This window comes from Actinomadura sp. NPDC049753 (assembly GCF_040674655.1).
In the GTDB taxonomy this organism is placed as follows: Bacteria; Actinomycetota; Actinomycetes; order Streptosporangiales; family Streptosporangiaceae; genus Spirillospora; species Spirillospora verrucosospora.
In genome coordinates this window covers 1-46,089 of record NZ_JBFARL010000044.1, presented here as the reverse complement: position 1 = coordinate 46,089, position 46,089 = coordinate 1, and the positions used below count along the sequence as shown (strand labels likewise).

Here is a 46,089-nt window from a genome sequence, read left to right as displayed (position 1 = left end):
TACGAGCGCGCCGCGCGGCTCAGCACCGAGCCGGAGGGCAAGGCCCGGCGGCTCGTCCACGCGGCGCGGGCCTCCTACGACGCCGGCCGGCCCGACCAGGCCGCCCGCCTCGCCGAGGAGGCCGAGCACCTCAGCGCCGAGGACGGGGTCGTCGCGGAGGCCACCTTCATCCGTGCCCAGGTCGCCTACGAGCGCACCTCGCCCGCCGCCGACGCCGAGCTGGCGCTGCGGGGGGCGTCGCTCATCGCCGGGAGCGATCCCGAGCAGGCGGTCGCCATGCTGACGGAGGCCGTCTGGGCCGCCCGGGACGCGGGTGCCCACGATCTGGTGCGGCGCAGCGTCGAGCTGCTCGGGACGGTGCGGCTGCCGGGCGGCTCCCCGAAGGCGCCGGTGACCGCCGCGCTGATCGCCTACGGTCGGCTCGCGGACGGCGTGCCGGGGGCCGTCCCCCACATGCGGGCCCTCTTCGAGGCCGCGCGGAGCGGCGAGGTCGAGGAGGCCGTCGAACTCGTCATCGGCGGTTTCATGGGCCTGCTCGTGGCCGACGACCGCGGCGCCACCGAACTGCTGGAGCGGATGGCCGCGCAGGCCAGGGCCCGCGGCGCGCTCGGCTGGCTGCCCTACATCCTGGAGGCCCTCGCGATCGGGCGGGTGCTGCTCGGCGACCTGCGCGGCGCGGACGCGGCGGCGGCCGAGGGAATGTCGCTGGCCGCCGACATCGGCATGGACACGCAGGTGACCGCGCTGCGGTGCATCGTGGTGCGGCTGGAGTCGGACGCCGGCCGCAGCCGCGCCCTGGCGGCGGGCGTCCTCAAGCACTCCGGCCTCCACCCGACCAACACCGCTCTCGCGTCCTGGGGCCTGGGGCTGCTCGACCTCGCCGAAGGGAACGCCGGAGCCGCCCTGGAGCGGCTGGACGCGGTGTGCTCGGGCCCGTCCCGGCACGACGTGCTGATCCGCGCCGTCCCGGACCACGCGGAGGCGGCGGTGCGCGCCGGGCGCCCGGAGCTGGCCCGCGCCCACCTTCCCGCGTTCGAGACGTGGGCGGCGGCCACGTCGAGCACGGCCCTGATCTCCCGCTGCCGCGCCCTGCTCGCCACCGGGGACGAGGCCGGCGAGCACTACCGCACCGCCCTCGGCCTGCACGGCGACCGCGCCTACGACACCGCGCGGACCCGGCTGCTGTACGGGGAGTGGCTGCGCCGCCGGCGCCGCCGCCCCGAGGCCCGGGAGGAGCTGACCGCGGCGCGGGAGGCGTTCACCAGGCTCGGCGCCGAGTGCTGGGCCGAGCGCGCCCGCGCGGAGCTGGAGGTCCTCGGGGACCGTCCGGCGGCCAGGGCCGGGGACGCCGACCCCCTGAAACGGCTGACCCCGCAGGAGCTCCAGGTCGTGCGGCTCGCCGCCGCCGGGCTCAGCAACCGGGAGATCGGCGCGCAGCTCTACCTCAGCCCCCGCACGGTCGGGCACCACCTCTACAAGGCGTACCCGAAGATCGGCGTCACGCGCCGCGTGGAGCTGGCCCGGCTGGTATCGGACACATGACTTAGGCCTGCCGCCGCACCCGCCGGGCCCGCCTCCCCGGCGCCGCTCCCCGGCCCGGTCCGGCCCTGCCGACCTGCGCCGTTGAACACCCGTTCGATGACCGATGCGGGCCGTCCGGCCGCGCTCGTAGCGTCGTGCCCACCTCAGACGAACGGAGAACCACGATGCTTCTGGAGAACAAGACCGCGGTCGTCTACGGCGGAGGCGGCGGCATCGGCGGCGCCATGGCGCGCGGTTTCGCGGCCGAGGGCGCGCGGGTGTTCCTCGCCGGCCGCACCCCCGCCAAGCTCGACGCCGTCGCCGAGGAGATCCGGGCCGCGGGAGGCCTCGCCGAGACGGCGCGCGTGGACGCCCTGGACGAGGACGCCGTGAACGGCTGGGTCGACTCGGTCGTGGAGACGGCCGGCAGCATCGACGTGTCGGTCAACGCCATCTCCCAGGACGCGCTGTTCGTGCCCCTGCTCGACATGCCGGTGGCGGACTTCGGCCGGGCCATGGACAAGGTCGCCCGCTCGTTCCTGCTGACCACCCAGGCGGCCGCGCGGCACATGGTCAAGCAGGGCTCGGGCGTGATCCTGCACTTCGGTGGCTCCGACCCCACCAACAGGATGCCCGGCATCGGGACGGTGCAGGTCGGCTGCGACATGGTGGAGGCGATGCGCCGCCAGTGGGCCTGCGAGCTGGGGCCGCACTCGGTCCGCGTCCTGTCGATGCGCACCGGCGGCATCCCCGAGTCCATGCCGAACATCCCGGACATGGAGCCGATCAAGCAGCAGATGGTGGACGCCACCCTGCTCAAGCGCGCCGCGACGCTCACCGACGTCGGCCGCGTCGCCGCCTTCCTGGCCTCCGACCACGCCGCCAGCCTGACCTCCACGCAGGTCAACATCTCCGCCGGCGCCCTGGTCGACTGACTCGGGACCGTCCGGCCGATCCGAGTCCCGGGCGCGGGCGCGGGCGGACGGCGCGACGGGGGCGATGACGCCTCACCCGCTGCGGCGGGCCGCGATCCGGGCCCACCGGCGCGGGCGAGGCGTCATCCCGGCGTGTCCTCCCCGCTCAGCCGCGGCCGCCCGGCTTCGACACGAAGGAGGACGCCATCAGGGCGCCCCAGCCCGTGATCTGGCCCCGCTTCAGGGGCAGCAGGCCGGGCTCCCGGTGGTCCTTCACCGCGATGGCGCGGAAGCCCAGGTACGCGTAGGTCTTCGGGTCGATGAGGATCTCGCTGCGCAGGTAGCCGTTCTCGACGCGGTAGAGCGTGACCCCCCGGCGATGCCCGAGATCGGCGGCCGCGGGCTCGTAGCGCACGCCGGGGATCCTGGCGGCGGCGCCGTACAGCGCAGCCTCGATCTTCGAGGGGAGGACGGCGTCGCGCATGAAGCGGGAGACCAGCTCGAACGCCGCGGAGTCGCGTTCGTCGGCGGTCGGCGGCTTCGGCTTCGCCTTCTTCATCAGGGCGTACTTCTCGCGCGTCCGCTTCGGCAGCCCCTCCGGGATCGGCTTGCCCCACTCGGCGAGACGGCGGGCGTACTCGGCGTCGATCGTCTTGTAGATCCGGGCGAGCACCGCACCGGGATCGGTGGGCAGCGAGAGCAGTTCGGGATAGGTCGGGGTGTACTTCGAGCCCTCGGCGACGCGCAGCCTCCCGTCCTCGATCACGGCGAACCGCTTGCCGTCCGTCCGGCGCCACAGTTCCTGGCTGCGGGTCTTGTCCGGGGCGCCGAAGAGGGGCCGTCCGCCGCCTTCCTGGGTCTCGGCGTAGACCGTCTTCAGGTAGGCCCACTGCGTCGGACCGATCTTCGGAACGGGCTTGGTCGCCGCGACCAGGGCGGCGTTGTGGGCCAGGTCCTGGGGGGCGCCGACCGGACGCAGGGCCAGGGGGCCGGGCTCCTGCTCGCCCCGGCCGCCGACGGTGACGGCGGTGGCGGCGGCGATGGCCAGCGCCCCGGCGAGGGCTCCGGCCGTGAGGAGGCGCCGGCGGGCCCGCCACGGCCGGGCCGGGGAGGCGGGCGCCCCGTCACTGAGGCGGACGCGCAGGCGGGCCTTGGCCAAGCGGTCGTACTCCGGGACGTCCGGGCGGCCCTCGCGGAACAGGGTGATCTCGTCGGTGGTCATGTCGCGTTCTCCTGGAGGGGGTGGGCGCCGCCGAACGCGCGGTGCAGCTTCTTGCGGATCCGGTGCAGGCGGGACTTGATCGTGCCGAGGGGGACGCCGAGGGCCTGGGCCGCCTCGTCGTAGCTCAGGTCGGCCCAGGCGATGAGCAGGAGCAGGTCGCGGTCGGCGGCCGAGAGCCGGGTGAGCGCCGCGGCGAGCTCGGGCCGGAGCCGGCCCGCCGCGACCCTGGCGGTGCTGCGCTCGTCGAACGCCTCCTCCGGCCGGTCCGGCGCCGCGCGGGCCATGGCCCTGGTGCGGCGGGCCTCGGCGCGGCGGTGCTCGCGCAGGGCGTGCGTGGCGATCCCGTAGAGCCACGGGCGCGCGTCCGGCCGGCCGGGGTCGTACCGTCCGCGCTTGCGGAAGGCGGTCAGGAACGTCTCCGCGACGACGTCCTCGGCCATGTCGGGGCCGAGGCGGCGGGCGACGTAGCGGTGGATCTCGTCGCCGTGCCGGTCGAAGAGGTCCGCGAAACGCTCGGGTTGCCGGAGCGACTCCCGCAGGACCGCGGCGTCGGTCGCCGGACCGGGAGGGACATCCGGCTCCGTCCCCGAAGGTGCGGTCATCATGTGACTCGTCCGTTCACAGGGGTCCTTTCGGTGGGCTTTCACCCGGTACTCGACCGGTCGCGCCGGACGGGTTCCCTCTGTTCGTGGAGCGGGACGAGTGCACGCCTCGGTCGCCGGTCAGGCGGACGGGCCTTGGACGTCGGCGTGCAGGGCCTCGGCGATGGCGTCCTGCCAGGCCGCCAGGAAGGCGGGGTATCCGTCGGCGAAACGCCGCAGGTGGGCGGCTCCGTCGCCGGAGAGCGCGGTGAGCTCGTAGGTGACGGTCACGTCGGTGTGGTCGCCTGCCCGGTCCAGGACGACGGAGACCGTTCCCGCGCTGACGCCCGGGGTGACGCGCGCGTAGCGGATGCGCCGTCCGGGGACCGCGTCCACGACGATCCAGGTGGTGGTCTGGCCGTGATCGCGGTCGGGCGTCTGGAAGACCGTCCCGGGTTCGGCGTCGTCGGCGACGGGCGCGGGGAAGGACGGCGCCCATCCCGGCACCCACCTCCGCTCGCCCTGCGCGGTGAACAGGGGGAAAGCCTCGTCCGGAGGCAGCGCGACCGCCAGGCGGCCGGCGAGCCGGTGCCGGGCGCCGCTCATCGCGTCTCGTCCAGGGCGTGCGCGTCCGCCGCGGTCAGCGTCAGGCCGTAGACGTCCTTGAGCTGCTCGATCTTGGCGAGCGTCTCCGGCGAGAAGGGGGCCTTTCCCTCGAAGGCGTGCAGGGCGATCCCCTCGACCAGGTCGCCCAGGGACAGGTCGAGGTACTCGGCCAGCGCCTTGAGGACCTTGAGCACGTTGCGCTCGATCCGCACGCCGGTCTGCACCCGCTCAACTTTTACCATGGTACCAAGTTACCAACTCATCCCGGCGCGGGGTGGCCAGACCCGGAGGATCACCTTTACCTTGGACGACCACGCGATCTTCGGACATGGCGGGCGGAAGGGATGGAGCGCATGCCGGAACCTTCGGCCGCGTCCGGCGAAGAGCCGTCGACGGAAGGGCAGGCGACGGAAGGGCAGGCGACGGAAGGGCAGGCGACGGGCGGCCCGCGGGGCCGGCTGTGGTGGGCGGCCTGGCTCGTCCCGGGCTACGCGATCTCCTACGGGCTCGTCCTGCCGGCCCTCAGCGACGACTTCTGGTGGCTCGGGATCCCCGGGATGCTCGGTCTCGCGTGCGTGGTGCTCGTGGCGCTGCACGTGCTGCTCGAAGGACCGTTCCGCGGCGCCGTCCCCTACGCCACGGACGGCACCGACCGCCGGGGCCCGGTGAAGCACCACTACAAGGTCCTGATCGGGCGCTATCTCCTGCTGGTGGCTGTCAGCGGTCCGATGGTCGTCGTGCCGCTCGCCGTGGATGTCCGCTACCTCTACCCGTTCGTCGGCACGGGCCTGGTGGCGCTGCTGCTGGGGACGAGGTTCTGGCTCCCCCAGATTCTCTACCTGCGCAAATGCGCCCGGGTGCTGAAGGTCTACGACTTCGAGTTCCGCTCCCCCGTGAAGAAGTCGAACCTGCGCGGCAACGGGGTGCGGTCCCTGACCCTGGGCGAGGGCGGCTCTCCGCGCATGTCGGCCCGGGAGCCGCTGTTCTCCGACCGGTGGCCCAGGGGGATCGAGCGCGGAGTGTGGTTCGCCGGGGACGACCCCTTCGGCGGGGTGATCCTCGTCCCGGGCACCGGTGAGCTGATGTGCATGCAGCCCGAGGTCTGGGCGGCCCAGGACACGGCCCGGCGGCAGGCCGCGCACAAGCGCCGGGAGAAGGCGCGCCAGGCCGGGCTGGCGCGCAAGTCGATCTAGCCGCTCGGGGCGGTCCGGCGGCTAGGGCGTGATGACGAGCTTGCCGCGCGTGTGCCCCCCGCGGCTGGCGTCGAAGGCCTCGCCCACCTTCTCCAGCGGGTACGTCCCGGCGACCTCGACCGTGAGCGCGCCGCGGTCGGCCATGGCCGCGAGCTCCGCCAGCTTCGCGCCGTTCGGACGGACCCAGACCCAGTGGCCGCCGTGCTCGTCGACCGTGTTGTCGGCGACCGACACGTGCCGCCCGCCCTCCGCCAGGACGGCGAGGGTGGCGTCGAGCTGGCCGCCCACGAAGTCGGCGACGGCGGTCACCCCGCCGGGCGCCAGGTCGCGGACGCGCTCGACCAGGCCGTCCCCGTAGGCGACGGGCTCGGCGCCCAGTCCCCGCAGGAAGTCGTGGTTCTTCTCGGACGCCGTGCCGATGACGCGGGCGCCGCAGTCCCGTGCGATCTGGACAGCCAGGCTCCCCACCCCGCCGGACGCCGCGTGGATGAGCAGGACGTCGCCCGGACCGACGTCCAGGCGGTCGAGGGAACGCTGCGCGGTCATCCCGACGAGCGGCAGCCCGCCGGCCTGGTTCCAGTCGAGCGACGCGGGTCGGCGCGCCACGTCGTCCGCCGCGACCGCGACGTACTGCGCGAACGTCCCGGCGCCCACGACGTCCTTGCGGGCGTAGGACATGACCTCGTCGCCGTCCGCGAACTCCGGCGTGTCGGGGCCGCGTCCCCGCACCACCCCGGCGACGTCCCAGCCGGGGATGACGGGGAACATCGCGTCCATCATCCCGTCCAGGCCGCCGGTCATGACCTTCCAGTCGACGGGGTTGACCCCCGCCGCGCGGACCTCGATCAGGACCTGCCCCGGGCCGACCTTCGGGTCCGGGACGTCCCCGACCTTCAGGCGGGAGTTGTCGCTGGCGAAGGAGTCATAGGTGACGGCGCGCATGCCCTCAACCTGCCACCCGGCCCGCCCGGCAAACATGGCCGCCATCATGTAGGGATTCTCCTACGCTTGACATGTAGGCATCCTCCTACATAACTTCGGGCGCATGAACATCACGCATGTGCGGCTGCTGACCGTGCCGGTCTCCGACCAGGACGCGGCCAAGGACTTCTACGCGACCAAGCTCGGCTTCGAGGTGGTGATGGACCGTTCGACGGGCCCGATGCGCTGGCTCCAGGTGGCGCCCAAGGGAGCGGAGACGAACGTCGTCCTGGCGAACCACGTGCCCGGCGCGGCGCCCGGCAGCGTGCACGGGCTGATGCTGGAGACGACCGACCTCGACGCGGACTGCGAGCGCCTGCGCGACGCCGGAGTGCGGGTCGAAGGCCCGCAGGACCTCCCCTGGGGCCGGCAGGCCACGCTGACCGACCCCGACGGCAACGGCATCGTGCTGGCCGCGCGGTGACGGTGGACGTCTTCGCGGCCCTGGCCAGCCCCGTCCGGCGGGAGCTCACCGCCCTGCTGCTGGACGGGCCGCGCCCGGTCAACGACCTCGCGGCGCACTTCGCGATGAGCCGCCCGAGCGTGTCGGAGCACCTCAGGGTGCTGCGCGACGCCGGGCTGGTCAGCGAGCGCCGCGACGGCCGCCGGCGCCTCTACAGCCTGGAGCCCGCGCCGCTGCGGGAGCTCTCGCAGTGGCTCACCCCGTACGAGCGGTTCTGGCGGGAGAAGCTCTCCAACCTGCGCGACCTGCTCGACGAGGAGGACCTGTGACCCCCGTCGTCGAGGCGTCCGGCCTGGTCAAGCGGTTCGGGGACGTGCGGGCCCTCGACGGGCTCGACCTCGTCGCCGAACCGGGCCGGGTCGTCGCGCTGCTCGGCCCGAACGGCGCCGGGAAGACGACGTTCGTCCGCGCGGTGGCGACGCTCGTCCGGCCCGACGGCGGCACCCTGCGCGTGGACGGCGTCGACGCGGCCCGCGAACCGGGCCGGGTGCGGCGGCTCATCGGCCTGGCCGGCCAGTACGCGGCCGTCGAGGCGGCGATGACCGGGCGGGAGAACCTGGAGATGATCGCGCGGCTGTTCGGGCAGAACCGCCGGACTGCCCGCGCGAGCGCCGCCGAGGTGCTCGAACGGCTGTCCCTGGCCGAGGTGGCCGACCGCCTCGTCCGCACCTACTCGGGCGGCACGCGCCGCCGCCTGGACCTCGGCGCGAGCCTGGTCGGCGCGCCCCGGCTCCTGCTGCTGGACGAGCCCACCACCGGCCTCGACCCGCGCGGCCGCATCGAACTGTGGGACGCCATCGGCGCCCTGGTCGCCGACGGCGCGAACGTCCTGCTCACCACCCAGTACCTCGACGAGGCCGACCGCCTCGCCGACCACGTCGTGATCATCGACCGGGGCCGGGTGGCGGCCGAGGGCACGCCCCGGGAGCTGAAGTCGCGGATCGGCGGCGACCTGGTCGAGGTCCACGTCCGTGACCGCGCCGCGCTGGCGCCCGCCGCCCGCGCCCTGGAGGCGATCGCCCCCGTCCACGCCGACCCGCCGTCCCTCCTGGTGACCATGCCCGCCGCCAACGGCCCCGACGACCTGCTGAAAGCCGTCCGGGCCCTGGCCGACCACCACGTCCCCATCGAGGACGTCACCCTGCGCCGCCCCACCCTCGACGAGGTCTTCCTGGCCCTCACCACCACCCCCGACAGGACCCCCGTATGAGCGCCACCGCCGCCCGCGGAGACGGCGGGGACGACCGATGCCGAGAACGGAGTCAGGTATGAGCCGCACGTCCACATGGCGCGGAGGCCGGTCGAAGGCCGCCGCCCCTCAGAGGCGCGGGAACGGACGGCGTTGCGAGGCGGCATGGCGGTGACTTCGGGCGTTGGTGGAGTGGGGTTCGGGGCGGCGTCTTGGGTGGTCGCCCAGCGGGGCATGCGGCGGATGCTGCGGACACCGCAGATCATCGTGATGGGTCTCGTGCAGAGCGTCGCGTTCCTGCTCATCTTCCGGTACGTGTTCGGCGGCGCGATCGGCACGGGCGGCGTCGGATACGTCGACTACATGATTCCGGGGCTGCTGACGGTGAGCGGGCTGTTCGCCGGGATGAGCGCGGCGGTCGCGGTCGCCGAGGACATCGCGTCCGGCCACCTGGACCGGCTGAGGTCGCTGCCGATGCCGCGCACGGCCGCGATCGCGGGTCAGGTGGTCGCCGACACGGTACGCGTGGCACTGATCCTCCTGGTGAGCGCCGCGCTGGCGTTCGCCGTGGGGTTCCGGGTGCACGCCGGCTGGGCGTCCGCGCTGGCCGGGTTCGGGTTGTGCGCGCTGTTCGGGTCCGCGTTCGTCTGCATGTTCGTGGCGCTGGGGCTGCTGACCGCGAACCCGCAGGCGGCGCAGGGCGTGGGGTTCCTGGCGCTGCCGTTGAGCTTCGTCTCCGGCGCCTACGTCCCGGTGGCGACGATGCCCGGATGGCTGCGGGGCTTCGCCGAGCACCAGCCGGTCACCGTCATGATGGACGCGGTGCGGGTGCTCACCCAGGGCGACGCGGCGGGCCTCGGGCACGGCGCCGAGCACTACGTCGTGCGGGCACTGGCGTGGACCGCCGGGATCGTCCTGGTGTCGGGCGCCGTCGCCGTCGCCCGTTTTCGCAGGGTGTGATGTGGAAGAGGGGGAACATGAGCGGTGAGCGGGCCTCGATCGAGGTGGACGAGTTCCTGCCGCATCCGCCCGCGAAGGTGTGGAGGGCGCTCACCGAGCCGGAGCTGCTGGCCCGGTGGCTGATGCCGAACGACTTCAAGGCCGTCGTCGGGCACCGCTTCACGTTCACCGCCAAGCCGATCCCGGCGATCGGCTTCGACGGGACGATCGCGTGCCAGGTCCTCGACGTCGAGGAGGCGGGCCTGCTGCGCATCAGCTGGCGCGGCGGCGGCCTCGACACGACGGTGACGTGGCGGCTCGTGCCCGAGGGGCGCGGTACGCGCCTCTTCGTCGAGCACGCGGGCTTCGACCTGGACGACCCCGTCAACGCCCACGCCTTCCGCGGCATGGGCAGCGGCTGGCGCTCCAACGTCCACCGCTCCCTACACGACCTCCTCACCAACCTGCCCTAACCCACCCCGCCCCTACCGAGCCCCCGCACCGCCCGGCGCGCCGCTGGCTTTGCCGCGTGGTTTGAGGGTGCCTGTGGCACCCGGCCGCGGTATGCGGCCTCGGTGGGCGCGCGCGGCGGTTGCTTGGCGCGTGCCGGGGGTTCCTGCGGGCCCGCGCCGCCGCCTGGACATGAGGCGGAGGCGCGGGCGCGTGGTCGGTGTTCCGGGCGGGGGCGGGTTGCGGCATCCGGTCAGGCGACGGGCTCCAGGGGCGGGTCGTCGGCGAACTGGGTGCGGTAGAGGTCGGCGTAGCGGCCGTCCGCGGCGAGGAGTTCCTCGTGCGTGCCGCGTTCGACGATGCGGCCGCTCTCCACGACGAGGATCAGGTCGGCCGCGCGGACCGTCGACAGGCGGTGCGCGATGACCACGGCGGTGCGGCCGTCGAGGGCCTCGGTGAGGGCCTCCTGGACCGCGGCCTCGGACGTGGAGTCGAGGTGCGCGGTGGCCTCGTCCAGGATCACGACGCGCTGGCGGGCGAGCAGGAGCCGCGCGATGGTGAGGCGCTGGCGCTCACCGCCGGACAGGCGGTAGCCCCGCTCTCCGACGATCGTGTCGAGACCGTCGGGCAGGCCCTCGATGAGGGCGTCGAGCCGGGCGCGGCGCAGGACGTCCCAGAGCTCCTCCTCGGGCGCCTCGGGGCGGGCCAGCAGGAGGTTCTCGCGGATCGACTCGTGGAACAGGTGCCCGTCCTGCGTCACCATGCCGAGCGTGTCGCGGATGGCCTGGAACGACAGGTCGCGGACGTCGACGCCGCCGAGCCGGACGGCGCCGGAGTCGACGTCGTAGAGGCGCGGCAGCAGTTGCGCGATCGTCGACTTGCCCGCGCCGGACGAGCCGACCAGGGCGACCATCTGGCCGGGCTCGGCGCGGAACGACACGTCGTGCAGGACGTCCACGCCGCCCCGGGTGTCGAGGGTGGCGACCTCTTCGAGGGAGGCGAGGGAGACCTTGTCGGCCGACGGGTAGGCGAAGGTGACGTTGTCGAACTCGACGGCCACCGGGCCCTCGGGCACGTCGCGGGGCTCGGGCTTCTCGGCGACGAGCGGCTTGAGGTCGAGCACCTCGAAGACCCGCTCGAAGCTGACGAGCGCGCTCATCACCTCGACGCGGGAGCTGGCCAGGGCCGTCAGCGGCGCGTAGAGGCGGGTGAGCAGCAGGGCGAGGGCGACGACGGCGCCGGCGTCGAGGTGGCCGCGCAGGGACAGGAACCCGCCGACGCCGTAGACGAGCGCGAGGGCGAGCGCCGAGACCATGGTCAGCGCCGTGATGAAGACGTGCTGCACCATCGCGGTGCGGACGCCGATGTCGCGGACGCGGCGGGCCCGGGCGGCGAACTCGGCCGACTCGCGGGCCGGGCGCCCGAACAGCTTCACCAGCGTCGCGCCGGGGGCGGAGAACCGCTCGGTCATCTGCGTGCTCATCGCGGCGTCGTGCGCCGCGGCCTCGCGTTCGAGCTTCGCCAGGCGGGTGCCCATCCGGCGGGCCGGGAGGACGAAGACGGGCAGCAGGACCAGCGCCAGCAGAGTGATCTGCCAGGAGATCCGCACCATCACGGCGAAGGTGAGCAGCACCGTCACGAGGTTGCTGACCACTCCGGAGAGGGTGTCGCTGAACGCGCGCTGGGCGCCGATCACGTCGTTGTTGAGCCGGCTGACCAGGGCGCCGGTGCGGGTCCGGGTGAAGAACGCGACCGGCATGCGCTGGACGTGGTCGAACACGGAGGTGCGCAGGTCGAGTATCAGCCCCTCGCCGATGCGCGCGGAAAGCCACCGGTTGAGGAGCCCGAGGGAGCCCTCGGCCAGCGCCAGGACCGCGATCACGATGGCCAGCCACACGACCGTGGACGTGGAGTCATGGTCGACGATCGCGTTGACGACCCATCCGGCGAGGACGGGCGTCGCGACGGCGATGACCGCCATCACCACGCTGAGCAGGAGAAAGGCCGTGAGGATGCCCCGGTGCGGGCGGGCGAAGCGGCCGATGCGCCGCAGCGTCGCCCTGGAGAACGGCCTGCTGTCCCGCGCGTTCATGGCGTGGTGCAGCGACATCCACGCCGTGACTTCCATGTCCATGGAGCCCCCTGTGATCGTTAGCCTGGGACAGCAAGCATGCGACCTCAAGAAAGGTTGAGGTCAAGCCGCCGCCGGACCCCAGGGTCCCGCGGGGGTACGACATTTCCGCGAGGGGAAGGCTGCCTGTGAACATCGACGAGCTCCGGTCCGACACCCCCGGCTGCGCGAAGGTGGCCCATCTCAACAACGCCGGGGCCGCGCTGCCGCCCCGTCCCGTCATCGACGCCGTCGCCGGGCACTTCGAACTGGAGTCGCTGATCGGCGGATACGAGGCCGCCGAACGCAACGAGGCGGCCATCGCGCACTTCTACGACGCCGTCGCCCGGCTCCTGGGCGCCCGCCGCGACGAGATCGCCTTCGTGGAGAACGCCACCCGGGCGTGGGACATGGCCTTCTACGCGATCCCCTTCGCCGAAGGCGACCGCATCCTGACGACGACGAGCGAGTACTCCAGCAACGCGATCGCCTACCAGCAGGTGGCGGCGGCCAAGGGCGCCCGCGTGGAGGTCGTCCCGGACGAGTCCGACGGCACCCTCTCGCTGGACGCGCTGGAGGCCGAACTCGCCAAAGGGGACGTCCGGCTGGTGTCGCTGAACCACATTCCCACGCAAAACGGGCTTATCAACCCGGCCGCCGAGGTCGGGCGATTGTGCCGCGCGCACGGCGTCCTGTACCTCCTGGACGCGTGCCAGTCGGTGGGCCATCTCGCCGTGGACGTCGACGAGATCGGCTGCGACATCCTGTCGGCGACGGGGCGCAAGTTCCTGCGCGGCCCGCGCGGCACGGGCTTCCTCTACGTCCGGCGCGAGATCCTTCGGACGCTCGTCCCGCCGTTCCTCGACCTCCAGGCCGCCGACTGGAAGGCGCCGGACGGGTTCGAGATGCGCGATGACGCCCAGCGGTTCGAGACGTGGGAACGGCACGTCGCCGGGCAGATCGGGCTGGGCGTCGCCGCCGACTACGCGGCCGGCCTCGGGGTGGAGCGGATCGAGGACCGCGTCCTGGGGCTCGCCGCCCGGCTCCGGGAGGAGCTGGCCGCCCGGCCCGGAGTCACCGTCCTGGACAGGGGCGCGCGGCCGTCCGGCATCGTCACGTTCACCGTGGACGGACGCGACCCGGCCGCCGTCAAGGCGGCGGCCAGGGAGCAGGGCGTCAACGTCAACGTGACCGACCCGCGTTCACACGGATACGACCCGCACGCCCGTCCATCGGCCGTGCGGGCCTCCGTGCACTACTACAACACCGACGAGGAACTGGAGCGGCTCCTGTCCGTGCTGTAGGCGGGCATGACGTGGGCGGGCATGTCAGGTGTTGGAGCGCGCGGCGCTGATGTCGGCGAGCGCCGACGCCGAGTCCTTCTCGATCGCCAGGTCGCCGATGGAGACGATGCCCACCGGACGACCGTCCTCGATGACGGGGAGCCGCCGGACGGACCGCTCGCGCATGATCTGCGCGGCCTTGTCGAGGGAGTCGTCGGGCCCCACCGTCGCGGTCACCTTGCTGGCGATCTGGCCGATCTTGGCCTGGGCGGGGTCGCCTCCTGCGGCGAGCCCGCGCACCACCAGGTCGCGGTCGGTGACGACGCCCTTCAGGTCGTCGCCCTCCGCCACCAGGACCGCACCGATCTCCTCGTCGCGCATCGCGCGCGCCACGGTGACGATGTCGAGCTCCGGCGACACCGACGTAGGCGAGCCGGTCATGATGTCGCGGACTTTCGTGGCCATCGCTCACTCACTCCTTGCTCGTGGGTCGTAGCCGGGATCGATGCGGCCCCTACCCCTCAGACCGGGTGTCACTCATCGCGTCAGGAACGGCGCGAGCACCTTCCGGGCCGCGGCCTCGTCCACCACCAGCCGGTTCGGGTCCGAGGGGGCGGGACGGACGGGGATCGTGGCCGCGGCGACTCCGCCGCTCCCGTCGTACCCGCGCGCCAGCGTCCGCAGCGCCCCGGCGTCCAGCTTCGGCGTGCTCTCGATCGAACCGGCCGCTACGGCGAGGAAGCGCGCGAACCGGATCGGGTCCTTCGCCATGACCACCTCGGCCTGCCGCGCCGCCGAGGCGAGGAACTGCTGCTGGCGCCTGACGCGGTCGAGGTCCGAGCCGTCCCCGAGGCCGTGCCTGGTCCGGACGTAGGCGAGCGCCTGCTTCCCTCTCAGCCGGTGCCGGCCCGCGGGAAGTTCCAGCCCCGACTTGGAATCGTCGACCGCCGTCGGCAGCGTCACCTCGACCCCGCCGAGGGCGTCCACCATCCGCGCGAAGCCGCCGAAGTCGATCACCACGGTCTGGTCGATCCGGACGCCGGTCAGCGACTCCACCGTCCTGCGCGTGCAGGCGGCGCCGCCCCTCGGGAACGCCGTGTTGATCGTCGCCGGCCGCCCTCCGGCCCGGCCGCAGGCGGGCATCGGCACGAGCACGTCCCGCGGGATGCTCACCATCCGCGGCCTCTTCCGGTCGGCGGGGACGTGCACGAGCATCAGGGTGTCCGAGCGCGACGCGCCGGCGTAGCGAGCGTCCAGCCCGATGACCAGCACGTTCAGCGCACCGCCCGCGGTGGGCGCGGTCGAGCCGGTCGCCGCCGGCCTCGCGTCCCGCCCGTGCAGGAGGACCGCCGGGACGAGGATCGCCGCGGCCGTCACCGCCGCGACCACGCCGAGCAGCGTCCACCGCGCCATGCCCTTCACCCCCGCCATGCCCCTCACCCCTGCCATGCCCGTCAGCCCCGCCATGCCCGTCCAGCGCGCCATGCCGCGGCGCCCGTGCCGCGCCTCGTCCAGCAGCCGGCCGCGCTGGCGGGCGAGGGACGGCGGCTCGTGCTCCAGGTCGCGGCCGAGGCCGCGGATCAGGTCGAGATCGTCCATGGTCACGCCTCCTCGCGGGTCGGGTCGGTGTCGCCGAGCGCCGCGCGCACCTTGCGCCGCGCCCGGTTGAGGCGGGAGCGGACCGTGCCGACCGGAATGCCGAGCGCCCGCGCCGCCTCCTCGTAGGACAGGTCGCCCCAGGCCACCAGCAGCAGGACGTCCAGGTCGCGGCGCGCCAGGCCGGACAGCGCCGCCGCCAGCGCGGGACGGGTCGCCGACGCGGTCACCCCCGCCGCGACGCGGTCGTCGGGCCCCTCGACGGGACCGTCCACGGGGCTGCGCCGCAGCGCCCGGTAGCGCGCGGCCTCCGCCCTGTGGTGCCGCGCGACCAGCTTCGTCGCGATGCCGAACAGCCACGGCCGCGCGTCACGCTGCTCCAGGTCGTAGCGGTTCCGCTTGCTGAACGCGACCAGGAACGTCTCCCCGACGACGTCCTCCGCCGCCTCCGGCCCGAGCCTGCGGGAGACGTACCGGTAGATCATCGCTGAGTAGCGGTCGAACAGCGCGGCGAACGCCTCGGGTTCGGCGAGCGATCTCTCGACGAGATCGGCGTCGCATTCCCGAGCCGTCGGGGGAACGGTCATCGCGGCCACCATGGCATGCGCACCGGGCCTTCCCGTGCGGGGACGTTGTCAGCGATGTATCTCCGCGAACCCCGCCCCAGGTTCACGGCGACACGGCGCGCGCCGATACGGATCCCGGCGAACCTTCCCGATAAAATGCGCATCCTCTATATGCACGGGGTTGTCGGCAGGACCGCTCCGCCGCCTGTCAGGGACGAGCAGAGGGGGTCTGCACGTGGGCGACGACGCCGAGCTCGACGCGGAACCGGCGCGCAACAGAACCGCCGAGTTCCGCGTGCCGGTGAAGGTCAACCTGACCCGTCCGGACATCGCCGTCCGCCGTCCCGCCAAGCCTCAGGACGAGCCCGGCGACGAGGCCGCGGACGAGGCTGCGGACGAGGCCGCGGACGAGGTCGCGGACGAGACTGCGGACGACACCGGCGGCGAGGGCGGCGAGGGCGGCGGCGATGAGCCGGCCGAGAAGCCGGCGGGCCCCACCTGGTACGTCCAGTTCACGCCTCCTCCCCCGGACGAGGAGCCCGAGCAGGAGGCGCCTTCCGCCCCCGCTGCTCCGGCCCCTGAGACCGAGCCCTGGCGACCCACGTCCCGCTCCGTCCAGGATGAGGAGCCCGCCCAGGAGGGCGACGCCTCCTCCCCGGCGGAGCAGTCCCCGGCCGAAGAGCGCCCCAGGGACGACGACGTCCGAACCACCGCGCCCCGGCAGGACCGTGCGGCCGCCGCCGAACCGGCGGAACCGGCGGAACCGGCGGAGCGCACCGACGACGACCGCGAGGCGCGCAGCGCCCCGAGGCGGCGCCATGCCGCGCCCCCGAAGCCCGACGACGATCCGCCTCCGGCCGCCTCCCCCCGGAGCAGCGGCCGTCACGCGATACGTCCCGCGACCGAGCATCCCCAGGGCGCCCCCGAGCCGGAGGCACAGCGGGAAGCGGCGGGCGATGCCTCCGAGGCCGGCGCCGGCACGGCTCCGCCCGTCAGGGGGCGTCGGCACGCGGCCCCCTCTGACACCGAACGCCCTCAGGGCACGGCTCCGCACGCCGCCCCCGCGCCGCCGCAACACCAGGAACACCCAGGCGACGTCCACCAACCGCGCGGCAGGCGGGCCCGCCCCGCACCGCCCGACGCCGAACGTCCGCAAGGCGCGCCCACGCCGGCGGCACAGCAGGGCGCACCTGGCGACGTCCGCGAGCCCCGTGCCGGCGCGGCGCCGGTGACTCCGTCGCGACACGCGCCACGCCCCCAGAGGGAACGCCCCCCAAGGGCCCCGGCACCGGCCGGGCAGCAGGAAACGCCGGGCGACGTCCACGAGGCGCGCGCCAACGCGGCGCCGCCCGCCCCCGCCCGGCGCGCCGCGCCTCCCGAGACCGAACACCCCCAAGGCGCGGTCCCGCGCACCGCGCCCGCCCCGCCGCAACACCAGGAACGCCTCGGCGACGCCCAGGAGACGCGGGGCGACCGGGCGCTGCCCGCCCCGCACCGGCCTCCCGCGCCGCCCGACATCGAACGTTCCCACGCCGCGGCCGCACCGGCCGTGTGGCCGGAGGCGCCCGGCGACGTCCGTGGCGGCGCCTCCTCGTCCGCCGGACCTACGCGGGTCGAGCGGTTGCCGGATCTGTCGGCGCAGGGCGGCCCCTGGGAGGCCTCGCTCCCGGCTCCGGCGGCGCGGACGTCGGGCCAGTGGAGCGTGCCCTGGGACGGGGCGGCATCACCCGCGCAACCCGCCCAACCCGCCCAACCCGCCCAACCGGCCCAGCCGACGTATCCGGCCGCGCCCGCCGTGGCGGAGAAGCGGAAGGGCAAGCGGCGCTGGCTCGTCGTCGTCGCGGCCATGCTGGTCCTCGTGGCCGGGGTCGTGGCCGGGCAGCTGCTGCGGCCGCCGCCCGACCCGACGGTGCGGCTGACCCTCGCGTCGAGCCACACCTTCCCCGGCCAGGCCCCGGCGCTGCCGTGGCCCGCGGTGGGCCAGGCGGTGCTCTACGTGGACGGGATCGGGACGATGGGCTCGTCCGGCGGGGCGGTGCCGACGCCCACGGCGAGCGTCGCCAAGGTGATGACGGCCTACGTGTACCTGAACGACCATCCGCTGAAGTCCGGCGAGGCGGGGCCGGTGCTGACGGTGTCACCTCAGGCGGCGGCGCAGATCCCGGCGCGCAAGCGGCGCGGCGAGTCGCTGCTCGAAGTCACGGCGAACCAGCGGCTGACGCAGCGCAAGGCGCTGGAGGCCCTGCTCATCATCTCGGCGAACGACGTGGCGCACGAGCTGGCGCGCTGGGACTCCGGGAGCGACCAGGCGTTCGTGGCGAAGATGAACGCCGCGGCGAAGCGCCTGGGCATGACCGGCACGCGCTACACCGACCCGAGCGGCTACCACTCCGGCACCGTCAGCACGGCCGCCGACCAGGTGAAGCTGCTGCGGGCGGCGATGGAGATCCCGGCGTTCACCGAGATCGTGAACAACCGGATGTACGTGCCGGACGGCGGCGGCTCCCCGCGGCAGGGCGGCAACTTCATCCTGGGGCGCAACGGCGTGGTCGGCGGCAAGACCGGGTACACGGACGCGGCGGGCGGGAACTACGTGTTCGCCGCGCGCCGGGACGTCGGCGGCACGCAGACCCTGATCGTGGGCGCGGTGATGGGGCAGCGCTCCCCCAGCGCGGCGGACGCCGTCAACACGGCGGAGGGCATCCTGGTCGCGGCCGAGCAGGCCATGGTCGCGGCGCCGCTGGCGCGCCCCGGGCAGACGGTCGCCTGGATCGAGGACGGGCTCGGCGGCCGCAAGGCGCTGACCGCCACGTCGCCGGTGAACGTCGTCGGCTGGCCCGGCCTCACCGTGCCCGTCCGCTTCGACGGCGACCCGCCCGCCGAGCCCGCGCGCGGCACGAAGGCCGGTGTCGTGGAGGCGGGCGCCGTCCGGGTGCCGGTGGAGGTCGGCACGGGACGGGCCCCGTCCATCGTCAAGCGGCTGACGCGCCTCGGCTAGGCGCGTCCGGGACTCACGCGTACAGCGCCGACAGGAAACGGATCAGCAGGGCCTCGCGGGTGGCGGGCGGCAGGGCGTCCAGGATGGCGTTGACCATGGCCATCTCGGGCTCCTCGCCGCCCGCGAGGTCGACGCCGACCGACGCGAGCAGCCCCGCGAATCCGGCGTCGTCGAGGCTGTCGAGGTCCAGGCCGGCGAGCGCGTCGACCAGGCCGGGCGGGACGTCCGGCGGCCCGGCGCCGCGGGCGGCCTTCACCGCGTCGGCGAGCGCCGCGAGGAGCGCGTCGACGTCGCTGACTCCGGTGAGCGTGAAGTGCAGGTTCGGCGGGATGCCCTGGTAGGACAGCTGCGGCTGGAAGAACCAGCCGCGTGCGCGGGCCTCGTCGGCGACGACGAACACGTCCAGCGCCGGGTCGGTCGAGGCCACGGCGACGAGGGGGGCGGCGGGCTCGCCGAGCACCCGCAGGCCCGGGATCCCGGCGACGCCCGCGGCCAGCCGCTCGGCCGCCGCCATCGCGGACTCGGCGAGGTCGCGGTAGCCCCGGGCGCCGACCGCCATGAGGGTCGCCCACGCCGCGCCCAACGGCCCGGCGCTCTTGCTGCTCTGCACGCCCGCGTTGATGACGGTGTAGCCGGGCCATTCCGCGGACGCGAAGTAGGCGCGGCGGCGGAGCGACTCGTCCGCGAACAGCACGACCGATGCCCCCTTGGGCGAGTAGCCGTACTTGTGCAGGTCGCAGGACAGGGACGTCACGCCCGGCACGGACAGGTCGAACGGCGGGACGTCCCGTCCGGCGTCGCGGAGCCAGGGCAGCACCCAGCCGCCGACGCAGGCGTCCACGTGGCACGGCACCCCGGCGGACGCCGCGATGGAGGCGATCTCCGGGACGGGGTCCATGACGCCCTGCGGATAGGACGGCGCCGACGCGACGACCAGCACCGTGCGGGGGGTGAGCGCGGCGGCGGTCGCGGCCGGGTCGGCGCGGAACGCGTCGTCGACGGGAACGTGCACGACCTCAAGGCCGAGATAGTGCGCGGCCTTGTGGAACGCGGGGTGCGCGGTCGCCGGCAGGACGATCTGCGGTGTGCCCTCCACCGGCCGTGCGTCCCGCGCCGCCTTCACCGCCAGCATGATCGACTCGGTGCCGCCGCTGGTGAAGATGCCGGTGCCGCCGCCCAGCTTGTCCGCGACGCAGCCGACGATCTCGCGTTCGAGCGCGACGATGCTCGGGAACGCCGTCGGGTCCAGGCAGTTGACCTCCAGCATCTCCTGGTAGGCGGTGGCGGCGAGGTCGTGCACGGCCTCCCGCCCGGTGTCGTAGACGTAGGCGGTGACCTGGCCGCCGCGCACGGGCAGGTCGGCGTTCCGCAGCCCGGCCAGTTCGTCGAGCAGCTCGGCGCCGGGGCGGCCGGCTTCGGGAAGGCGTTCAGACGGCATGTTCCGGTGTTCCCTCGATCGGGCGGTGGACGGCGGCCTGCCGGCGGTAGGCCAGCAGGAGGGGGACGCTGAGCAGCAGCAGGGCGGCCGGGACGAGCGTGAACCCGGCGGTCAGCCCGGTGAGGGCGGACTCCGGCTGGACGACGGGGGTGTCGAGGTCGGAGGACTGGAACGACGAGGCGGCCAGGATCAGCGCGAAGACGCCGGGCCCGAGGGCGAGCGCCCCCGTCTCCGCCGCCGTCCACAGCCCGGTGAAGGCGCCGGACTGCGCGTGGCCCGTCCGTCCGGCGTCGGCGTGGACGGTCTCGGGCATCAGCGACAGAGGAAGCAGCTGCACGGCCGCGTAGCAGACGCCGACCAGGGCGCTGAGGGCCAGGACCCCGGCGGTGGAGGTGATGAGCGGGTAGGCGGCGGCGCCGGTCGCGGCGAACACCACCAGCGCCGCCGCGTAGCAGCCGACCTCCCCGTACCGGCGCGCCAGCCACCGCCACAGCGGGACCGCGAACGCGCTCGGCGCGACCATGCAGACGAACATCGCCGAGGTGAGCCCGTAGTCGTCCAGCCGGTACGTCGCGACGTACGGGGCGCCCGCCAGCATGATCGCGACGGCGAGGGTGTTCCCGACGTGCGCGCCGAGCAGCAGGAAGAACGGCCGGTTGCCGCGCGCGGTGCGCAGCGCGGCGGCGAGGCCGAGCGGGTGCGGCCCCGGCCGGGACGGGATCCAGCGGGTGGCCAGCGTGCTCGCCAGCATCGCCGCGCCCATGACGAGCCCGATCACGGCCCCCATCAGGGCGTATCCCGCGCGCCCTCCGCCGGCGGCGCCGGTCAGGACGGGCGCGAGCCCGCCCGCGACCAGGATGCCGACCGTCAGGCAGACGACCCGCCACGCCATCGCCCGGCCGCGCTCGGACGGCTCACCGGAGATCTCCGCGGGCAGCGCCACGTACGGCACCTGGAAACACGCGAACGCACTGGCGGCCAGCAGGAACATGATTCCGGCCCAGCCGGCCGCGAACCCGGGCGAGTCGACCGGCACGGCGAACATCGCGGCGAACAGGAGCGGCAGGGTCAGCGCGCCCAGCAGCAGGAAGCGGGTGCGGCGGCCCGTCCGGACGGCCTCGCGGTCGCTGGCGGCGCCGACGATCGGGTTGAGGAGCACGTCCCAGGCCTTGGGGACCACGAGGACGGCCCCGGCGATCGCGGCGGACACGCCGAGGACGTCGGTGAGGTAGTAGAGGAGCAGGAGGCCGGGGACCGAGGAGAACACGCCGGTGCCGATCGAGCCGACGCCGTAGCCGAGGAGCCGCCGCCGGGGCAGCGCACCGCTCATCCGGGGCTGCCGGCGGGCGGGCTGATCGCCGCGGCGACCGTCCGGCGCATGTGGGCGCGGAACCGGGCGACCGCCTCCGGGTCGTCCAGTTTCCGGCGTTTCCCCTGCTGGTCGAGGAGGCCGCCGGAGCCGAAGCCGTGCGTGCACCAGACGACCGTCCACACGAGGAAGTCGAGGTCGACGTCCTCGCTGACGACCCCGCGGACGGCCTCGCTGACGATCTCCATCAGGGGCCGGACGTAGTCGTCGTCCAGGTGCGCGACGTCGGCGGCGTCCGACAGCCAGCGGTGCATCCACAGCGCAGGGATCTCGGGCCGCGCCATGCAGAGCTCGACGTACCGGTCGACGAGGGTGAGGACGCCCTCCACGTCCGGGGTCATCTCGGCGAGGGCCTCCTCCAGCACCTGCCGCTCGGCCCGGTGGGCGCGCTCCATGACGATGAGGTACAGGTCGCGCTTGCCGCCGACGTGGTAGGCCACGGTCGCGACGTTCAGCCCGGCGGCCTCGGCGATCATCCGGGTGGACGTGCCGTCGTAGCCGAGGGCCGCGAACAGCCGGGTGGCGGCCTCGATGATCCGGTCTCGTCCGGAGTCGGTGCTGCTCATCCGCCCAAGCTAGGCGCTGCGACCAACCCCGGTCAATCGTTTGATTGAGCCCCCGCCGGGGACCCGGAGAGCCAGACGGTCAGCACCATCTCCAGTTCCAGCCGCAGCTCCGGCTCGTACATCCGCTCGCCGAAGAGCTCCTCCAGCTGGTGCAGCCGGTACCGGACGGTCTGCGGGTGGACGTGCAGCCGGGTCGCGACCTCGGTGGCGTTGAACCCGCTCTGCAGGCAGGCCAGCAGCGTGCGCACGAGCCGCTCGCGGTGCCGGGGCCGGACCTCCTTCAGCGGCGCGAGCCGCAGCTCGGCGACGGCGCGGACCAGCTCCTCGTCCTTGAAGACGACGAGCGCCGGCATGTGCTCGGCGCAGCGGATCAGCCGGTCGGACGGCAGGACGCCGCGGCGCGCGAGCGGCAGCGCCTCCCGGGCCCAGCGCAGCGATTTGGCCGCGTCCTCCGTGCGGACGGTCGGGCCGAGCGCGGCGACCCAGTCGCGCAGTGCCGACTCCAGCATCCGGCCGCGCCCCGGGCCCTCCGGGTCGGGCACGAGGAGGCAGGGTTCGCGGCGGTCGACGTCGGCGAGCACGTCGGGCGGCAGTGACGGGTGCGAGAAGGGCTGCCGCCCCCGCTCGTACAGGACGACGGCGGCGACCGTGCGCGGCACCCGCCACCGGGCGAGGCGGGCCAGGTCGGCGACGGCCTGCGGGGCGGCGGGCGGCTCGGCGAGCAGCAGGTCGAGCAGCCGGCGGCGGCGGTGCTCCAGCTCGCCGGCCTCCTGCTCGCGGGCCTTGGTGTAGCCCTCGGTGGCGGCGCGGGCGATCTCGTCCAGGAACGCGAAGATCGCCTCGGCGATCCCGGCGAGGGTGCGGCGGGAGATGTCGTACCGCTCGGACTCGGCGGCGAGCCGCCGCCAGGCGACGCGGGCGCCGAGCCGCAGCGACGTCTGCAGGATGTCCAGGTTGCGGCCCTCGCGCGCCTCCGCCCAGCCGATCTCCCGGTAGACGGCGGCGACCGGCTCCCAGGAGCTCTCCGGGTCCATGATGAGGTCGACGAACTGGCGCAGCGCGCCCTCGACGGCCAGCCGGACGAGGCGCGCGTACTCCTCGTCCTGCGGGCGGGAGTACTCGGGGATCCCGGCGAGGATCTCCTCGATCATCTCCTCGGCGAGGGCGTCCAGGTGGGGCCGGAACACGGTGGACAGCTCGCGGGGGACGCCGGCCCAGGGTTCCAGCGGCGAGCGCCGGTCGAGGCTCGTGGTCACCGTTTCGCACCTCCCGCTCCGGAAGCTACCGACGCCCGGCCCGGCAGGCTGCACGACCCGACGCGCATTGCGCCGCGTCACTTGTCATCGGACTGACAAACCCTCCACGCCCCGCCGGAGCGCGACGCGGAGCGAGCCTCACGCACGGCGGGGGCTCGGGGCTGCGAACACGGCCGCGGCGCCGAGTGCCAGGTAGATCAGCCCTGTCGCGTACCGCTGCCGCCGCCGGAACGCGGGGCGGGCCCGCAGCCAGGCGCCGATCGAGCCGGCGGCGACCGCGTACACGATGTCGGCGGCCAGCCCGATCAGCGCGGTCGCGGCCCCCATCACCGCGATCTGCAGCGGCACCGCGCCCGCGTCCTGGTCGACGAACTGGGGCAGGAACGCGAGGAAGAACAGCACGACCTTCGGGTTGAGGACGTTGACGAGCACGCCGTCCAGGTAGACGCGGCGAAGCGGCCGCGGTTCGAGGTCGGGCTCGCCGGGGTCGTGGCGGCTGCGCAGTGCCCGGTACGCGAGGTAGATGAGGTATGCGGCTCCCGCGTAGCGAAGGAACCCGAACGCCTTCGCGGACGCGGCGACGATCGCGGACAGCCCGCCCGCGGCCGCGGCGATGTGGACCAGCGTGCCGGTCTCGACCCCGAGCGCGGACGCGATCCCGGCGCGGCGGCCCTCACCGACGCTGCGCGTGGTGATGTAGAGGTGGTTCGGACCGGGAATGGCGACGAGCGTCAGGGCGGCCAGCAGGAACAGCAGCGGGTTGGTCATGGAGGCACGCTAGGACCGGATTGGTCCGTCCTCCAGATCCAATCCCCACTCGGGAACGTGGACCAAATCAGGTCGGGGTGGGAGCGGAGAACGCGCCGGCCAGCACGAGCCGCCCGGCGGTGCGGACCATGGCCGCGACCTCCTCGGCCGGCTGGCGCAGCGACGCCAGGCTGATCAGCGCGGCGAGCAGGATGTGCCCGAGGACGATCTCGACGTCGTCCCGCTCGGGCACCGGGTCGCCGATCGCCGTCGAGAGCCGGTCGCGCAGGAAGAGGAACAGCACGGTGCGGTCGTCGTCGACGCTGGAGTCGTCCGAGGTCACGGCCTGGATGATCGCCGACGTCAGGGTCGGCTCCGCCGCCGCGACGTACACGATGCGCTCCAGCAGGGCGGTGAGCCGCTCCTGCGGGGTGTCGCCGACGGCGAGCGCGTCGACGTCGTCGGTGACGCGGTGCGCCCACGTCGCCGCCACCTCGGTGAGCAGGTGGTCCTTGGTGGCGAAGTACCGGTAGACGGTCGCGCGGGCGACCCCGGCGCGGTCGGCCACGTCGTGCATGGTGACGGCCGGGTAGCCGCCCTCCAGCGCGAGCTCGCGGGCCGAGTCGATCAGGCGCTCGCGCCGCGCCTGCTGGTCCTTGCTCAGCGTCCGCGTGACGGTGAACCGCGCCTCGCCGCTCAAATCGCCCTGCCTCTCCGCCTGGCCCGCCTCGCCGTGACCGTTCCCCATTCTTCCGTACATCGCCCCCTAACGCGCCAATCCCGGGCGTATGCCCCTTTACCGACAGCGCGTCCCGGTTCACGATAGACCTACCGCTTGCTTGTGTGAGACGCTAGTCTCGACTCACGTCTCCCCCCTCCCGCCCCCGAGGAGCGAGCCCGTGGTCATCGACCTTCTCGACGGCGAGATGTACGCCACCGACCCCTGGTCCGTCTACGCGCGGCTCCGCGCCGAGGCGCCCGTCTACCACGATGCGGAGAACGGGCTGTGGGGCGTCGCGCGGCACGCCGACGTGTTCGCGGTCGAGCGGAACCCCAAGGTGTGGACGAACTCCGGCGGGTACCGCCCGCAACTGCCGGCCGACCCCTCGATGATCGGGCAGGACGACCCCGAGCACGCGCACCGGCGCCGCATGGTCTACCAGCGCTTCACCCCGCGCGGCGTCTCCCGCTACGCCGACCGCATCCGGTCGACCGCCGTCGACTGCATCACCACGGCCCTGGAAGCAGGCACCGTGGACGCCGTCCCGGCGCTGGCCGCTCCCCTGCCCGCCCGCGTCATCGGCTGGCTGCTCGGCTTTCCCGAGGACATGTGGCCGCGCCTCGTCCACTGGTCGGCGACGGCCGTGTACGCGGGCGGCGGACTGCGCTACATCACCGAGGACGCGACGATCGCCGCCGGGGAGTACGCCCTCGCGGTGCTGGAGATGGCGAAGGACCGCCGCGCCCGCCCGACCGACGACCTGCTGTCGATCTGGTCGAACGCGGGCCCGGACCAGCCCGCCTACGACGACGAGCACCTCGCGCACGAGGCCCTGCTCCTCCTGGTCGGCGGCGCGGAGACGACCCGCACCGTCATCGCGACCGCCCTGGACGCCCTCATCCGGCACCCGGCGCAATGGCGGAGACTGCGCGACGACCCGTCCCTCATCCCGGACGCCGTCGAGGAGTTCGTCCGCTGGACGACCCCGATCCTCAACATGTGCCGCGTCGCCGCCACCGACGCCGAGATAGCGGGCGTGAAGATACCGGCGGGCGGCCAGATCCTCCTGATGTACGGCTCCGCCAACCGCGACGAGTCGGTGTTCGAGGCCCCGGACGTCTTCGACGTGACCCGCCGCCCGGGCGACCACATTGCTTTCGGCCTGGGCCCCCACTTCTGCCTGGGCGCGTCCTTGGCCCGCCTGGAACTCCAGATTTTCTTCGAGGAGTTCATAGCCCGCGTGGACACAGCGGAATGGGCCGACGACGAGGGCCCCCGAATCCTCCGAAACGCCTTCGTCAGAGGCGTGACCGAATTCCCGGTGGCCCTCACGCCCAGGTGACCGACGACGCACAGGGAACCGGGGACCGCTCGCTCGTGACGCCGGTCGGGCCTGGCCCAGGAAAGGGCTAATGGCGAGGTTGCTGAAGTGCTTTGCCGAGGACGGCGCGGATATGGTCCGGATCGGCCTCGTCGTCGTTGAGGAGGATGGCCGCGCACAGGCCGTCGGACACGGCGACGAAGGCTTCGACCGCGTCGGGGTCGTCCGTCTGTGTCCGGGCGAGTTCGGCGACGTTGTCGCGCCAGCGTCGCGCCACCGGCCGCAGGGCGGGCCGGCGAGCCGCCAGGGTCGACAGTTCCCGCTCGGCGAGGGCACGCTCCCGGCCCGCACCGGCGGATTCGGCGAGGAGGCGGGCGAGACCGTCGAGCGGGTCGTCGTCGGACTCGATGAGCCCGCGTATGCGCCGGGTGTACTCGTCCGTGATGCTGCTCAGGGCCGCGACCAGGAGGTCGTCCAAGGTCGCGAAGTAGTAGAGGGTGAGGCTGGTGGTGATCCCCGCCTCCTTGGCGACGCTGCGATGGGTGACCCCGGCGGCGCCGTCGCGGAGGACGACCGCCAGCGTCGCCTCGATGATCTGGGCCCGGCGGCGTTGACCGCGTGCTCTCCGCCCATCGACGGTGCCGTGCTCGGCCGCCATCCTGTCGCTCACCCGCGGTCGCCGCTCATGCTCGTCAAGGCTATCGGGTCCGCCTCACGATCAGCGTCGCCGATGGGCCGCAGGTGGCGCAGTGCCGTGAAGCAGACCAGCGAAGCGGCAGCCACGGCGATGCCCGCCGCCGCGGCGGCGGTGTTGAGTCCGCCGGTGAACGCGGTTCTCGCGGCATCGAAGGCCGCGGGCGGCAACTGGTCCGCGACGGACGAGGCTCCAGAGAGGCTGTCGCCGTACGCGTCGGCCACGGACGGCGTCACCCCGGAGGGGGCCTCGACTCCGCTCCGGTAGAGCACGGTGGTGAGGCTTCCCAGCAACGCGACCCCCACAGCGACGCCGAGTTCCTGAACGGTCTCGGAGAGCGCGGCCGCCGAGCCGGACTTCTCCGACGGTGCCGCACCAACGACGATGTCGGTACCGAGCGCGGCGATGACCCCGAGTCCCAGGTACGCGAACGCGAATCCGGCGATCACGCTCGGCCTGCTGCCCGTCCCCGCGAGGGCGAGCAGCACGTATCCGAGCAGGGACAGGGCCAAGGCCGCCGACATGACGACGCCGGGTGACATCCGGCCGGCCAGGAGCGGGGCACCGAGGGCGCCGACGAGCATCGCCAGGGCGGGCGGCCCCATCCAGAGCCCCGCCGCCATCGGGGAGAGACCCTCGACGAGCTGCAGGTACTGGGTGACCAGGAACATCACTCCACCGAAACCGACCAGACCGAGCAGGAGGGCGGACAGCGCCGCGCGGAAGGCCCGGCCGGTGAAGAGCTCCATGTCCAGCAGGGGCTCGCTCAGGCGCAGTTGACGGCGGACGAACGCGGCCGCGGCTCCGCCGCCGACGAGGGCGGCGATCGACGCCTGGGCGTCGAGACCCTGGACCGCCGCATGCTTGAGCGCGTAGACGATCGGCAGCATCGCCGCGAGGGACAACCCGACGCTCGGCAGGTCGGGGCGGCCGCCGGAGGTCCGGTACTCCGGCAGCGGGACCGGCGCGCCGGCCAGCACCAGCACGGCGACCGGCACGGCGACGAGGAAGGCCGCACCCCACCAGAAGCCGGCGACCAGCGCACCGCCCGTGACCGGACCCGCCGCCATGCCCAGGGCGAACATCGTCGCCCACACGCCGATCGCCGACGCCCGCTGCCGGACGTCGGTGAACATGTTGCTGATCAGCGACAGCGTCGACGGCATGAGCGTCGCGCCGGCCACTCCGAGCAGTGCCCGCGCCACGATCAGCCACAGGGCACTCGGAGCGAACGCCGCGAAGACCGAGGCCGCGCCGAACGCCGCCACACCGATCATCAGCAGTCGGCGCCGTCCGACCCGGTCCCCCCACGTCCCCATCGTGATCAGGAAGCCCGCGATGAAGAAGCCGTAGGCGTCCATGATCCAGAGCGTCTCCGTCGCGGTCGGCTCCAGATCCGCGGACAGGCTCGGAACGGCGAGGTAGAGCGCCGTCACATCGAGCCCCAGCAGCAGAGTCGGCAGCGCGAGCAGCGCGAGCCCCGTCCACTCGCGCCACCCCGCGCGCACCCGCTGCTCCATGCCCACCACGCCCCGCCATCGATAGTTGAACAAACGTACTACTTGTACCATGGTTCAACTTGTGGAAGGCCGGGGGCGCAGAGGAGCGCTTCGTCAGGTCGCCGCCTCTACGGGCTGCCTGAGGACGGTCTTGAACTTGGCGGGCTCGGTCCGGCGGTGGTCGCCGAGGTAGATCTCGTGATGGTGCCCGGACATGCGCAGCTCGTTGGCGGCGAGGTACTCGTGGTGGAGCCTGGCGAGCGCGGGGCCTTCATCGTCGTAGGGCCCGACGTGCAGGAGCTGGGCGCAGGTGCCCTCCTTCAGGGCCTCGCGGCGCACCTCGGCGATCGCGGGGAGGCCCTTCTTCGCCAGCGCGGCCTGCTTGGCCTCCTCGATGTCGTCCTGGGTGATCCAGTCGGGCTGGCTGATGAGCATGCGCCACTGCCAGGCGTCCTTGACGCGGGTGATGAACACCTCCGGGTCGTCGGCCCACCACAACCCTTCGAGCGGCCCGACGACGAAGTCCCGGCCGAGGGCCTTGCCGGCGAACTTGATCGTGTAGGCGACGGCGTAGAGCGCCTCGACGGCACGGGCGTAGTCGGCGCTCGTGTTGGGGTCGCCGCTACCGTCCACGGCGATGAACTGCTGCGCCGGCACGTCGACCAGCGCCCAGTCGGTGTTCTTCGGCGCGTAGCACTGCTTGAGTTCTCGTTTGACGTCATAGCGATCCATTGCCGTCTGCCTTCTTCTCAAGAGATCGGTCGTCGTCTTGGGCCGCCCGGTACTCGGCCAGCCATCGCTGTTCCGCGGCCAACTGGCCCAGCGCGTAATCGAAGGTGGCGCGGACGAAGTCGGGCACGTCGGGTTGCGCGTCGCGGGCCGCCCTGATGGTGGCCGCCTTCTCCGCCAGGGCCGCGGCCCGCCGGTCGAGCGCGTCCCGCAGGCGCTCGGGCGGGATGACGGGCTGGTTGGCCAGGCCGACCAGCAGCGGCGGGAACACCGGCCGCAGTTCGGCCACCGCGGCCTCGGCCGCCCGCGCGCAGGCCTGGTACCCCTCGGGCGTCGGCCCGTACACCCGGCGAGCCTTCCCCCGGCCGCCCCGCGGCGCGTCGACCTCGGCGATCAACCCGCGGTCCCGGAGCCGCGTCAGCAGGTAGTAGATCGAGCTGAAGCCGATCTCGGTCCACTCGCGCATGCCCCGGGCGTCGATGACTTCGTCCAGCTCGTAGCCATGCCTCGGCTTCTCCACGAGCAGTCCGAGCAACGTCAGCTCAGCGGGCGTCAGGTCGTCGGCCACAGAATTACTCTAGCGCTAGAATAAACCGCCGAGCACAACCACGGAGCCCCGGCGGCCTCCCGGGGCGGTTTCCAAGACTCGCCGCGAAAACGAGCGTGAGGCCCGGACCTGCGCCGCTGGAACCGGCCGGCCCATTGCGTCGGTGCGCGACGAGGAGCGGATCGGCCTGTTCCTGTCCCTGTGGATAGGCATCGCCCAGACCTACGACGGCCTGCCCCCCTCCTACACCCGCGACCTGGTCGCGGCTCTGGACACCATCGGCCCGGACGCCTCATGCGAGCACCCCGGCACCCCTGGTCCGCGACCACGCACGTGGACTCCCGGTATGAGGCGGTGGTGCATCTGTACGCGCCCGAGGACCACCCGGACACTCTGGTGCCCGTCGAGCTCTCGGCCCGCGAACTGTGGGAATGCCCGGCGCACTACGCCGAGCTGGCACGCGGTGCGCGGCCTGACTTGGCTCAAGATCGCTGATCTTGGGTAGGGTGCTGGCTGTTGAGCTGCGGTTTCGTCGTGTGAACGGCGAAAATCTGCGCACTAAGCGGCCGGTTCTAGGGGTCTGCCCATCGCTTCCCGGTTACGGCTTCAGCGACAAGCCGGCCGCGCCGGGGTGGGGGATCGAGCGGATATCCGACGCGTGGTGCGAGCTGATGGTCCGGCTCGGCTACCGGCGGTTCGGCGCCCAGGGCAGCGACTGGGGCACCAGCATCGCCACGAGCATCGGTCAACGGCAACCCGATCGGGTCGTCGGCATCCATCTCATGCCGCCGCTCGCACCGCCCGATCCGGCCACGTTGGACGACCTCACCGGTGCCGAGCGGGCGGCGCTCGCGACATTGCGGGAGGGGGACGAATGGGGCTCCGGATACTCGGCGCAGCAGTCGACCCGGCCGCAGACGGTCGGCTACGGGCTGGTCGACTCGCCGGCCGCCCTCTGCGCCTGGATCGTCGAGAAGTTCTGGTCGTGGACCGACTCCGGTGGCGACCTGCATCGGGTTATTACCCGGGATGAGCTGCTCGACAACCTGATGCTCTACTGGCTGCCCGGCACCGGTGCCTCATCCGCCCGGCTGTACTGGGAAAGCCTCCGGCAGGTCAACGAATAGATCTCCGGGTCGGCCGGCGCGCCGGTGACCGGACCCACCGGCTGTTCGGTCTTCCCCAAGGAGCTGCAGCGCCCGTCTCGGCGGTGGGCGGAGCGCCGGTTCCCGAACACCCGGTACTGGAATGAGCCCGGCAAGGGCGGCCACTTCGCGGCGTTCGAGCAGCCGGCGTTGTTCGTCGACGAGGTCCGGTCATTCTTCCGGCTGGTCCGCTGATGGTCACCCGTACTCGGTAAGCGGCTGGCTAAAGATCAACAAGTGCCCATCGGGTGTCCGTACGTTGAAGTCGCGCATCCCGTAGGGCCGGTCAGCCAGTGGCTCGACGATGTCGGCGCCGCGGGCGCGCAGCTCGTCGTGGCAGGAATCGACGTCGTCGACGACAACCGTCACCCTGGCCGGGCCGACGCTGCTTTCGGCGTACAGGTGGAACTCGGCGGTGTCGCGGATCACGGCCGCGTAGCTAGGTGGGGTCTCCCAGGTGAATATGGTGTCGAATCCGAGCACGTCCGTGAAGTACGACCGCGCTGCCTGCACATCTCGGCACGGCAGCACGGGAACCGCCACCCGCATGACCATTCCGTCACCTTAGCCTGACTTTGGCTCAAGATCGCTGATCTTGGGTAGGGTGCTGGCTGTTGAGCTGCGGTTTCGTCGTGTGAACGGCGAAAATCTGCGCACTAAGCGGCCGGTTCTAGGCTGTCTCTCGTGGCGTATGTGCGCACGGTGAAGACGGCGTCGGGGGCCAGGGCGGTGCAGATCGTGCACTCCTCGCGTCGCGGGTCGCGGGACATCGAGCACATCGGCTCGGCGCATGACGATGCGGCGTTGGAGGCGCTCAAGGCGGTGGCGAGGAAGCGTCTGGCTGTGGGGCAGCCCGAGCTCGACTTTGGCCCGGACTTCGCGGCGTTGCAGGCCGGCAGTGGTGCTGGTGGTGGGCCGCTTGCGATCACGTCGTCGCGGATGGGGTACCTGTGGGACGCGCTCGGCCACGCCTACCAGCTGTTGGGGTTCGAGGAGGCCGCTGGTGGTGACGAGGTGTTCCGATTACTGGTGCTGGCACGGATCGTCGAGCCGACCAGCAAGCTGGACAGTCTGCGGGTGGTCGAGGAGGCAGGTTTCGACCCGCCGGCGTACGCGACCCTCAAGCGGCATCTGCCCGCGTTCGCGAAAGAGTCCTGGCGGCAGAAGTTGGCCGCGGCGTGCGCCCGCACCGCTGATCTGGGGCCGGCGTCACTGGTTCTCTACGATGTGTCCAAATTGTACTTCGAGACCGATGCCGGGGACGGGTTCCGTGAGCCCGGGTTCTCCAAAGAACGCCGCCTGGAGCCGCAGATCACGATCGGGCTGCTCACCGACGCAAGCGGGTTTCCGTTGATGGCTAACGCGTTCGAGGGCAACCGGGGCGAGACCACTACGATGCTGCCGACCATCCGTGCGTTCATGGATGCCCACCAGCTGGCTGATGTCACGGTCGTGGCCGACGCTGGCATGATCTCTGCGGCCAACCAGCAGGCCATCGAGGCCGCGGGGTTGTCGTTCATCCTCGGCGCGCGGATACCCGACGTGCCGTACGTGGTCCAGGCGTGGCGCCACGAGCACCCGGATGAGCAGATCCCCGACGGGCACATCTTCACCCAGCCCTGGCCTGCCGGCCCCAAGGACCAGCGCCGCGACCAGATCATCTACTACCAGTACCGGGCGGACCGGGCTCGGCGCACCCTGCACGGCATCGACGAACAGGTCGCCAAGGCCGAGCAGGCCGTCGCCGGCAAGACCGCGGTCAAACGCAACCGGTTCATCCAGCTCACCGGCGCCACCAAGAGTGTCAACCGGACCCTGGAAGCCAAGGCACGCGCCCTTGCCGGCCTCAAAGGCTACGTCACCAACCTCCCGGACGTCACCGCCGAGTTCGTGATCGACGCCTACCACCGACTGTTCCACATCGAGAAGTCGTTCCGAACGTCTAAACACGACCTACGTGCGCGGCCGATCTACCACCACAAGCGCGAGTCGATCGACGCACACCTGACGGTCGTGTTCGCCGCCCTGGCCGTCAGCAGGTGGATCGAGCAGACCACCGGCTGGTCGATCAAGAAGTTCGTGCGCACCACCCGCCGCTACCGCACCATCAACATCCAGGCCGGCGAGCACACCCTCACCGCCGTCGACCCGCTACCCGACGACCTCCGCGATGCCCTCACCCGCATCCACGACCGCGGTGCGCACTAATTTGAGCCAAGTCAGGTATGAGGCGGTGGTGCATCTGTACGCGCCCGAGGACCACCCGGACACTCCGGTGCCCGTCGAGCTCTCGGCCCGCGAACTGTGGGAATGCCCGGCGCACTACGCCGAGCTGGCACGCGGTGCGCGGGAGGTCGTAGAGCAGTGGCGTCACATGCGCGGCGGCGAGGAGGAGGACTGGTAGGTCCTGGTGCGGCCCGCCCCCCGGTCCCCGGCACTCACCCGGGTGCTCCGCACGAGTCGTGGTGATGCCAGGAGCCGGCGCGGAGCTCCCTGGCACCGGACCGCTTCTCGACTCAGACGGGCGACCTAAAGGTTCTTGAGTGCGGCAGCGAGGCGCCGAAACTCGCCGCGGCCGATGGCGAGCCTGGGACCATCGGTCCTTGCTGTCGCGTATTGCCACAGCCCTCGCGTCGCCAACAACCTCGACACAGTTATCCCCTGACTCATTACTGCGAGACGACTTCCTCCACACCGCCGCACTTGAAGCCAACTCTTTCACCGGGTTCCCCTTCCTGCGAACAGTGGACCACGATTACGAGCCTTTCAGCATTCACTCCAACAGCACGCACCCCAGGCTCAGTAAGCCTTCAGAACACCCATAAAAAGCATGAAGTCGCCGCTATCGATCAGCAGCCTGGAGCCATCAGGGTCCTTGCTGTCACGGATCGCGACGACGCCGGGAAACTTGGCCATCTCTACGCAGTTCGAGCCGTCCTCCTTGCTCCGCGAAGCCTTGCGCCACACAACCTCAGTCACTTCCATCTCTCATCAATCACCTTTCTGATCAGCGCTCGCGCATCTCTCACATTGAGCGCCTCTCCTTGCAACACGATGAACGTCTCATTCACCAGAGCCACATGTCTTGGGCTTGTCGTGGTCTCACCTCCGTAAGCATTGTCCGTGTACACGACTTGGCGCTGGTCGGGCAGCGTAGCGATAACGAAGGGCGCCCATACGTTTCGTATGTAGCGGATCGGAGCTATCTGGAGAGTTATCCTGTCTCTACAGGAGAGCTCGATGAGATACTCCAACTGCTCTCTCATCGTCTCCTTTCCGCCCACCTCGCGATATAAGACAGTCTCGTCCATTACCACCGAGAGTGCCGGTCCGGGGTTCTGAACCAAAATCTCCTGCCGCCTCATCCTGTTCTTCACTGCGTCTTCATCACCCAGAAGCGCGCGAGCGTACGCCTCTTTTTGGAACAATCCATAGACGATCCGCTCCTCAAAAGCACGGAGCATGATAGCTGTCTGCTCAGCCTTCGGGAAGTTGGCGAAGAACTCGGGATACTTGTCTGACTTGATTGATTCTAGTAGCTCATCCCACGTCTCGACGAGGGCCGTTCCGGACTTGAGTGCTCGGTCGAGTCGAAGTGCGAACTCCCGTCGACAGCGCGTCCGACCGGACTCGACCTGCGCGATGTAACTGCGCGTCACGTTGACCAGGTCAGCCAGGGCTTGTTGGTTGAGCCCCGCCGCCTTCCGAAGACGCCCGACCTCTGCCCCAAAGCTCAGGAATTCGGGCTTAACGCTGCCGTACATCGCCATGATGGCCTCCCGGAGTGCCATACGTGGGGCTGTCATCACTACTGTTAGCGCTTGTTGGTCTTTTGTTAGCGCTCATTCGCTACACAGACATCGTAGAGCGACTCGTGGCCTGATGGTGTTCATCCGATCACACAGGGTGATAATGGCGAGTTCTACCGTTTTGACGTGATGGCTCCGTCGAGATCACCCGCTGTTCAGGCCGGAGGAATTCACGATGCCAGCGGTCATGCTCGCGCCGGAGGCGGCGCCGCTCGTCCTGCAACCGTCTGACGAGGCTCCCGCGAAAGCGCGGCGCTACCTCACCGGCCGGTTCCGCGAGCTCGGGCACGCCGACGACTTCGTCGGGCGGCTTGTGGTTACAGAGCTGGTTACCAACGCCTACAAGCACGTCGGGGTCGGGCACATCGTCGTGCGGATCTTTCCGGACGTCCGCGAGGCGCTCACCGTCATCGAGGTGTGGGACGAGAGCAGGGCCCTCCCCGTCGTCCAGGGCGAGTCCGGCGACGCCGAGGGCGGGCGCGGGTTACTGCTGCTGTCCGAGCTCGTCCACGACTGGGGCGTCCGGCCGCTCAACGAGGAGGGAAAGATCGTATGGGCGCGCTGCGCTCGCTGATCGTCCAGGCGGGGCGGCGCCTGCTGTGGTGGCGGACCCTGCGGGGGCGCGCAACGGCGATCCTTTATCTGGAGCTGCTCGCCGCCGCGATCGAGGCCAAGGGATACCGCTGCATCAAGCACTACCAAAGCGACGACTTCCCCACCTGGGTGCCGCTGCTCCTGGTCCTCGCGTTCAGCCCGGACGACCACGTCCGCCTGACAGTGGGCGTCCGCGCGACGTCCGGAGGAAGCTGGGCCTACTACGACGCCGGACGCGGCAGGCGCGGCTACCTCTCCCCCTGCGCCGACATCGAGCACGCCGCCGTCCAAGTGGACGCACTCCTCAAACACCGCATGTTCCCCTCCACCTGGTAACAGCGAGAACCGCCGGACGGCCGGCATCGCCTTGACGTCGTTCTCGGTCGGTGGGCCTATGCCCCCGGAGACCGCAGGCGGCGCATGACGCGTTTGATGCCGACCAGAGTTCGGTATCGCGGTCTGTCCTCGAACTCCTGCCAGCTCCACACGGCGGGGTGTCCGACCTCGGCGCACAGGTGCAGGATCTGATCGTCGCCGGCGACGATTCCCACGTGAGCGCCCCACGCGTTCTGGGTGGCGTTGAACAGGACCAGGTCGAGGGGACGGGGCGTAGTTACCCGCTCGGTGAATTCCGCATCAGCCCAGAGCTCACTCGACCGCAGGTCAGGCGGGTCGAGTCCGAGCATCCTGAGCACCTCATAGGCGAACAGTTGGCAGTTGGCCCCGTCAGCGAGCCCAGGCCTCTCGGCCACCGGCGGCGCCCCCGGAAAGCGAGCACCGACATACCGAGTGGCCCACAGACCATCCGGCAACTTCTCCAGCACGGCCCCTCCGGTGACAGCGCGTTATACGGCGGGGTTGAGGTGGGCCGTGTGAGTGTTCGACTCGCGGGCTTCTAGGAGTTCGTCCCAGTGCTCTTCCGCCCAGGCGCAGGCGGCCGCCATTGGCTCTAGCATGCTGCGGCCCAGCGGGGTCAGTTCGTACTCCACGTGCGGGGCGGCTTCCGCGTAGACGGTGCGCTTGATGAGGCCGTCGCGCTCAAGGGACCGCAGCGACTGGGTGAGGACCTTCGGCGTGACGCGGCTGAGCGGCACGCGCAGCTCGGAGTACCGGCGGGGCCCATTCTCAAGGCAGCGGACGATGAGCCCGGCCCACTTGTCACCGAATCGGATCGGGTTGAGCGAGGACGGGCACAGCTCGTCGAACATGTCGGCGGGCAGGGGTTCCCTCATGGCCTCACGATAGCCGGTATCCAGGCGGTAACCACGGCCCCCGATAGCGTCCGCGCAGTGGCCGGGCACAGGGGCTCCGGCCCTGGTGAAAGGGTCTCTTATGAACATCGTGGTCTTCGGCGCGGGTGGACGGGCCGGACGGCAGGCGGTCGCCGAGGCACGCCGGCGCGGCCACCAGGTCACCGCCGTGGTGCGCGACCCCGCGGGTCACGGTGACCTGACCGACGTGCGGGTCGTGGCGGGCGACGTCACGGACGCGGAGAGCATCGAGCAGGCGGCCACGGGGCAGGACGCCGCCGTCAGCGCCGCCGCGGACCTGACGGTGGCACCGCACGACTTCTTCACCGCGTCGGCTCGCGCCCTGGGCACCGGCCTGGCGAAGGCGGGCGTGCGCCGCCTGGTGGTGGTCGGCCTCGCATCGATCATGCCGGGGGCGTCCGGTGCCCCCCTGATGGACGAGCCCGGCTACCCCAACGAGTACCGCTCCTTCTACCTCGGCCACGCGGCGGGCTTGGACGAGCTCAGGACCTGCGACCTCGACTGGGCGTACGTGGCTCCCGCCGGTGACTTCGACCATGACGGCGCCCGCACCGGCAGGTACCGGATCGCCGACCATGGAGACCCGGCCAGCCGGATCACCTACGCGGACTTCGCGATCGCGCTCGTCGACGAGATCGAGGCGCCCCGCCACCATCGGACCGCGGTCAGCGTCCGGGAGGCGTGATGCCCGAGGTCCACGACAGCCCGAACGCCTGGGTCGCCGAACACATCCGCCGTTTCGAGGAGACCGGCGGCCGGCCGCGGCCCGGCGTGAACGACCTGCTGTTGACGACCCGGGGCCGGAAATCCGGCGAGTTGCGCCGCACCGCGCTCGTCTACGGACGCGACGGCGACCGCTACGTCGTGGCGGCCTCCAACCGCGGCGCGGACCGGCACCCGGCCTGGTACCTCAACCTGCTGGCCGACCCGAACGTCACCGTGCAGGTCGGCAAGGACACCTTCACCGCACGCGCCCGCCGCGCCACCGCGGCCGAGCGTCCGCGCCTGTGGCGCCTGATGGTGTCCGCCATGCCGGAATACGCGGCATACCAGGAGCAGACCAGCAGGGAGATCCCCGTGGTCCTCCTCGAACACCTCTCCATGAGTGCAGAGCTCGCATAGAACCATGATCGGCAGGGACGGCAGCGGGCCGTGCGGCTTGTGCCGCCGCCCGGCCGTCCTGCCTCAGGTCCGCGGACCTTCGACCTCCGGCTCCGCACGGCGGTACGCCCGGCCTCCGCGCACAGGCGCGAAATCTGATCGCCGCCTGCGCGACTCCCACGCGAGCGCCTCACGCGCCTGGCCGTACTCGCGGCGAGCCGGACGATCATCACTGACGGCACCGGACACCGGTGCCGTCGGGCTCCAGGAGCCCCGCAGATCTGGACTCAACTCAAAAGGAGCGAACCATGCCCATGCGTGGTAAGCAAACGATCACTTGGGAACGCCTCGGCGACCTGGGCCTCCACTTCGTCCCCTCGACGGAGGGCCCCTTCCGGCCGGAGGACTTCGACGCCGAGCATGAGCGCGTGACCCACCTGTTCGTCATCCGGAGGTTCGAGACGGGGAAGCCCCCGTCCGTGCACCTGGTGACCGGGTCGGGTGTGCTCGACCTCGACGAGCTCCGGGAAGTGAACTCGCTGACCGGTCGGGCGCTGGGCATGGGTTGGGCGGAACGCCACCGCCGGCCGCTCAGCGAGCTCTCCCGGTACGACCGGTGGAGGATCCTGCACCGGGACTGCCGCGGGCGGGACGGCGGAGTGCGGCCCGACGAGTTCGAACGGCTCCGTGAGTCCCCCGGGACCTGCGGGCTGAGCCTTCTCGAACTCAACGCGCTCCGCTTGATCATCGACCGGTTCCGAGGTCGCGGCAACAACGTGGAAGAACTGCTCCACGACCGCGGGCGGCCCAGCGAAGGAGACGTCGAGGGCTACTTCGGTTCCCGCTGCAGCTGGCTGCGTTCGAAGACGCGGCGGCCGTCCACCCTCGGCGAACGGCGGCTGGCCATGGCTCTGGCGGTTCTCCGGGTACTGCGGAAGCTGCGGTTCCACGTGGCCTTCGCGACCTTGAACATCGAGGACCGCCTGCGCCGCGACTTCGTGGTCGCATGCGCGGTCGGGACCGCAACGCCCCCCGTGGTCGGCTAGAGAGGACCTCGGGGCATCCATCCCAGGGCGTCACGACGCTCAGGGCCACCACTCAGGCCGTCGCCTCGATCGCGGCGGCCTCCGGACCGGCAGCCTCTCCCGCACCGGGGGAGGCTGCCACTTCCGACGGCCTATTTGCCGCCTTGCTGGTCGGCCACAGCCGGATGGCCGGAATTCGACGGGAGGGAGAACTCCAGAGAACCGAGCCTCAGGGCCAGAACTTCCATTACACCGACGACCAGAACGAACGCGACGGCCGCGAGGCCGAGCTTCCTGCGGTTCAACCCGCGCACCCCTTAAAAACCCCCATTGAGCAGGGATTAAACCTACCACAGAGTGATCAAAACACTGCTATCGGAAACGCCGCCCATCTCGGTCCGTCCGGCCGCGGGGCCGGAGCGTGGCCCGCAGGAGCGTCCGCACGCCGTTTCGGCGGGGTTTCCGCTGGGCACGGCCGAATGCGGCCCTTCAGAGTTCGGCCGTAACGCGTTAGCGTCTGCCTGGTAGAGGAGGTTCCCATGCCTCAACGGCGAGGCACGCCGCCCATCTCCGACACGGGGGTCCTCGACTGCCCGGACGCCTACGTGCGCGGGGTCCCCTACGACAGGCTCGAACGGCTCCGGACGCGGACGCCGGTGGTGTGGCTGGACGGGCGCACGGCGGGACGGCCGGGCGCCTGGGCCGTGCTGCGCCACCGCGACGTCCGGCATGCCCTCGCGCACCCGGAGACGTTCTCCCCGCAGGTGGACGGCGTCGTGCACGGGCCGCTGAGCGGGGACGAGCCGCCGGGCGAGGACGAGCTGATCGACATGGACCCTCCGGTGGAGGCGATGCTCGCGCGGATCCCGCCGCGGGAGAGGGTCGACTTCGTCCGCGAGGTCGCCCGCGACCTCCCCGAGACGCTGCGCAACACCCTCGCCGGCGGTCTGCACGCCCTGCTGCGCCACCCCGCCGAGTACGTCCGGCTCCGCGACGGGCGGCGGGACGAGCGGCTCCTCGACAGCGCGGTCGAGGAGATGCTGCGCTGGTGGACGCCCGTGCTGCACGTCCGGCGCACCGTGCAGCGCGGCACGGTCGTCGGCGACGTGCCGCTGCTCGCGGGCGAGGAGGTCATGCTGTGGCTGGTGTCCGCGAACCACGATGACGAGGTGTTCCCCGAGCCGGGGCGCTTCGTCCCCGACCGGTTCCTGCGGGACGCCCCGCCCCATCTGTGCTTCGGGTTCGGGCACCGGGCCTGCCTGGGCGCGCGGCTCGCGCGGGTGCATCTGCGCGCCCTGCTCGCCGCGCTGCTCGAACGGCCCGGCCTGCCCCGGCCGGCGGGCGAGCCGGTGATGCTGCGGTCGAGCGCCCGGCACGGCTTCGCGCACCTGCCCGTCCGCTGGGACCGCTGAACTTTTTCCGCCCCCCGGTCGTAGTAGATGCGTGGGACTCACGAGCGCGGGGACGCTGAGCCTGCTCTTCCTGCTGGCCGTCGGCTGCATGGCCGCGACCGTGCGGGCCTGGCCGCGTGCCGCGGCGCCCGGTCCCCGGGCCGTGGGGGCCCGCGCGCTGATGCTCGCGGGCTGCCAGTTATCCGTCCTGCTGACGCTGGTCGCGGCCCTGAACGCGCACTACCTGTTCTACGGGTCGTGGACGGACCTGCTGAGCGCCGCCGGCGGAGGCGCCGAGGCGCACCGGCCGAACGGGGGGAACGCGGCCGCCGCGACGAGGGTCGTGCGGACGGTGCAGGCGGGCCTCGACCCGGGACCGCGCGCCGAGCACGTCCCGGCGAAGGACGGCCAGGTCGAGCGCCTCGACATCCGCGGCGTCCGGACGGGCCTGGCGTCGCAGGCGTACGTGTACCTGCCGCCGCAGTACTTCCAGCGCGCCTACGCCGCCCGCCGCTTCCCGGTCGTGGTCCTGCTGGCCGGGTACCCGGCGGCTGACCGGCTCGTGTGGATCCACCAGGGGCACGTCCCCGAGGACGTCGCGCGGGCCCAGGCGCGGGGGCTGATCCAGCCGATGATCTACGTGATGACGCGGCCGACCGTCGTGCGGGGCTGGGACACCGAGTGCGCCGACGTGCCCGGCGGGCCGCAGGTCGAGACGTTCTTCGCCCAGGACGTCCCCGAGGCGGTCGCCGAGACCTACCGCGTGCCGCGGGACCGGGGCGGCTGGGCGCTCGCCGGGTACTCCACCGGCGGGTTCTGCGCCGCGAAGCTGGCGATGCGGCACTCGGACCGGTTCTCCGCCGCCGTCAGCATGGCCGGGCACTTCGACGCGCTGATGGACCCGACGACCCGCGACCTGTACGGCGGGAGCAGGGCCGTGCGGCAGAGCGACGACCTGGTCTGGCGGCTGCGGCGCCTCCCCGCGCCGCCGGTGTCGATCCTGGTGGCGTCGGCGGACACCGGCGAGAGGACGTTCCCGTCGGCGCAGCGGTTCATGCGGGCGGCGCGCCCCCCGCTGGTCGTGGACAAGGTGCTGCTGCGCAGCGGCGGCCACAACTTCAAGACGTTCCGCAAGTACATCCCGCCGTCCATCAGGTGGCTGAGCGCACGGCTGCGGGGAGAGTGACATGGAACCGGTCGGCTGACATGGAACCCGTGAGCGCGGCCCTCATCGGACCCGTGTGCCTGCTGGCGCTGGGCTGCGCGGTGGCGGCCGTCGTCCTGTGGCGGCGGCTCGCGGGGACGGGCGTCCGGGCCGTGCTGGCCCGCTCCGGGCTCCTTCTGGCCACGCAGGCCGCGCTCACCGCGTCGATCGTGCTGCTGGCCAACCGGTACTTCGTCTTCTACGCGACGTGGAACGACCTGCTCGGCAACGATCCCGCGCGCCTCCGGGTCGAGCACGTCCAGCCGCGGCGCGCGGCGGGACGCCTCGTGGAGCGCACCGCGACCGGCCTCGGCCCGAAGCGGGCGGGCCACGGGGCCGACCCCGCGAAGGACGGGCGGGTCGATCGCCTGACCGTTCACGGCGCGCGCAGCGGCATGGACGCCGAGGCGTACGTCTACCTCCCGCCGCGGTACTTCCAGCGGGCCGAGCGGCTGCCCGTGGTGGTCCTCATGGGGGACGCCGCGCCCGCGGACCGGCTGCGGGACGCCGGCCTGCTCCGGGCCGCCGGAAGGACGCAGCCGATGGTGTACGCGGTGGTGCGGCTCCGCGGCGCCGCCGACTGCATGGACGTGCCGGGGCGTCACGCCACGCTCGGCGAGACCTACCTCTCGCAGGACCTTCCGGAGGCCCTGGCCTCGCAGTACCGGGTGACGGAGGCCCGCGAGGGGTGGGGTCTGGCGGGGGCGGGCGACGGCGGATGGTGCGCGGCGCGGCTCGCCATGGTGCGCTCCGACCGGTTCGCCGCCGCCGCGAGCGTCGGCGGCCGGTTCGGCGCGCCGGCGGGCGACCTCTACGGCGGCAGCGAGCGCTACCGGCTCGGCGACGACCTGCTGTGGCGGCTCCAGAACGTCCCGCCGCCCCCGGTGTCGGTCCTGGTCGCGGCGGGGAGGAGCGACGAGCAGGCCCGGCGGTTCGCCGCGCTGGCGCGCCCGCCGATGCGCGTCGAGACGTCCCAGGCGGGAGGTCCCTCCGCGTTTCCGTCCGTTCTGATGTGGCTCGGGGCGCGGCTCCGGATACCTCCCACGGAGTAGGGGCGCTGACTCCTCAGGGCCGACGTGGCCCGGCACACCCATGACTTAACGTGCAGGAATGAGCACTTCGCCGCCGCGCTGGCCGCGGCCCGCCGCGTGGCCGGTGTGGGTCGTCCCGCTGCTGGTCGCGTTCCTCCAGGTGGGCGGGTCACTGGGCGCGCAGGGCGACCGGCCGTCGGGAGGGCGGCCCGGCGGCCCGCCGTGGGAGCACGGGAGCGAGTCCGTCGGGCACACCGACCTGGACGCGCTCGGCTTCACGCTGCTCCTCGCCGGACCGGTCCTGCTGCTGTTCCGGCGCCGGCACCCGGTGTTCACGGTGTGCGCCACCGCGGCGGTGACCGCCCTGTACTTCCTGCGCGCCTACACCTACGGCCCGGCGCCGCTGGCCCTGGCCGTCGCGATGATGGCGGCCGTCACCGCCGGGCACCGGCTGCTGGTCTGGGCGGGGACGGGCGCCGGCCTCGCCGCGTTCTTCGCCCTCACCGCGCTGATCGGCGTCCCGGCCGCCGAGCGCGGCCAGGGCGGCCCGTTCCCGGTCGAGGAGCCGACGCTCGGCGGGTCGGGCTTCGTGGTCGGCTGGGCGCTGGTGGTGCTCGTCACCGCCGAGCTGATCCGGATGAGCCGGCAGCGCGCCGCCGAGACCGCCCGCACGCGCGCCGAGGAGGAGCGCCGCCAGGCCAGCGAGGAGCGGCTGCTGATGGCCCGCGAGCTGCACGACGTGCTCGCGCACAACATCTCGATGATCAACGTGCAGGCGGGCGTGGCGCTGCACCTGATGGACGAGAACCCCGAGCAGGCCCGGACGGCGCTCGCCGCCATCAAGGACGCCAGCAAGGAGGCGCTCACCGAGATGCGCGGGGTGATCGGCGCGCTGCGGGCGCAGGGCGAGACCGCGCCCCGCGCCCCGACCGCCGGGCTGGACGGGCTGGACGACCTGCTGGCCCGCGCGCGGTCCGCCGGGCTGGACGTCGAGGCCGAGGTCACCGGGGAGCGGCGGCCGCTGCCCGCCGGCGCCGACCTGGCCGCGTTCCGCATCGTCCAGGAGTCGCTGACGAACGTGACCCGCCATGCCGGCCCCGGACCGGTGACGGCGCGGGTCCGCATCGCCTACGGTGAGCACGAGATCGTGGTGGAGGTCGAGGACGACGGCCGGGGCGTGTCCCTGCTGGACGACCGGCCGGGCGGCAGCGGGATCCGCGGCATGCGCGAGCGGGCCGCCGCGCTCGGCGGCGCGTTCGAGGCCGGTCCGCGGCCCGGCGGCGGCTTCGGCGTGCGGGCGCGGCTGCCGCTGGACGCCGGCCCGGCCGGGCCCGAGGAGGGTGCGCGATGATCAAGGTGCTGCTGGCCGACGACCAGGTGCTGGTGCGGGCCGGGTTCCGGGCGCTGCTGGACGCGCAGCCCGACATCGAGGTCGCCGGGGAGGCGGGCGACGGCGAGGAGGCGGTGGCGCTGGCCCGGCGGCTGCGTCCCGACGTCATCCTGATGGACATCCGCATGCCCGGCCTGGACGGCCTGGAGGCGACCCGGCGGATCGCCTCCGACGAGCGGCTGGACGGCGTGCACATCGTGATCCTCACCACGTTCGAGCTGGACGAGTACGTGTTCGAGGCGCTGCGCGGCGGGGCGAGCGGGTTCCTGGTCAAGGACACCGAGCCGGTGGAGCTGATCCACGCCGTCCGGGCCGTCGCGGACGGGGACGCGCTGCTGTCGCCCGGCGTGACCCGGCGGCTGATCTCCGAGTTCGCCGCGCGGGCCAAGGAGCCCGCGCCCTCGCCGCGGCTGAACGCGCTCACCGAGCGTGAGCGGGAGGTGATGGCGCTGGTCGGCGAGGGACTGTCGAACGAGGAGATCGCGGCCCGGCTCGTGGTGAGCCCCGCGACGGCCAAAACGCACGTCAGCCGTACGATGGTGAAGCTCGGGGCGCGGGACCGCGCGCAGCTCGTGGTGTTCGCCTACGAGTCGGGACTGGTCAAACCCGGCTGGCTGCCCTAGAAATTTTACTCTGCGGGGATTCACTGTCCTCCCCCGCAGGACCATGACAGGGTGGACGGCGCAGGCCGTCACCGACGTGAGGGAGCCCGGTGCCGCACGACGCGAGGATTCTGGCCGTCGACGACCGCGAGGAGAACCTCACCGCCCTCGCGGCCGTGCTCGACGCGCTGCCGGTGGAGGTCGTGTCGGTCACCTCCGGCCAGGCCGCCCTGAAGGAACTGCTGAACGACGACTTCGCGCTGATCCTGCTCGATGTCGTGATGCCGGAGATGGACGGGTTCGAGACGGCCGAGCACATCAAGGCCCGGCCGCGCACCCGGGACGTCCCGATCATCTTCCTCACCGCGGGCGGCGGTGCCGGGGAGCAGGCGTTCCGCGGCTACGCGGCGGGCGCGGTCGACTACCTCACCAAGCCGTTCGACCCGTGGCTGCTGCGCGCGAAGGTGTCGGTGTTCGTCGAGCTCCACCGCCGCAACCAGCAGCTCCAGCAGCAGGCCCGGCTGCTGCGCCAGACGCTGGAGGAGGGCGAGGGCGGGGCCGCCCCGGCGGGGTGCGACCGGCTCCTGGCGGCCCTGGACCAGCGGGTCGCCCGCATCGAGGCGGACGTCGCCCGGCTGCGGTCCGGCGAGCCCGCCGACGAGCTGGAAGCCCACGTCGCCGACCTGCGGGCGGCACTCGACACCCTGGCCGCGGGCGGCTGAGCGCCCTTTCCATCCCTTGCGGAGGCGGGTCTCCCGCGCTCGTCAGCGGCTACTTACCGTAGCCGTCCTCCCGCTTCACGGCCGCCGGGGCGGCCGACTCCTCCAGAACATGATCTTGCAGGTCAGAGAACTGGAATCTTTTACCTTTGATGACGCTTGTCCGGTTTGTCGCAAGTAAGTACTTGGGGGTAACTTGCACTCTGCGTCACAGCAGTAACCCGTGTCACCGCGGTCCCCCACCGGACCACGACCCCCCGGAGGCCCCCATGTCCCCCTCGTCCGACGCCGCGCCCGGCCGCGTCCGCTGGAAGCGGTTCGCCGCGATCGCCGCCCCCGCGGCGGTCGGCGCGGGCGCCCTGGTCTTCATGACCGCGCAGGGCGCGATCGCCTCCTCCTTCGCCGTCTCCGGCGGAAGCTTCAAGGTCAGCGCCGACTCGCTGAGCGGGCAGGGCTTCGTCCAGTACGGCGGGGTCGACGCGGGCAAGGACGGCGCCAAGCACCCGGTGCAGGTCTCCGCCATCAGGTCCGCGCAGATCCGCGACATGTGCCAGTCGGTGAAGGTCGGCCCGTTCACGCTGCGGCTGACCGCCGGCACCGGCGCCAAGCCCGTCGAGGCGAGCGACCTCGTCCTGGACGTGGAGCAGCTCAACGCCGACGCCACGTTCTCCGACATCGAGATCGGCCGGGACGCGAGCACGCTGGACAAGGGCCCGGACGGGGCGCGGGGCCCGGCGGGCATGTTCGGGCAGCAGGCCTCCTCGATCGAGCTCCGCAACGTCAAGCAGGTCGCGTGGGCGACCACCGCCGGGACCTTCAAGCTGAACGACCTCAGCATGAAGCTCGGCGCCGAGTGCTTCTGAGGCCATGACCCCTCCCACCGGACCCGTTCGCCCCGCTCCGCCCGCTCCCCGCGCGCCGCACGGATTCCTCCGCTGGCGGCGGACACGCCCCTTCTGGGGAGGCGTGTTCGCCGTCCTCGGCGGCGTCGAGCTGGTCGCGATCCCGCTGGCCCCGATGCCGCTCATCGTCCACCAGGGCATGGCCGGGGTGGCGAGCTGGCTCATCGGCGCGCTGCTCGTCACCGCGGGTGCGCTGATGTGGTTCCAGCCCGCCCAGCGCAGCTTCTACGGCATCCTCGCGGTGCTGCTGTCCCTGGCGTCGTTCCTCACGTCCAACTTCGGCGGGTTCCTCGTCGGGATGCTGCTGGGCCTGCTCGGCGGCGCCCTCGGCTTCGCCTGGGCGCCCGCGCCGGACGGGCCCCGGCCCGGCGCGACGCCGCGAGACGGCCGTCTCGGCGCGCACGCG

General features: G+C 72.4%; 52 protein-coding genes and 1 pseudogene. 28 read left to right on the top strand and 25 right to left on the bottom strand.

Annotated features, from left to right (window positions below; translation table 11 throughout):
* Together AB0K37_RS14695 and AB0K37_RS14690 are read left to right on the top strand one after the other, a co-directional pair.
* The coding region (locus AB0K37_RS14695) for a LuxR C-terminal-related transcriptional regulator (protein ID WP_363980150.1) at nucleotides 1-1,542 on the top strand (1,542 nt) is incomplete at its 5' end.
* A gap of 164 nt (nucleotides 1,543-1,706) precedes the next feature.
* Nucleotides 1,707-2,456 (top strand): SDR family oxidoreductase, encoded by a 750-nt coding sequence (locus AB0K37_RS14690; RefSeq protein ID WP_363980147.1) that lies wholly within the window; start codon nucleotides 1,707-1,709, stop codon nucleotides 2,454-2,456.
* Nucleotides 2,457-2,601: 145 nt separating this feature from the next.
* Here AB0K37_RS14690 and AB0K37_RS14685 read toward each other — a convergent pair whose 3' ends face one another.
* The 4 genes from AB0K37_RS14685 to AB0K37_RS14670 form a co-directional block, all read right to left on the bottom strand.
* Nucleotides 2,602-3,657: a CU044_5270 family protein gene (locus tag AB0K37_RS14685; protein ID WP_363980144.1), complete on the bottom strand. Its 1,056-nt coding sequence runs from the start codon at nucleotides 3,655-3,657 to the stop codon at nucleotides 2,602-2,604.
* On the bottom strand, nucleotides 3,654-4,259 hold the full coding sequence (locus AB0K37_RS14680) for an RNA polymerase sigma factor (RefSeq protein WP_363980141.1): 606 nt from the start codon (nucleotides 4,257-4,259) through the stop codon (nucleotides 3,654-3,656). Before AB0K37_RS14680 ends, AB0K37_RS14685 begins: the two co-directional genes overlap by 4 nt.
* 120 nt (nucleotides 4,260-4,379) lie before the next feature.
* Nucleotides 4,380-4,844 carry an SRPBCC family protein gene (locus AB0K37_RS14675; protein ID WP_363980138.1) on the bottom strand — a complete coding sequence of 155 codons (465 nt, stop codon included), beginning with the start codon at nucleotides 4,842-4,844 and terminating at the stop codon, nucleotides 4,380-4,382.
* On the bottom strand, nucleotides 4,841-5,086 hold the full coding sequence (locus tag AB0K37_RS14670) for a hypothetical protein (protein WP_363980135.1): 246 nt from the start codon (nucleotides 5,084-5,086) through the stop codon (nucleotides 4,841-4,843). The genes AB0K37_RS14675 and AB0K37_RS14670 overlap by 4 nt, the downstream gene beginning before the upstream one ends.
* 111 nt (nucleotides 5,087-5,197) lie before the next feature.
* On the opposite strand from AB0K37_RS14670, the gene AB0K37_RS14665 reads away from it, so the two are divergent.
* Nucleotides 5,198-6,037 (top strand): hypothetical protein, encoded by an 840-nt coding sequence (locus AB0K37_RS14665; RefSeq protein WP_363980132.1) that lies wholly within the window; start codon nucleotides 5,198-5,200, stop codon nucleotides 6,035-6,037.
* Nucleotides 6,038-6,058: 21 nt separating this feature from the next.
* Here the strand turns inward: AB0K37_RS14665 and AB0K37_RS14660 are convergent, their stop codons facing one another.
* Nucleotides 6,059-6,979, bottom strand: a complete 921-nt coding sequence (locus AB0K37_RS14660; RefSeq protein ID WP_363980129.1) for an NADP-dependent oxidoreductase — start codon at nucleotides 6,977-6,979, stop codon at nucleotides 6,059-6,061.
* 103 nt (nucleotides 6,980-7,082) lie between these two features.
* On the opposite strand from AB0K37_RS14660, the gene AB0K37_RS14655 reads away from it, so the two are divergent.
* The 5 genes from AB0K37_RS14655 (at nucleotide 7,083) to AB0K37_RS14635 (ending at nucleotide 10,082) form a co-directional block, all read left to right on the top strand.
* Complete coding sequence (locus AB0K37_RS14655) at nucleotides 7,083-7,442, top strand: VOC family protein (protein WP_363980126.1); 360 nt, start codon at nucleotides 7,083-7,085, stop codon at nucleotides 7,440-7,442.
* Nucleotides 7,439-7,750 (top strand): metalloregulator ArsR/SmtB family transcription factor, encoded by a 312-nt coding sequence (locus AB0K37_RS14650; protein ID WP_363980123.1) that lies wholly within the window; start codon nucleotides 7,439-7,441, stop codon nucleotides 7,748-7,750. The genes AB0K37_RS14655 and AB0K37_RS14650 overlap by 4 nt, the downstream gene beginning before the upstream one ends.
* On the top strand, nucleotides 7,747-8,691 hold the full coding sequence (locus tag AB0K37_RS14645) for an ATP-binding cassette domain-containing protein (RefSeq protein WP_363980120.1): 945 nt from the start codon (nucleotides 7,747-7,749) through the stop codon (nucleotides 8,689-8,691). The genes AB0K37_RS14650 and AB0K37_RS14645 overlap by 4 nt, the downstream gene beginning before the upstream one ends.
* A gap of 144 nt (nucleotides 8,692-8,835) precedes the next feature.
* A complete protein-coding gene (locus tag AB0K37_RS14640) occupies nucleotides 8,836-9,630 on the top strand; it encodes an ABC transporter permease (RefSeq protein ID WP_363980117.1) in 795 nt (264 codons plus the stop codon).
* A 17-nt stretch (nucleotides 9,631-9,647) separates the two neighbouring features.
* The gene (locus tag AB0K37_RS14635; protein ID WP_363980114.1) at nucleotides 9,648-10,082 is read left to right on the top strand and encodes an SRPBCC domain-containing protein; all 435 of its coding nucleotides are present in this window, start codon (nucleotides 9,648-9,650) and stop codon (nucleotides 10,080-10,082) included.
* Nucleotides 10,083-10,312: 230 nt separating this feature from the next.
* Here AB0K37_RS14635 and AB0K37_RS14630 read toward each other — a convergent pair whose 3' ends face one another.
* Nucleotides 10,313-12,193 (bottom strand): ABC transporter ATP-binding protein, encoded by a 1,881-nt coding sequence (locus AB0K37_RS14630; RefSeq protein WP_363980111.1) that lies wholly within the window; start codon nucleotides 12,191-12,193, stop codon nucleotides 10,313-10,315.
* A gap of 125 nt (nucleotides 12,194-12,318) precedes the next feature.
* Between AB0K37_RS14630 and AB0K37_RS14625 the strand changes: the two genes are divergently transcribed.
* On the top strand, nucleotides 12,319-13,473 hold the full coding sequence (locus AB0K37_RS14625; RefSeq protein ID WP_363980108.1) for an aminotransferase class V-fold PLP-dependent enzyme: 1,155 nt from the start codon (nucleotides 12,319-12,321) through the stop codon (nucleotides 13,471-13,473).
* A 24-nt stretch (nucleotides 13,474-13,497) separates the two neighbouring features.
* Here the strand turns inward: AB0K37_RS14625 and AB0K37_RS14620 are convergent, their stop codons facing one another.
* The 3 genes from AB0K37_RS14620 to AB0K37_RS14610 all read right to left on the bottom strand — a co-directional run bounded on the left by AB0K37_RS14620 (nucleotide 13,498) and on the right by AB0K37_RS14610 (nucleotide 15,635).
* Nucleotides 13,498-13,917 carry a CBS domain-containing protein gene (locus AB0K37_RS14620; RefSeq protein ID WP_363980105.1) on the bottom strand — a complete coding sequence of 140 codons (420 nt, stop codon included), beginning with the start codon at nucleotides 13,915-13,917 and terminating at the stop codon, nucleotides 13,498-13,500.
* Between the two features lie 72 nt (nucleotides 13,918-13,989).
* Entirely contained in the window at nucleotides 13,990-15,051 is a 1,062-nt protein-coding gene (locus AB0K37_RS14615) for an LCP family protein (protein WP_363980102.1), read from the bottom strand.
* Between the two features lie 2 nt (nucleotides 15,052-15,053).
* A complete protein-coding gene (locus tag AB0K37_RS14610) occupies nucleotides 15,054-15,635 on the bottom strand; it encodes an RNA polymerase sigma factor (RefSeq protein WP_363980099.1) in 582 nt (193 codons plus the stop codon).
* 214 nt (nucleotides 15,636-15,849) lie between these two features.
* On the opposite strand from AB0K37_RS14610, the gene AB0K37_RS14605 reads away from it, so the two are divergent.
* Nucleotides 15,850-18,612, top strand: coding sequence for a hypothetical protein (locus AB0K37_RS14605; RefSeq protein WP_363980096.1), 2,763 nt, complete (start codon nucleotides 15,850-15,852; stop codon nucleotides 18,610-18,612).
* A 13-nt stretch (nucleotides 18,613-18,625) separates the two neighbouring features.
* Here the strand turns inward: AB0K37_RS14605 and AB0K37_RS14600 are convergent, their stop codons facing one another.
* From AB0K37_RS14600 to AB0K37_RS14575, 6 genes are all read right to left on the bottom strand, one after another.
* The gene (locus AB0K37_RS14600) at nucleotides 18,626-20,050 is read right to left on the bottom strand and encodes an aminotransferase class V-fold PLP-dependent enzyme (protein ID WP_363980093.1); all 1,425 of its coding nucleotides are present in this window, start codon (nucleotides 20,048-20,050) and stop codon (nucleotides 18,626-18,628) included.
* Nucleotides 20,040-21,380: an MFS transporter gene (locus AB0K37_RS14595; RefSeq protein WP_363980090.1), complete on the bottom strand. Its 1,341-nt coding sequence runs from the start codon at nucleotides 21,378-21,380 to the stop codon at nucleotides 20,040-20,042. Before AB0K37_RS14595 ends, AB0K37_RS14600 begins: the two co-directional genes overlap by 11 nt.
* Nucleotides 21,377-21,985, bottom strand: a complete 609-nt coding sequence (locus AB0K37_RS14590) for a TetR/AcrR family transcriptional regulator (RefSeq protein ID WP_363980088.1) — start codon at nucleotides 21,983-21,985, stop codon at nucleotides 21,377-21,379. The genes AB0K37_RS14595 and AB0K37_RS14590 overlap by 4 nt, the downstream gene beginning before the upstream one ends.
* Nucleotides 21,986-22,017: 32 nt before the next feature.
* Complete coding sequence (locus AB0K37_RS14585) at nucleotides 22,018-23,241, bottom strand: helix-turn-helix domain-containing protein (RefSeq protein ID WP_363980085.1); 1,224 nt, start codon at nucleotides 23,239-23,241, stop codon at nucleotides 22,018-22,020.
* Nucleotides 23,242-23,379: 138 nt separating this feature from the next.
* Complete coding sequence (locus AB0K37_RS14580; protein ID WP_363980082.1) at nucleotides 23,380-24,009, bottom strand: LysE family translocator; 630 nt, start codon at nucleotides 24,007-24,009, stop codon at nucleotides 23,380-23,382.
* Nucleotides 24,010-24,076: 67 nt separating this feature from the next.
* Nucleotides 24,077-24,748, bottom strand: coding sequence for a TetR/AcrR family transcriptional regulator (locus AB0K37_RS14575; protein ID WP_363980079.1), 672 nt, complete (start codon nucleotides 24,746-24,748; stop codon nucleotides 24,077-24,079).
* A 139-nt stretch (nucleotides 24,749-24,887) separates the two neighbouring features.
* Here AB0K37_RS14575 and AB0K37_RS14570 point away from each other — a divergent pair, with 139 nt between their 5' ends.
* On the top strand, nucleotides 24,888-26,051 hold the full coding sequence (locus AB0K37_RS14570) for a cytochrome P450 (RefSeq protein WP_363980076.1): 1,164 nt from the start codon (nucleotides 24,888-24,890) through the stop codon (nucleotides 26,049-26,051).
* Nucleotides 26,052-26,118: 67 nt separating this feature from the next.
* Here AB0K37_RS14570 and AB0K37_RS14565 read toward each other — a convergent pair whose 3' ends face one another.
* From AB0K37_RS14565 to AB0K37_RS14550, 4 genes are read right to left on the bottom strand one after another with little or no spacing between them, the layout of a single operon-like run.
* On the bottom strand, nucleotides 26,119-26,688 hold the full coding sequence (locus AB0K37_RS14565) for a TetR family transcriptional regulator (protein WP_363980156.1): 570 nt from the start codon (nucleotides 26,686-26,688) through the stop codon (nucleotides 26,119-26,121).
* An 8-nt stretch (nucleotides 26,689-26,696) separates the two neighbouring features.
* Nucleotides 26,697-28,277 (bottom strand): MFS transporter, encoded by a 1,581-nt coding sequence (locus AB0K37_RS14560; RefSeq protein WP_363980073.1) that lies wholly within the window; start codon nucleotides 28,275-28,277, stop codon nucleotides 26,697-26,699.
* Between the two features lie 60 nt (nucleotides 28,278-28,337).
* Nucleotides 28,338-28,955 (bottom strand): GyrI-like domain-containing protein, encoded by a 618-nt coding sequence (locus AB0K37_RS14555; RefSeq protein WP_363980070.1) that lies wholly within the window; start codon nucleotides 28,953-28,955, stop codon nucleotides 28,338-28,340.
* The gene (locus AB0K37_RS14550; RefSeq protein WP_363980067.1) at nucleotides 28,942-29,520 is read right to left on the bottom strand and encodes a PadR family transcriptional regulator; all 579 of its coding nucleotides are present in this window, start codon (nucleotides 29,518-29,520) and stop codon (nucleotides 28,942-28,944) included. The genes AB0K37_RS14555 and AB0K37_RS14550 overlap by 14 nt, the downstream gene beginning before the upstream one ends.
* Nucleotides 29,521-30,005: 485 nt before the next feature.
* Between AB0K37_RS14550 and AB0K37_RS14545 the strand changes: the two genes are divergently transcribed.
* Nucleotides 30,006-30,626 carry an alpha/beta fold hydrolase gene (locus AB0K37_RS14545; protein ID WP_363980064.1) on the top strand — a complete coding sequence of 207 codons (621 nt, stop codon included), beginning with the start codon at nucleotides 30,006-30,008 and terminating at the stop codon, nucleotides 30,624-30,626.
* 24 nt (nucleotides 30,627-30,650) lie between these two features.
* Complete coding sequence (locus AB0K37_RS14540) at nucleotides 30,651-30,839, top strand: hypothetical protein (protein WP_363980061.1); 189 nt, start codon at nucleotides 30,651-30,653, stop codon at nucleotides 30,837-30,839.
* Nucleotides 30,840-30,842: 3 nt separating this feature from the next.
* Here the strand turns inward: AB0K37_RS14540 and AB0K37_RS14535 are convergent, their stop codons facing one another.
* Nucleotides 30,843-31,199 carry a VOC family protein gene (locus AB0K37_RS14535; protein ID WP_053731577.1) on the bottom strand — a complete coding sequence of 119 codons (357 nt, stop codon included), beginning with the start codon at nucleotides 31,197-31,199 and terminating at the stop codon, nucleotides 30,843-30,845.
* A 174-nt stretch (nucleotides 31,200-31,373) separates the two neighbouring features.
* Here AB0K37_RS14535 and AB0K37_RS14530 point away from each other — a divergent pair, with 174 nt between their 5' ends.
* Together AB0K37_RS14530 and AB0K37_RS14525 are read left to right on the top strand one after the other, a co-directional pair.
* Entirely contained in the window at nucleotides 31,374-32,852 is a 1,479-nt protein-coding gene (locus tag AB0K37_RS14530) for an IS1634 family transposase (RefSeq protein ID WP_363980153.1), read from the top strand.
* 28 nt (nucleotides 32,853-32,880) lie between these two features.
* Entirely contained in the window at nucleotides 32,881-33,048 is a 168-nt protein-coding gene (locus tag AB0K37_RS14525) for a hypothetical protein (RefSeq protein ID WP_363980159.1), read from the top strand.
* A 240-nt stretch (nucleotides 33,049-33,288) separates the two neighbouring features.
* On the opposite strand, the pseudogene AB0K37_RS14520 reads toward AB0K37_RS14525, so the two are convergent.
* From AB0K37_RS14520 to AB0K37_RS14510, 3 genes and pseudogenes are all read right to left on the bottom strand, one after another.
* Nucleotides 33,289-33,339: pseudogene (locus tag AB0K37_RS14520) on the bottom strand (DUF397 domain-containing protein); the annotation flags it as partial.
* Nucleotides 33,340-33,443: 104 nt separating this feature from the next.
* Nucleotides 33,444-33,629, bottom strand: a complete 186-nt coding sequence (locus AB0K37_RS14515; RefSeq protein WP_363980058.1) for a DUF397 domain-containing protein — start codon at nucleotides 33,627-33,629, stop codon at nucleotides 33,444-33,446.
* The gene (locus AB0K37_RS14510; protein WP_363980055.1) at nucleotides 33,620-34,414 is read right to left on the bottom strand and encodes a helix-turn-helix transcriptional regulator; all 795 of its coding nucleotides are present in this window, start codon (nucleotides 34,412-34,414) and stop codon (nucleotides 33,620-33,622) included. The genes AB0K37_RS14515 and AB0K37_RS14510 overlap by 10 nt, the downstream gene beginning before the upstream one ends.
* 214 nt (nucleotides 34,415-34,628) lie before the next feature.
* On the opposite strand from AB0K37_RS14510, the gene AB0K37_RS14505 reads away from it, so the two are divergent.
* Both AB0K37_RS14505 and AB0K37_RS14500 read left to right on the top strand, forming a co-directional pair.
* The gene (locus AB0K37_RS14505) at nucleotides 34,629-35,027 is read left to right on the top strand and encodes an ATP-binding protein (RefSeq protein WP_363980052.1); all 399 of its coding nucleotides are present in this window, start codon (nucleotides 34,629-34,631) and stop codon (nucleotides 35,025-35,027) included.
* Nucleotides 35,006-35,383, top strand: a complete 378-nt coding sequence (locus AB0K37_RS14500) for a hypothetical protein (RefSeq protein WP_363980049.1) — start codon at nucleotides 35,006-35,008, stop codon at nucleotides 35,381-35,383. Before AB0K37_RS14505 ends, AB0K37_RS14500 begins: the two co-directional genes overlap by 22 nt.
* A 56-nt stretch (nucleotides 35,384-35,439) precedes the next feature.
* On the opposite strand, the gene AB0K37_RS14495 is transcribed toward AB0K37_RS14500, so the two are convergent.
* Entirely contained in the window at nucleotides 35,440-35,871 is a 432-nt protein-coding gene (locus tag AB0K37_RS14495; protein WP_363980046.1) for a hypothetical protein, read from the bottom strand.
* A gap of 21 nt (nucleotides 35,872-35,892) precedes the next feature.
* Nucleotides 35,893-36,279 carry a helix-turn-helix domain-containing protein gene (locus tag AB0K37_RS14490; protein ID WP_363980043.1) on the bottom strand — a complete coding sequence of 129 codons (387 nt, stop codon included), beginning with the start codon at nucleotides 36,277-36,279 and terminating at the stop codon, nucleotides 35,893-35,895.
* A 100-nt stretch (nucleotides 36,280-36,379) separates the two neighbouring features.
* On the opposite strand from AB0K37_RS14490, the gene AB0K37_RS14485 reads away from it, so the two are divergent.
* The 11 genes from AB0K37_RS14485 to AB0K37_RS14435 all read left to right on the top strand — a co-directional run.
* Nucleotides 36,380-37,003: an NAD(P)H-binding protein gene (locus tag AB0K37_RS14485; protein ID WP_363980040.1), complete on the top strand. Its 624-nt coding sequence runs from the start codon at nucleotides 36,380-36,382 to the stop codon at nucleotides 37,001-37,003.
* Nucleotides 37,003-37,440, top strand: a complete 438-nt coding sequence (locus AB0K37_RS14480; RefSeq protein ID WP_363980037.1) for a nitroreductase family deazaflavin-dependent oxidoreductase — start codon at nucleotides 37,003-37,005, stop codon at nucleotides 37,438-37,440. The genes AB0K37_RS14485 and AB0K37_RS14480 overlap by 1 nt, the downstream gene beginning before the upstream one ends.
* Before the next feature lie 293 nt (nucleotides 37,441-37,733).
* Nucleotides 37,734-38,465 (top strand): hypothetical protein, encoded by a 732-nt coding sequence (locus tag AB0K37_RS14475; protein WP_363980034.1) that lies wholly within the window; start codon nucleotides 37,734-37,736, stop codon nucleotides 38,463-38,465.
* A 518-nt stretch (nucleotides 38,466-38,983) separates the two neighbouring features.
* Nucleotides 38,984-39,856 carry a cytochrome P450 gene (locus tag AB0K37_RS14470; RefSeq protein WP_363980031.1) on the top strand — a complete coding sequence of 291 codons (873 nt, stop codon included), beginning with the start codon at nucleotides 38,984-38,986 and terminating at the stop codon, nucleotides 39,854-39,856.
* A gap of 31 nt (nucleotides 39,857-39,887) precedes the next feature.
* The gene (locus tag AB0K37_RS14465) at nucleotides 39,888-41,021 is read left to right on the top strand and encodes an alpha/beta hydrolase-fold protein (RefSeq protein ID WP_363980028.1); all 1,134 of its coding nucleotides are present in this window, start codon (nucleotides 39,888-39,890) and stop codon (nucleotides 41,019-41,021) included.
* Nucleotides 41,022-41,050: 29 nt separating this feature from the next.
* Nucleotides 41,051-42,091 carry a hypothetical protein gene (locus tag AB0K37_RS14460; protein ID WP_363980025.1) on the top strand — a complete coding sequence of 347 codons (1,041 nt, stop codon included), beginning with the start codon at nucleotides 41,051-41,053 and terminating at the stop codon, nucleotides 42,089-42,091.
* Between the two features lie 58 nt (nucleotides 42,092-42,149).
* Nucleotides 42,150-43,421, top strand: a complete 1,272-nt coding sequence (locus AB0K37_RS14455) for a sensor histidine kinase (protein ID WP_363980022.1) — start codon at nucleotides 42,150-42,152, stop codon at nucleotides 43,419-43,421.
* On the top strand, nucleotides 43,418-44,083 hold the full coding sequence (locus AB0K37_RS14450) for a response regulator transcription factor (protein ID WP_185027840.1): 666 nt from the start codon (nucleotides 43,418-43,420) through the stop codon (nucleotides 44,081-44,083). The genes AB0K37_RS14455 and AB0K37_RS14450 overlap by 4 nt, the downstream gene beginning before the upstream one ends.
* A gap of 89 nt (nucleotides 44,084-44,172) precedes the next feature.
* Nucleotides 44,173-44,784, top strand: coding sequence for a response regulator (locus AB0K37_RS14445; protein WP_363980019.1), 612 nt, complete (start codon nucleotides 44,173-44,175; stop codon nucleotides 44,782-44,784).
* Between the two features lie 266 nt (nucleotides 44,785-45,050).
* Nucleotides 45,051-45,644, top strand: coding sequence for a DUF6230 family protein (locus AB0K37_RS14440; RefSeq protein WP_360351916.1), 594 nt, complete (start codon nucleotides 45,051-45,053; stop codon nucleotides 45,642-45,644).
* Nucleotides 45,645-45,648: 4 nt separating this feature from the next.
* Nucleotides 45,649-46,089 (top strand): DUF6114 domain-containing protein (locus AB0K37_RS14435; RefSeq protein WP_363980016.1); only part of this gene is annotated, 441 nt, incomplete at its 3' end.

Coding starts and splice junctions, on each gene's coding strand:
- AB0K37_RS14620 (WP_363980105.1), bottom strand. CDS start 13,917: ATGGCCACGAAAGTCCGCGACATCATGACCGGCTCGCCTACGTCGGTG.
- AB0K37_RS14590 (WP_363980088.1), bottom strand. CDS start 21,985: ATGAGCAGCACCGACTCCGGACGAGACCGGATCATCGAGGCCGCCACC.
- AB0K37_RS14475 (WP_363980034.1), top strand. CDS start 37,734: ATGCGTGGTAAGCAAACGATCACTTGGGAACGCCTCGGCGACCTGGGC.
- AB0K37_RS14675 (WP_363980138.1), bottom strand. CDS start 4,844: ATGAGCGGCGCCCGGCACCGGCTCGCCGGCCGCCTGGCGGTCGCGCTG.
- AB0K37_RS14580 (WP_363980082.1), bottom strand. CDS start 24,009: ATGACCAACCCGCTGCTGTTCCTGCTGGCCGCCCTGACGCTCGTCGCC.
- AB0K37_RS14470 (WP_363980031.1), top strand. CDS start 38,984: ATGCCTCAACGGCGAGGCACGCCGCCCATCTCCGACACGGGGGTCCTC.
- AB0K37_RS14565 (WP_363980156.1), bottom strand. CDS start 26,688: ATGGCGGCCGAGCACGGCACCGTCGATGGGCGGAGAGCACGCGGTCAA.
- AB0K37_RS14660 (WP_363980129.1), bottom strand. CDS start 6,979: ATGCGCGCCGTCACCTATGACTCCTTCGCCAGCGACAACTCCCGCCTG.
- AB0K37_RS14630 (WP_363980111.1), bottom strand. CDS start 12,193: ATGGACATGGAAGTCACGGCGTGGATGTCGCTGCACCACGCCATGAAC.
- AB0K37_RS14450 (WP_185027840.1), top strand. CDS start 43,418: ATGATCAAGGTGCTGCTGGCCGACGACCAGGTGCTGGTGCGGGCCGGG.
- AB0K37_RS14535 (WP_053731577.1), bottom strand. CDS start 31,199: ATGGTCATGCGGGTGGCGGTTCCCGTGCTGCCGTGCCGAGATGTGCAG.
- AB0K37_RS14640 (WP_363980117.1), top strand. CDS start 8,836: ATGGCGGTGACTTCGGGCGTTGGTGGAGTGGGGTTCGGGGCGGCGTCT.
- AB0K37_RS14655 (WP_363980126.1), top strand. CDS start 7,083: ATGAACATCACGCATGTGCGGCTGCTGACCGTGCCGGTCTCCGACCAG.
- AB0K37_RS14690 (WP_363980147.1), top strand. CDS start 1,707: ATGCTTCTGGAGAACAAGACCGCGGTCGTCTACGGCGGAGGCGGCGGC.
- AB0K37_RS14610 (WP_363980099.1), bottom strand. CDS start 15,635: ATGACCGTTCCCCCGACGGCTCGGGAATGCGACGCCGATCTCGTCGAG.
- AB0K37_RS14555 (WP_363980070.1), bottom strand. CDS start 28,955: ATGGATCGCTATGACGTCAAACGAGAACTCAAGCAGTGCTACGCGCCG.
- AB0K37_RS14615 (WP_363980102.1), bottom strand. CDS start 15,051: ATGGACGATCTCGACCTGATCCGCGGCCTCGGCCGCGACCTGGAGCAC.
- AB0K37_RS14670 (WP_363980135.1), bottom strand. CDS start 5,086: ATGGTAAAAGTTGAGCGGGTGCAGACCGGCGTGCGGATCGAGCGCAAC.
- AB0K37_RS14500 (WP_363980049.1), top strand. CDS start 35,006: ATGGGCGCGCTGCGCTCGCTGATCGTCCAGGCGGGGCGGCGCCTGCTG.
- AB0K37_RS14480 (WP_363980037.1), top strand. CDS start 37,003: ATGCCCGAGGTCCACGACAGCCCGAACGCCTGGGTCGCCGAACACATC.
- AB0K37_RS14680 (WP_363980141.1), bottom strand. CDS start 4,259: ATGACCGCACCTTCGGGGACGGAGCCGGATGTCCCTCCCGGTCCGGCG.
- AB0K37_RS14505 (WP_363980052.1), top strand. CDS start 34,629: ATGCCAGCGGTCATGCTCGCGCCGGAGGCGGCGCCGCTCGTCCTGCAA.
- AB0K37_RS14490 (WP_363980043.1), bottom strand. CDS start 36,279: ATGAGGGAACCCCTGCCCGCCGACATGTTCGACGAGCTGTGCCCGTCC.
- AB0K37_RS14595 (WP_363980090.1), bottom strand. CDS start 21,380: ATGAGCGGTGCGCTGCCCCGGCGGCGGCTCCTCGGCTACGGCGTCGGC.
- AB0K37_RS14515 (WP_363980058.1), bottom strand. CDS start 33,629: ATGGAAGTGACTGAGGTTGTGTGGCGCAAGGCTTCGCGGAGCAAGGAG.
- AB0K37_RS14440 (WP_360351916.1), top strand. CDS start 45,051: ATGTCCCCCTCGTCCGACGCCGCGCCCGGCCGCGTCCGCTGGAAGCGG.
- AB0K37_RS14635 (WP_363980114.1), top strand. CDS start 9,648: ATGAGCGGTGAGCGGGCCTCGATCGAGGTGGACGAGTTCCTGCCGCAT.
- AB0K37_RS14685 (WP_363980144.1), bottom strand. CDS start 3,657: ATGACCACCGACGAGATCACCCTGTTCCGCGAGGGCCGCCCGGACGTC.
- AB0K37_RS14455 (WP_363980022.1), top strand. CDS start 42,150: ATGAGCACTTCGCCGCCGCGCTGGCCGCGGCCCGCCGCGTGGCCGGTG.
- AB0K37_RS14665 (WP_363980132.1), top strand. CDS start 5,198: ATGCCGGAACCTTCGGCCGCGTCCGGCGAAGAGCCGTCGACGGAAGGG.
- AB0K37_RS14510 (WP_363980055.1), bottom strand. CDS start 34,414: ATGGCGATGTACGGCAGCGTTAAGCCCGAATTCCTGAGCTTTGGGGCA.
- AB0K37_RS14600 (WP_363980093.1), bottom strand. CDS start 20,050: ATGCCGTCTGAACGCCTTCCCGAAGCCGGCCGCCCCGGCGCCGAGCTG.
- AB0K37_RS14485 (WP_363980040.1), top strand. CDS start 36,380: ATGAACATCGTGGTCTTCGGCGCGGGTGGACGGGCCGGACGGCAGGCG.
- AB0K37_RS14575 (WP_363980079.1), bottom strand. CDS start 24,748: ATGTACGGAAGAATGGGGAACGGTCACGGCGAGGCGGGCCAGGCGGAG.